Source organism: Streptomyces sp. NPDC107546 (genome assembly GCF_055639175.1).
The window spans coordinates 57672-98236 of sequence record NZ_JBVKBA010000013.1; the positions used below are offsets into that span (position 1 = coordinate 57672).

The window sequence follows — 40565 nt, forward strand, 5'->3', positions numbered from 1 at the left end:
GGCTGGTGCCGGCCGGGACCTTGTCGGCGAGCGGCTTGGTGGCGGCGCCCTTGGTGTCGGCCGCGGCACTGCCGCCGGCGCAGCCGCTGAGCCCGGCCACGGCGGCGGACGCGCCGAGCAGGGAGGTGAGAAACAGGCGGCGGTCGAGACCGGAAACAGATGGAGAAGGCATGGGAGGACTCCCTGGATGCACGGAGCGGAACAGAGCAGAAAGGCAGGAGGAATTCCGGACGGGCCGCGATGCCGGAAGTGGGGAATCCCGGGCGGGAAGGGTGCCGGAAGAAGTGAACTCACGCAGACGGAAACACGCGCTTCATGCGCGGCAACGTGTCAGCAACAGAGGGTGCGACAGCTCGTGAGCGGGTTCATGAGCAGGATGTTCCCGGCCATGGACGACCCCTGTCAACATTCCGAGTTTCTGAATTAAATAGCCTCAGGTGACGCGCCCAGTGGGTCCCGGAACAGCACGTCGAGAACCACGGAGCCGCCCGCGACCGCAAGCACGGAATCCGGGAAACTGGTCGGCACTACGGCCGCCGCCCGACGTATTCCGGCCGCTTCCCGCAGTGCGTGCAAGCAGTCCTCGAAGTGCATGACGCCCACCTCGGTCACCACGACCGTCTCCGGGTTCAGGACGTCCAGCAGCAGCCCGGCCGCCCACCCGGTCGTCCGGGCCCGTTCCTTGAGCAGTCGCCGCGCCACCGCGTCCCCGGCCGCCGCCGCGGCCACCACGTGCATCGGGTTCACCCCGTCGATCACCCCGACCGCCCGGGCCCGACGGCACAACGTCCGCTCGCTCACCTCCACTTGGAGGCAGCCGGTACGGCCGCACGCGCACGGCTCGGTGCCGCCCGGCACCGGAAGGTGGGCGATGGACCCCGCCTGGGAGCGGGGCCCGTGGTGCACCTCGTCATTGGTGGCGAAGGCCGCGTCGACCACGTTGCCCACGAACAGGTGCAGCACGCTGCGGCTGCCCCGGGCCCGCCCGAACAGCCGCTCCCCGTTGACCAACGCGCGCGCGTGTCCGTCCACATGGACCGGCAGCCCGGTACGGGCCTCGAGCAGCTCCCGCACCGGCACCTCGCGCCAGCCGAGCAGCTCGTGCTCGACCACGGTGCCCGTCTCCCGGTCCACCCAGCCGCCGACCGCGACCCCGACTCCGAGCGGCGCGCGGCCCGGCGCCTCGGCGAGCAGTGCCGCGAGTCCCTCCGCGGCCCGGGCCAGCACCCAGCCGGGGTCCGTCCGCTCGTGCTTCACCTCCCGCCGGGCCACGACGCGACCGCGTAGATCGAGCAGCGCCAGCGTGGTGTACGGCACGGCCACGTGCACCCCGCAGACCAGGAACCGCTCGGTGTCGAGATCGACGGGCACATGCGGCCGGCCCACCCCGTTCGAGCGGCGCGGGGCCGCCTCCTCACGAATCAGCCCGAGCCCGCTCAGCCGGGCACAGTGCTCGGTCACGGACGCGGGCGACAGCCCGGTCAGCCGGGCGACGGTGCTGCGCGCCACCGGCCCGTGCTCCAGCACGGACCGCAGCACGACGCTGGCACTGGTACGCCGCCGGTCGCTGTCGGCGGCACGGGGAATGGGGGAGACAAGAGTGGATGCCGCGGTACGGGGCATGGAGAACCGTCCTCGGGAACGGGGCCGACACGTCTCGGAAGGCTCGAGGCGCGCCGGAGCCCGCCCCTACACCGGGCGGCGACAGGTGGCCGTGCCCTGGCGTCGCAGGTCGACATAGCGACGCGACGTGAAGTTCCGGGCCTGGGCAACCATGCGTTCGAAGCTAGCAAAACGGCCCACCGCTGCCCAGACGGCGACCGACGGGCGAGACGGATCTCTCGGGGCTTTGGCGGGACCCTACAGTCCCCGGTCCTCCCCGGAGCGTGCCTGGAACGTCTTCATCTCAGTGACCGGTCTCACGCCTGACCATGTGTAAGGGGCACTCTTTGTCTGAAGCCCATGAACGCGCCGTTCCACCTTTTGTCGACCGCCGATGGTGATCGGCTCGAGGGCGCTGGGATAACGTCACGCTGTCCCGACATGTCCACACCACCCGCGGAGTCCCCATGAGCACCGCCACCGCCACCGCTCGCCCCGGAGCAGTCCTCGCCGACCTGCTTCCCGCGTCCCGCGTCCGCGACGCGGCCCTCGTCGTCGGCGGTGCCGTGCTCACCGGCCTCGCGGCCCAGCTGTCGGTCCCGGTTCCCGGGTCCCCGGTGCCGGTGACCGGCCAGACCTTCGCCGCGCTGCTCGTCGGCACCGCGCTCGGCGCCCGCCGCGGCTTCCTCTCCCTCGCCCTGTACGCGCTCGCCGGTGTGGCCGGCGTGCCGTGGTTCGCGGGCGGCGCCTCCGGCGCGGGGGCCGTCTCCTTCGGCTACGTCATCGGCATGCTGCTCGCCTCGGCCGCCGTGGGCGCCCTGGCGCGCCGCGGCGCCGACCGCTCCCCGCTGCGCATGGCGGGCACGATGATCCTCGGCGAGGCGATCATCTACGCGGTCGGCGTCCCCTACCTGGCACTGGCGGCCCACCTCTCCTTCTCCCAGGCGGTCGCGGCCGGCCTCACCCCGTTCCTGATCGGTGACGCCCTCAAGGCCGCCCTGGCGATGGGCGCGCTGCCCACCGCCTGGACGTTCGTCAGCAAGCGCTGACGCCGTAGTTCCTGCGGAAGAGGTTCGCCGGGTCGTAAGTCTCCTTCAGCCCGGCGAGCCTCTTCCGCGTTTCCGGGTCGTACAGCCCGGCGCCCCGGTCGCCGGCCCCGAAGGCGAAGTTGAGCGACCGGCCGAGGGTGTCCTCGGCCAGCAGAGCGAACGCCGGGTCCAGTACCTCCCGCGCCTGCTCCCGGGCCCCCACGGTCAACAGCCGCACCAGGAACCGCCCATCGCGGTACGGCACCGCGTTCGGCGCCGGCCGGGCCAGTGCCCCGCCCAGGTGATTGACCTGCACGACACACATCAGGCCCGCCTCGGGCCCGGTCCGCTTCAGCAGTTCCCCGGCCCGTTCCACGTCCAGCTCCCGTAGCACCGCGCTGTCGCCGTAGTAGGTGTGCGGGAAGTCCGGGTCCCTGTGGATGGTGTGGCTCTCGGCGTACGGCATCTCGCGCAGCGAGTCCGACAGCACCGGCCCGATCTCCCGCAGCGGGGCCGTGAGCCGTTCGCCGTCCGCGCCCGTGTGGGCGACCCTGATCGACACGAGGTACCGGCCGCGCAGGTGCGGCGGCAGCGCGGGCAGGTCCGGGTACGGTACGGCGGCGAAGGAAGAGGTCAGCCCGTCCGGCACGGTCCGCGTCCAGGCCTCGTACGCGCGCAGCACGGCCGCGGGGTCCACCTCGCGCCCGTCGAAGGCGAGCGAGCCGCCGTACAGCGTCCGCACCGGAACCAGGCCGATCTCCAGCTCGGTCACGATGCCGAAGTTCTGCCCCGCGCCCAGCAACGCCCAGTACAGGTCGGGGTGGGACTTTGGGGTGACACGGCGGAGTTCGCCGTCGGCGGTGACGACCTCCAGCCACCGCACATGGTCGGCCGCGTACCCGAACTCCCGTGCGAGGATGCCGAGTCCGCCGCCCAGGGTGTACGACACCGCGCCCACGCCCGGCGCCGAGCCGTTGAGCGGTGCCAGCCCGTACGACTCGGCCGCCGCGACCACCTGCCCCCAGCGCACCCCTGCCTGCAGGCGGACCGTACGCGCCTCGGGATCGATGGTGAGCCCGTCCAGCCGCCGGGTCGTGATGAGCAGCCCGCCCTCGTAGCCCCCGGGCAGCCCGTGTCCGGTGGCCTGCACGCCCACCGGCAGGTCTTCGGCGGCCGCGTACCGTACGGCGGCCACCACGTCCGCGGCCGACCGGGCGGCCGCGACCACGGCCGGCCGTTGGGCGAAACCGGTCTGGAATCCGGCGAGTTCATCGTCGTAGCCGGCGTCGCCGGGGCGGAGCAGGTGCAGGTCTGCGCGGTTGTCCGTGTAGGTCATGCCACGCATGATGGCCGCATAACCTGACAGGTTCCGTCAGGTTATGCGGCCATGTTCGCAGTGGGGCCGGATCAGCCGATGGAGACCTTGTCGGCCGGTGCCTCGGCGGGGGCGGCCGTGCGGTTGCCCGCGATCCGCTCCTTCACCACGGCGATCACCAGGACCACCGCGGCGACGAGCAGCGACAGCAGCACCGTCTCACGTCCGTCGTGCTCGGTGTCGGTCAGCATGTAGCCGAGGACGAACACGATCAGCGCGGCCGTCGCCCAGGTCAGGTACGGGTACAGCCACATCTTGACGAGCAGCTTCTCCGGCGCCTCGCGCTGGATGATCTTCCGCATCCGCAGCTGTGAGAAGCAGATGACCAGCCACACGAACAGGGCCACCGCGCCACTGGAGTTGACCAGGAAGAGGAAGACCGAGTCCGGGAACTTGTAGTTGAAGAAGACGGCGACGAAACCGAAGACGACGGACGCGACGATCGCGGCCATCGGCACGCCCCGGGACGTGGTCCGCGCGAACGCCTTCGGCGCGTCACCCCGCTGGCCCAGCGAGAAGGCCATCCGGGAGGCGGTGTACAGCCCGGAGTTCAGACAGGACAGCACCGACGTCAGCACGATGACGTTCATGATCTGGCCGGCGTGCGCGATGCCGAGGGAGTCCAGGGCGGCGACGTAGGAGCCCTTGTCCTTGATCGACGGGTCGTTCCACGGCAGCAGCGAGACGACCACGAGGATCGAGCCCAGGTAGAAGACGGCGATACGCCAGATGATGCTGTTGGTCGACTTGGTGACCGCCCGCTGCGGGTCCTCCGACTCGCCGGCCGCCAGCGTGGCGATCTCGCTGCCCATGAAGGAGAACACGACCAGCAGCACACCGGTGAGGATGGCGCCGGGTCCGTGAGGCAGGAAGCCGCCGTGATCGGTGAGGTTGCCCAGGCCCGCCTTGTCGCTGTGGACGCCCGGCAGCACCCCGAAGACGGCGAGGGCGCCGACGACGATGAACGCGCCGATCGCCACGACCTTGATCCCGGCGAACCAGAACTCGAACTCACCGTAGGAGCCGACGGAGACCAGGTTGGTCGCGGTCAGCACGATCATGACGATGAGCGCCCAGCCCCACTGCGGCACGGCCGGGACCCACCCCGAGAGGATCTTGGCGCCCGCGGTGGCCTCCACGGCGAGCACGACGACCCAGAAGAACCAGTACAGCCAGCCGATCGAGAAACCGGCCCAGCGGCCGAGCGCCCGGTCCGCGTGAGCGGAGAAGGAGCCCGAGGTGGGGTTCGCGGCGGACATCTCGCCCAGCATCCGCATCACCAGCACCACGAGCGTGCCGACGAGGGCGTACGAGAGCAGGATGCCGGGGCCGGCGGTGGCGATGCCGGAGCTGGAACCGACGAACAGGCCGGCGCCGATGACACCACCGATGGCGATCATCGACAGATGACGGTTCTTGAGTCCTGCCTGAAGGCCGCCGCCGGGTTCTCCGGGGCGGCCGGATGCGTTTCCGGCCTGGGTGGGGGTCGGCTGCGAAGTCATAAAGGGTGATTCCTTTGCGCCGGGTGTACGAGAAACAAGGGGGACACACGTACGGACGGACACCTTCTGCCCCGTACGAGCGGAAGTACGAGGGCTCGTACGAGCGGTGTACGAGCCGGTCCAGTGAATCCGAGGCGAACAAATTCGGGAACCTTTGAATCCGGATTGTTACTTGAGGTTTTCTTGAGGTTCTATGGTGTAGCTCACACCTATTCCTGGCCGTCACCCCGCGAGGCCGAGCCGCGACGGACGTGACAGACTCGGACCATGCGCGTGTACCTCGGCTCCGACCATGCCGGTTTCGAACTGAAGAACCACCTCGTCGAGTGGCTCAAGGCCGCCGGGCACGAGCCCGTCGACTGCGGGCCCCACATCTACGACGCCCAGGACGACTACCCGCCGTTCTGCCTCCGTGCCGCGGAGCGCACGGCCGCGGACCCCGACGCCCTCGGCATCGTGATCGGCGGCTCCGGCAACGGGGAGCAGATCGCCGCCAACAAGGTGAAGGGCGTGCGGGCGGCCCTCGCCTGGAGCGAGGAGACGGCCTCCCTGGGCCGGCAGCACAACAACGCGAACGTCGTCGCCGTAGGTGCCCGGATGCACACGGTGGAGGAGGCGACGAAGTTCGTCGAGACGTTCCTGAACACGCCGTTCTCGGGCGACGAGCGGCATGTGCGGCGCATCGACATGCTGTCCTCGTACGAGACCACGGGCGAGCTGCCGCCGATCCCCCCGCACCACCCGCAGGGCTGAGAACCGGGCAGGTCAGGGCAGGGGCGGGGCCAGGGGGCGGTGGTGCTCCCCGGCGGCGCCCGGTGTTGTGAAAGGTTGAGGGAAGCCGTGCCAGAGGGGCACACCATCCACCGGCTGGCCCGGGACTGCGAGGCGCGGTTCGCCGGCGGCGCGGTCGCCGTCACCAGCCCCCAGGGGAAGTTCGCCGACGCCGCCGCCCTCCTCGACGGGGCCGAGCTGCACACTGCCGACGCCCACGGCAAGCACCTCTTCCTGGGCTTCCGCGGCGCCGACTGGGTGCACATCCACCTCGGCCTGTTCGGCAAGGTCACCTTCGGCGACGCCCCAGCGCCCCCGCCCACCGACACGGTCCGTCTGCGTCTGGCGAACCCCACCGCGTACGTCGACCTGCGCGGCCCCACCACCTGCGCGCTGGTCACCGGCGAGGAGAAGGCCGCGGTCCACGGCCGCCTCGGCCCCGACCCGCTGCGCGCCGACGCCGACCCGGAGGCCGCCCACCGGCGGGTCCGCCGCAGTCGGACGAGCATCGCCGCCCTGCTCATGGACCAGAAGGTCATCGCGGGAGTGGGCAACGTCTACCGCGCCGAGGTCCTCTTCCGGCACGGCATCGACCCCCACCGGCCGGGCAAGGACATCACGCCCGCCGAGTGGGACGCGATCTGGGCCGACCTCGTCGCCCTGATGCGAGAGGGCGTCCGCACCAACCGCATCGACACCGTGCGGCCCGAACACACCCCCGAGGCCATGGGTCGCCCGCCGCGCGTCGACGACCACGGCGGCGAGGTGTACGTGTACCGCAGGACCGGTCTGCCCTGCCACCTCTGCGGCGGCGAGATCCGCACCGCCTCTCTCGCCGCCCGCAACCTGTTCTGGTGCCCCGGCTGCCAGAGGTCATAGGGGCCCTTCGCAGCTCACAGAGCCTTTCGCGACCCGGGGCCCTGTCGGGGCACTAGAACCCGTGCGGCAGCCACGGCGCCACCACCGAGCCGAACGCCAGGGACGCCTCCGCCAGCGCGCCCTGCCGCAGCTCCCGTACCCGCCCGGCCGCGGCCAGCGAGGTGAGCGACACCCCGCCCAGATACGCCGCCCCCAACTCTCGCACGGACAGGGCGAGATCGGCCGCGTCCGTCGTGCGCGCACACGCGGCGCCCTTCGCGTCGCCCGTCAGCCGCCAACGCCCCACGTTCCAGGGGCAGAAGGCGTCCTCGACCTCGAACACCACGTCCACGGGGACCTGGTACGTCCTGGCCTCAAGGGCCGCACCGACCTCGACGAGACGCAGATGGAGGGCATCCCTCAGCCGCGGCCGGCACCGCCGGATGTCGGACACCAGGTGCTGCCAGGCGTCGTCGACCGGCCGCGACCGCACGAGCAGCGTCGTCGTCAGGTCTATGCCGAACAGGAAGCGCCACAGCGCAGCGTCCGTCGCCGGGTCGAGCGCCGCCAGGTCCACCAGGGTCACCGTCCCGTCGTGCCCGGCGACCCCCCAGCCGAGCTTGGTGCGGAAGCGGGCGTACCCCGTGATCTGACCCTCGCGCTCGGCGACCACGCACTGCAGCGCGGACGCCCCGTCCCGCTCGCTCGCCGGGTCCAGCAGCCCCGCCCGCTCCCAGCCGGGCCGCCGCTCCAGCATGCCGGGGCGGCCGGGCACCAGCCGCGCGTACACCGCCTCACAGGCGTCGAGCACGTCGGCGGGGGGCGCGTAGCGCAGCCGTACGTCATCCGTGCCGGCCGGAACGGACAACTCGACGCGGCTCGTGTCGATCTCGGCGCCGAGCTGGAAGGTCGCGGCGCCGTAGCCGAACCGGCCGTAGATCGCGGGCTCGGAGGCGGTCAGCACCGCCAGCGGCTCCCCCCAGGAGCGGACGTCGTCCAGTTGCCGGCGCATCATCGAGGTCAGCACCCCGCGTCGGCGGTGCGTGGCCGCCACGCTCACCATGGTGATGCCCGCCGCGGGGACCGAGACGCCGCCGGGGACGGTGAGGCGGAAGCTGAAGGCGCCCGCAGTGCCGACACACGTGGTTCCGTCCCATACGCCCAGGGATCGATCGAATTCGGTGATTTCGCGATCCAATGCGCGCTCTTCGGGCGCTTGGTCCGCGCCGCCGAAGGCCCGGACCAGGTTGTCGTACCACGTGTCCCACTCGTCCTGCCGCAGCACCCGCACGTCCGTCGTCATGTGCCATGCCTATCAGGGCAATGCGGGGCGAGCGAGGGAATTTCTCCCGCGTTACCGGGCCCCGCTTGCTGTGAAGTTCAGCGCTCGGACGGGGGACAAGTGGGACCTCCCGTGCCAAGGGACTGGTCCGATGGATAGGGTCCCGAACAATGGCAGCAGGACGAGAGCGGCGCGCGGAAGCCGAGACGTTCGCGGCCCGGTTGAAGAAGCAGTGGCACCGGGCCCGCACCGGCGTGCGCCGCTCCGCCGTGGACTACTTCCGCGGGGACGGCTCGGACTGGGTCGCGCTGGCCGGCCTGCTGCTGATGATCCCGCTGATCGCGGCGGTCACCCTGGCCGACCCCGTCTGGTGCTCACCGGCCGTCCTGGTCCTCCCCATCGTCGCCGGCGGCCTGCTGCTGCGCCCGTCGAGTCTGCTCGGCCTGTACGCCGCCGCCGCGACCGCACTGATCGTCGAGTCCGTCAAACTCGGCCCCTACACCGAGGGGCCGTCGCGGGTCACCCCGGGCCTCGTGCTGGTGGTCGCGGCCTGCGGGTTCTTCGGGCTGCTGATCGCGCAGTTCCGCAGCCGGGTCGGGGTGCCGTGGCGGCGTGGCGGGACCATGCTCTTCGACCTGCGCGAACGCATCCGGGTCCAGAGCAAGTTGCCGAAACTGCCGCTGGGCTGGCACCGCGAGATGGCGCTCAGACCGGCCGGCGGGCAGTCCTTCTCCGGCGATTTCGTGGTGGCGGCCCGCACCAACGGCGGCCGCACACTCGAGGTCGTCCTCACCGACGTCTCCGGCAAGGGCATGGACGCCGGATCGCGCGCCCTGCTGCTGTCCGGGGCGTTCGGCGGACTGCTGGGATCGCTCCCACCGCACGCGTTCCTGCCCGCGGCGAACGGCTACCTCCTCCGCCAGGACTGGGACGAGGGCTTCGCGACCTCCATCCACCTGGTACTGGATCTGGAGTCCGGCGACTACGAGCTCTATTCCGCCGGACACCCGCCGGGCCTGCAGCTGAGCGCGGGCAGCGGCCGCTGGGAGGAGAAGGCGGCCGAGGGGCCGCTCCTCGGCGTCTACGACGGCGCCCAGTTCGACTCCGTGAAGGGGACGTTGCGCCCCGGGGACGTGCTGATGCTGTTCACGGACGGTCTGGTGGAGACGTCGGACCGTGACATCGTGGAAGGCATGGACCGCCTCATGGGCGAGGCCGACCGCTATGTGGCGGGCGGCTTCCGCGGCGCGGCCTGGCATCTCATCGAGGCGGTCGCCAAGGACGTGAACGACGACCGGGCGCTGCTGCTGATCTGCCGGGAGGCGGGGACGGCGCAGGCGGTGCACTGAGGAGGCACGTCCGGGATCGCGTCCCCGGTGGCCGGCGGGGTGTACTCCCTGCTCGGCCATGCCATGTGTGGTGGAAGCAGAGTCAGGGGGAGCCTGTCATGTCGCTCATGACACCGGCCGAGGTCGAAGCCGTCGCCCGCGCCGCGCACTCCGCGCAGAAGGACAAGGCCGGACGGCCCTACGCCGAGCACCTCGCGGCCGTCGCCGAGGGTGTGCGCGCCCGCGGCGGGGGAGACGAACTCGTCGCAGCCGCCTGGCTGCACGACTGCGTGGAGGACGGCGTCCTCAGCGAGGAGTGGCTCGACGCCGCCCCCTTGTCCCCCACGACGAAGGCCGTCGTGCGGGCCGTCACCAAGCGGCCCGGCGAGGAACCGCAGGCGTATGCGCGGCGCATTCTCGCCACCCCCGGCGCCCGTCTGGTGAAGGCCGCCGACCTCGCCCACAACGCGGATCCGCAGCGGCTCGCCGTCCTCGACGCCCCCACCGCGGAGCGGCTCACCCGCAAGTACGCCACCATGCGACAGTATCTCGGCCTCACCACCGATGACTGACGGATCGTCAGCAGCGACGAGCGCAACGAGCGCACAGGACGAACGGTGGACGTGAGAACGATCACTGTCGATCTGCTGTACGGATACCGCGCGATGTCCCTGCGTCGCCGGCGGGTTGACCATCGTGTACCGCTCCTCGCTGTGACGAGTTGCCGCCAAGGTGGTCGACGATGCCCCAGCGGCCGCATAGGGCGGGCCGGTTGGTGGCACGATGGTTCTGGCGGGGTGTGCAGGGGACGGCGCCCCGGGCCGGGAGAGCGGACCGACCGAGGGTGTGATCAGTTGTGGCGATTTCGCTGTCAGTGGTGTTGCTGTTGGCGATCATCCTGGTGGTGATGGTCAGAGGGGGCTCGATCAAGGCCGGACCGGCGATCGTGGCGATCCTCTTCGGGTTCTTCCTGGCCTCCACCGGCATGGCTCCGTCCATCAACCGCTTCCTGAACTCGATAGCGGACACGATCAACTCGATCCGCTTCTGAGCGGACGGGACCACGCCCGGCATCGGTCGGCCCGGCTCCGCGCGGAGCCGGGCTGGTCCGGTCCGGGCGACCTCGGCGACCGCCGCACCGGCGGACGAGCCACCGATCGCCGATCGGACCGTGGCGTCGGTGCCGTGCGGGATCCTGGTTCCCTCTCGTAAGGCGCCGTCAAGCTCGGCGGCGGCACATTGCGGCCCGGGCCGCGTTGATCCACCAGCACGCCGGCGCCTGGTCCGGAAGGGCCGGAAGCCGAGCAAGGAAGAAGATCACAAGCCGAAGGGGCACGCGGGGGACACGCCGGACCCGGAAGACCCTCCGGAAACGATCAGGGCCAGGCGGAGGAGTGATCCTCCGGCCTGGCCCTGAGCCGTTCAGAGCGGGCGACGGGAATCGAACCCGCGTAGCTAGTTTGGAAGACTAGGGCTCTACCATTGAGCTACGCCCGCAACACGACGCGCCGCAGGTCACCGACCGCGGCACAGAAGGCATCGTAGCGGGTCGCCCGCCTCGTAGGCCAACGCGTCGGGTTCGCACACGCCCTGCGAACAAACCGGCCGACTCGGCCGGGTCCGGGCATGTACCCTACGTGTCGCACCAGACGGGGTGTGGCGCAGCTTGGTAGCGCGTCCGCTTTGGGAGCGGAAGGCCGTGGGTTCAAATCCCGCCACCCCGACCACCGGCCCGGCGCCGACTCGCGTGATCGCCTTTGGGGGCGCACAGTGCCTGCGGTTACTATGCAAGCTGCGCGCCCGTGTGTCTGCACTGCCATGTCTCTCAGGCAGGGGCCCGCGAATCCGCCGAAGGCATGCCCGCCCCTCCGGGTGGCGCAGGCCCGGCAGAACCCCAAGAAGTCAGCCACAAGGAGACCGAACCGTGAAGAGCGCCGTGGAGACCCTGAACCCGACCCGGGTTCGGCTCACTGTTGAGGTGCCCTTCGAGGAGCTCAAGGACAGCCTCGACGCGGCGTACAAGAAGATCAACCAGCAGGTCACGGTGAAGGGCTTCCGCAAGGGCAAGATCCCGGCCCGGGTCATCGACCAGAGGTTCGGCCGTGGCGCCGTGCTGGAGGAGGCCGTCAACGACGCGCTGCCCAAGTTCTACACCGAGGCGGTCAACGAGGCCGAGCTCAACCCGCTGGGCCAGCCCGAGGTCGACATCACCGAGCTGAAGGACAACGAGCTGCTGTCCTTCACCGCCGAGGTCGACGTCCGCCCGACCATCGAGATCCCGGACTACTCCGGCATCGAGGTCGAGGTCGACGCCGTCGAGGTCACCGACGAGGACGTGGAGAAGTCGGTCCAGCAGCTGCGCGACCGCTTCGCCTCCACCTCCCCGGTCGAGCGCGCCGCCGAGGACGGCGACGTCGTCACGATCGATCTGGAGGCCAAGGTCGACGGCGAGGTCCTGGAGGACGGCGTCGCCAAGGACGTCTCCTACACGATCGGCTCCGGTGAGCTGCTGGAGGGTATCGACGACGCCGTGAAGGGCCTGTCGGCAGGCGAGGAGGCCACCTTCACCTCCGAGCTGAAGGGCGGCTCGGCGGCCGGCCGGGAGGCCGAGGTGACGGTCAAGGTCACCCAGGTCGCCGCCCGGGAACTGCCCGAGCTGGACGACGAGTTCGCTCAGCTCGCGTCCGAGTTCGACACGCTGGAGGAGCTGAAGGCGGACAGCCGCAAGCGCCTCGAGAACATGAAGCAGTACGACCAGGCCACGCAGGCCCAGGAGCGCGTCCTGGACAAGTTGCTCGAGCTGGTCGAGGTCCCGGTCCCCGAGAAGCTCCTCGAGGACGAGATCAACACCCGTAAGCACAACCTCGAGCACCACCAGCTCGGCCAGATGGGTCTGACCCTCGACCGGTACCTGGAGATCCAGGGCAAGACCGCAGAAGAGTTCGAGACCGAGACGCGCGAGGCCGCGATCAAGGGCATCAAGACGCAGTTCGTCCTCGACGAGCTGGTCAACAAGGAGAAGCTCAACGTCAACCAGGAGGAGCTCACCGAGCACCTCATGCGGCGCGCGGCCTCCTCCGGCATGTCCCCCGACCAGTTCGCCCAGGCGGTCGTCGAGGGCGGCCAGGTCCCGATGCTGGTCGGCGAGGTCGCCCGCGGCAAGGCCCTGGCGCTGGTCGTCGAGGCCGCGACGGTCAAGGACACCAACGGCGAGATCGTCGACCTGGACGACGAGGAGGAGTCGGAGGAGACGGAGACCTCCACGGACGCCTCCGCCGAGGCCACCGAGGCCACCGAGGGGAAGCCGGAGGCGTAACCTCCCTCGCTACGGCAGCACGGGCCCCGAGGCGCACAGCGCGCTCCGGGGCCCTTCGCCGTGTGGGGGCAGGTCGGCTGAGGGCGAGGGGAGCCCGAGGGGGCGTGGGTCTGGGGCACTGTGCGGCTGCGCCGCCATGGGGGTCCCCCTGTTCGAGCGAAGCCGAGAACTTGGGGGAGCGACCAGCCACCCACGACCCGCACCGACGCGACGGCAACACTTCCCACGGCGACAATGGACTCGGGGCACGGGGCGCAGACCCGCGACGGCCACGGGCGCGCCGGTTCCCGCACAACCAAGCCCCGGCACCACCCTCGGTCGGCCCAAGCGGAGCGCATGCGCTCACAGCGAACAGCCCCCTATGCGGGATTCCCCGACGGGACCCGCGCGTTAGGGTCCATGAATACGAGGGCAGGGGAGTCCCCGAAGCCGCCCCGCAGGGGGTCGGAAGGGGTCCCACGCCCCAGCAGGACACGTGAGACGGCCCCGTGCCGTCGTAAGACGAGCAGGTGGATACGTGACGAATCTGATGCCCTCCGCCGCCGGCGAGCCTTCCATCGGTGGCGGCCTCGGCGACCAGGTCTACAACCGGCTGCTCAACGAGCGGATCATCTTCCTCGGCCAGCCGGTGGACGACGACATCGCCAACAAGATCACCGCACAGCTGCTGCTCCTTGCCTCGGACCCGGACAAGGACATTTACCTGTACATCAACAGCCCGGGCGGCTCGATCACGGCCGGCATGGCGATCTACGACACCATGCAGTACATCAAGAACGACGTGGTGACGATCGCCATGGGCATGGCGGCCTCCATGGGGCAGTTCCTGCTCAGCGCGGGCACCCCGGGCAAGCGCTTCGCCCTGCCCAACGCCGAGATCCTGATCCACCAGCCCTCGGCCGGCCTCGCCGGCTCCGCGTCGGACATCAAGATCCACGCCGAGCGGCTGCTGCACACCAAGAAGCGCATGGCCGAGCTGACCGCCTTCCACACCGGACAGTCGGTCGAGCAGATCACCCGGGACTCGGACCGCGACCGCTGGTTCGACGCCCAGGAGGCCAAGGAGTACGGCCTCATCGACGAGGTCATCACCACCGCTGTCGGCATGCCGGGCGGCGGAGGCACCGGGGCGGGCTCGTAAGGGCTCACAGGGTCCGCTCGAGGCCCGACGGCCGCCCAGGCTGGCCGTGAGCCTCCTGCGAGGTCCCAGGGCCTGCGCAGCCGGGCAGCCGACCGGCCCCCGGATCGGTCGAGCCCGACCCCGCCGGTCCGCCCGGGCACGTGAGGGCTCCCGGCCCCCGGCACTGCCACAGGCTCCCCCAGGGGCCAGGTCGGCGCCCGAGGACCCCCAGCGGTCCCAGGGCCCGGCAGCAGCCGCGGCGGCCGTACAGGACCCACAAGGACCCGAACAGCCCACAGCGCCCCTCCAGCCCCCAGCCACCGCCCCAGCCCCTTTCAGGAGACACCGTGAACGACTTCCCCGGCAGCGGCATCTACGACCGTGCGCGCGCCGAGTACACCGGCCCCGCGGCCGAGTCCCGTTACGTCATTCCGCGCTTCGTCGAGCGCACCTCACAGGGCATCCGCGAGTACGACCCGTACGCGAAGCTCTTCGAGGAGCGCGTGATCTTCCTCGGCGTCCAGATCGACGACGCCTCCGCCAACGACGTCATGGCGCAGCTGCTGTGCCTGGAGTCGATGGACCCCGACCGTGACATCTCGGTCTACATCAACAGCCCCGGCGGTTCCTTCACCGCGCTCACGGCCATCTACGACACGATGCAGTTCGTGAAGCCGGACATCCAGACGGTCTGCATGGGTCAGGCCGCTTCCGCCGCCGCGGTGCTGCTGGCCGCGGGCACCCCCGGCAAGCGCATGGCGCTGCCGAACGCCCGGGTGCTGATCCACCAGCCCTACAGCGAGACCGGCCGCGGCCAGGTCTCCGACCTGGAGATCGCCGCCAACGAGATCCTCCGGATGCGGACCCAGCTGGAGGAGATGCTGGCCAAGCACTCCACCCAGCCGATCGAGAAGATCCGCGAGGACATCGAGCGCGACAAGATCCTCACGGCCGAGGACGCGCTGCAGTACGGCCTGATCGACCAGATCATCTCGACCCGGAAGATGAACAACACCGAGATCCGCTGACTCGAATCCCCGTGATTCGTGACCGGACCTGTATCGTCTGCCGCCCCTTGACACGGTTTGCCCCGGCCCACGTCGAAGCGAACCGTGCCAAGGGGGGCCGAACGGGGGGCCCGGCAAGGTACCGTCGGACATAAGGCAGCACCAGGAGCCGCTGGACGTAAGGCGTCTCCCAGGCGAAGGGGAAGCACACCGTGGCACGCATCGGTGACGGCGGCGATCTGCTCAAGTGCTCGTTCTGCGGCAAGAGCCAGAAGCAGGTCAAGAAGCTCATCGCAGGCCCCGGTGTGTACATCTGCGACGAGTGCATCGATCTCTGCAACGAGATCATCGAGGAGGAGCTCGCCGAGACGAGCGAGGTGCGCTGGGAGGAGCTTCCCAAGCCCCGCGAGATCTACGAGTTCCTCGAGGGGTACGTGGTCGGCCAGGAGGCGGCCAAGAAGGCGCTGTCCGTCGCGGTGTACAACCACTACAAGCGGGTCCAGGCCGGTGAGAACGGCGGCGCCCAGGGCCGCGACGACGCCATCGAGTTGGCCAAGTCGAACATCCTGCTGCTGGGCCCCACGGGCTCCGGCAAGACGCTGCTCGCCCAGACCCTGGCCCGCATGCTGAACGTCCCGTTCGCCATCGCCGACGCGACGGCGCTGACGGAGGCGGGCTACGTCGGCGAGGACGTCGAGAACATCCTGCTGAAGCTCATCCAGGCGGCCGACTACGACGTCAAGAAGGCCGAGACGGGCATCATCTACATCGATGAGATCGACAAGGTGGCCCGCAAGAGCGAGAACCCGTCGATCACCCGGGACGTGAGCGGCGAGGGCGTCCAGCAGGCCCTGCTGAAGATCCTGGAGGGCACGACGGCCTCGGTCCCGCCCCAGGGCGGCCGCAAGCACCCGCACCAGGAGTTCATCCAGATCGACACGACGAACGTGCTGTTCATCGTGGGCGGCGCGTTCGCGGGCCTGGAGAAGATCATCGAGTCACGGGCCGGCGCCAAGGGCATCGGCTTCGGCGCCACGATCCGCTCGAAGCGCGAACTGGAGGCCAAGGACCAGTTCGAGGACGTCATGCCCGAGGACCTGGTGAAGTTCGGGATGATCCCCGAGTTCATCGGCCGTCTCCCGGTCATCACCTCGGTCCACAACCTCGACCGCAAGGCCCTGCTGCAGATCCTTGTCGAGCCGCGTAACGCGCTGGTGAAGCAGTACCAACGGCTCTTCGAACTCGACGGTGTGGAGCTGGACTTCGAACGCGAGGCCCTCGAAGCGATCGCCGACCAGGCGATCCTGCGCCAGACGGGCGCCCGGGGTCTGCGCGCCATCATGGAGGAGGTCCTCCAGGCGGTGATGTACGAGGTCCCGTCCCGCAAGGACGTGGCCCGCGTCGTCATCACCGCCGACGTGGTGCTCCGCAACGTCAACCCGACCCTGATTCCGCGGGACGCGCGCGGGCGCGGCCCGGGCGAGCAGAAGACGGCGTAGCCACCGCCCGGCACGAACCGGCCCGGGACCGACACCCGAGCCGGCCCCCGGACGAGGAAGGGGCCCCGGTCGACCGACCGGGGCCCCTTCACCGTTGCGGCGCAGGGCGTCAGGCCTTGACGCGCACGTCGTTGCGGAGCTTGCGGGTGATGTCGGCCGCGGTGTCCTTCGACACGTCGGCCGCGTTGTTGCCCGGGGAGACCATGGCCATCGTGCTGTAGTCCGCCCAGGCGCAGAACCAGTCGGTCTGCTGCTGCTTGGTGAGCTGGTTGGTCCCCTTGGCCGCCTGGCACTTCATGACCGCGCCGTCGATGTCGACCGACTCGGGCTCGCCGACCAGTTCGCTCTTGCCCGCGGCACTGCTGCCGGACGAGTTCTTCTGGAAGTCCTTCTTGATCTGGGCGAAGTACGCGTCCAGGGACGCCTTCGGATCGGCGATCTTGCCATAGGCCCCGATGAGCGTGACGCCCTTGGCCGTGAGCAGCTTGGACTTGTCGGGCAGGGTCGAAGGATTGTTCGGGTCGTAGTGGCTCAGGTCGGCCGTCGAGTAGGCGCCGAAGACGGCGGTGCCGTTCTTGACGCCGCTCTTCTCCAGGTCCTTGGCGGTACTGGAACTGGTGTCGCGGGTGTCGCTCTCCTTGGTCGCCCGGGTGTACTCGCCGAGCACCTTCTGCGGCGTCGTCAGCTTGTGAGGACCGTCGTCCGCGAGACCGGACGACCCACCAGCGCCGATGACGAAGTACGCCCCCACCGCGATCGCCGCCACCACCGCCACCGCGCCGATGATCAGCCCCGTCTTCTTCCTGCCACCCCCTGGGACCGGGGGCTGCGGGACGCCGTAGGGCTGCTGCTGGCCGTAGGGCGGCTGGCCGTACGGAGGCTGCTGGGCGTAGGGCGGCTGCGGTTGCTGGGCGTACGGGTTCTGCTGGGGCGGGGCGGCCTGCGGGGGCTGCGGGTAGCCGTAGCCGGGCGCCGGCGGGGTCTGCTGGGGGTAGCCGTAGCCGGGCTGCGGCTGCGGGGCCTGCGGCGGCTGGCCGTAGGGGCCCGGCTGCCCCTGCCCCGGCTGACCGTACGGCCCCGGCTGCCCCTGCCCCGGCTGACCGTACGGTCCGGGCTGCTGGGGCTGCCCGCCGTACGGGCCCGGCTGGTTGTAGCTCATGTCCTGGGTTCCCCTCCAGACGCTTGTGTGGCCCTGACATCCTGGCGCAGGCCGGGGAACGCCGGGTCGCCAGGGGGCTCGCCGTTACGAAAGAATCGCGTTTCGGGACGGGGCCGTGACACCTCTAAACTGACCCCCGTGACCGAGAACGCTCAGCAGCAGCCATCAGCGCCCCACACCGAACTGCCGACCCAGTACGCGCCGGCCGATGTAGAGGGGCCGCTGTACGAGCGCTGGGTAGAGCGGGGCTACTTCGAGGCCGACGCGAAGAGCGAGAAGCCTCCGTACACCATCGTCATCCCGCCGCCGAACGTCACCGGCAGCCTGCACCTGGGGCACGCCTTCCAGCACACGCTCATGGACGCCCTCACCCGCCGCAAGCGGATGCAGGGCTACGAGACGCTGTGGCTGCCGGGCATGGACCACGCCGGCATCGCCACCCAGAACAAGGTCGAGCAGCAGCTCGCCGGTGAGGGCAAGTCCCGCTACGACCTGGGACGTGAGGCGTTCGTCGAGCGCGTGTGGCAGTGGAAGGAGGAGTACGGCGGCAGGATCCTCGGCCAGATGCGCCGCCTCGGTGACGGCGTCGACTGGTCACGTGAGCGCTTCACCATGGACGAGGGCCTCTCGCGCGCCGTCCAGACGATCTTCAAGCGGCTCTACGACGACGGGCTGATCTACCGCGCCGAGCGGATCATCAACTGGTGCCCGCGCTGCCTGACCGCGATCTCCGACATCGAGGTCGAGTACCAGGAGCGCGACGGCGAGCTGGTCTCCATCCGCTACGGCGACGGGGAGAACGCGATCGTCGTGGCCACCACCCGCGCCGAGACGATGCTCGGTGACACGGCCGTCGCCGTCCACCCCGACGACGAGCGGTACCGGCACCTGGTCGGCACCGAGATCGAGCTGCCGCTCACCGGCCGCCGCATCCCGATCGTCGCGGACGAGCACGTCGATCCCGAGTTCGGTACCGGCGCCGTCAAGGTCACCCCGGCCCACGACCCGAACGACTTCGAGATCGGCCAGCGGCACGGCCTGCCGTCGCTGACGGTCATGGACGACCACGGCGTGATCACCGCGCACGGCCCGTTCCAGGGCCTGGACCGGCTGGAGGCGCGCAGCGCCGTCGTCGGCACCCTGCGCGAGCAGGGCCGGATCGTCGCCGAGAAGCGCCCGTACGTCCACTCCGTCGGCCACTGCTCGCGCTGCCACACCATCGTCGAGCCCCGGCTGTCGATGCAGTGGTGGGTCAAGGTCGCCCCGTTGGCGAAGGCCGCGGGTGACGCAGTGCGCGAAGGCCGGGTGACGATCCACCCGGCCGATATGTCGAAGCGGTACTTCGACTGGGTCGACAACATGCACGACTGGTGCATCTCGCGCCAGCTCTGGTGGGGCCACCGCATCCCCATCTGGTACGGCCCCGACGGCGAGACCGTCTGCGTCGGTCCGGACGAGCAGCCGCCCTCCGGTGAGGGCTGGACGCAGGATTCGGACGTCCTGGACACGTGGTTCTCCTCCGGCCTGTGGCCGTTCTCCACGCTCGGCTGGCCGGAGGAGACCGCCGACCTGGCGAAGTTCTACCCGACCGACGTGCTGCTCACCGGGCACGACATCATCTTCTTCTGGGTCGCCCGGATGATGATGTTCGGCCTGTACGCGATGGACGGCGAGATCCCGTTCCACACCATCGCGCTGACCGGGCTGGTCCGCGACGAGTTCGGCAAGAAGATGTCGAAGTCCAACCCGAACGCGGTCGACCCGCTGGTGTGGATGGACCGGTACGGCTCGGACGCGGTCCGCTTCACCCTCGCCCGTGGCGCCAACCCGGGCGCGGACGTGCCGATCGGCGAGGACTGGGTCCAGGGCTCGCGCAACTTCTGCAACAAGATCTGGAACGCGACCCGCTTCGCGCTGATGAACGGGGCGACCCTCGAGGGCCCGCTGCCCTCGCCCGAGCGGATGTCGGCCACCGACCGCTGGATCCTGTCCCGACTCAACTCGGTCGTCGCCGAAGTCGACGCCTTCTACGACGACTACCAGTTCGCCAAGGTCAGCGACGCCCTCTTCCACTTCGCGTGGGACGAGGTCTTCGACTGGTACGTGGAGCTGTCCAAGACCACCTTCCAAGCGGGCGGCGAGGCGGCCGAGGTCAGCAAGCGGGTCCTCGGCGAGGTCCTGGACGTCACGCTGAAGCTGCTGCACCCGATCGTGCCGTTCGTCACCGAGACGCTGTGGACCACCCTCACGGGCGGTGAGTCGGTCGTCATCGCGGACTGGCCCAAGGACAGTGGCTTCCGGGACCAGACGGCCGAGAAGGAGATCGAGACCCTCCAGTCGGTGATCACCGAGGTCCGCCGCTTCCGCGCCGACCAGGGCCTCCAGCCGGGCCAGCGGGTCCCGGCCCGCCTGACCCTGGACGGCACGGCGCTGGCCCCGCACGAGGCCGCCATCCGGCAGCTGCTGCGCCTGCAGCCGGAGGGTGAGGGCTTCACGGCCACGGCGACCCTGCCGGTGGCGGGGTCCACGGTGGCGCTGGACCTGTCCGGCACGATCGATGTGGCCGCCGAGCGGAAGCGTCTCGCCAAGGACCTCGCCGCCGCCGAGAAGGAGAAGGCCCAGGCCACGGCGAAGCTGGGGAACGAGGCGTTCCTGGCCAAGGCGCCGGAGCCGGTGGTGGAGAAGATCCGTACGCGGCTGGCCAAGGCCGAGGAGGACATCGCGCGGATCCAGGCCCAGCTGGAGCGGTTGCCGCAGGCGTAGGTGTACGTTCCCGAAGCCCCCGGAGCTGCTGCGGTTCCGGGGGCTTCGCTTGCCCGGGGGCAGGTCGCGCAACCCGGCGCTGACGTGGTGCCTCCCCCAAGCCCTTCAGCAGGGGGTACCCCCAGCGCCCACCCTCCCCCAAGCTCTCGGCTTCGCTCGAGCAGGGGGACCCCCATCGCCCCAGCGGCACGACTGCCCGCCGCTCCCTGTACGTAGACTGGCCCCGTGAGTGACCTGCCCCCGCGCGACCCCAACGAGAGCGATCCCTTCGAGCAGATCGTCGAGGCCGAGACCGACCGCGACCCCGATCTCGCGATGATCGAGGCCGGCAGCCGTACCCTGCGCACCCAGGGCGGCCCGCCGCAGGCCGATGTGCCCACGCGACCCGAGGACCCCGAGGTCGACAAGGCCCTGCGCGAGGTCGAGGCCGAGCTGGCGACCCGCTGGGGCGAGACCAAGCTGGAGCCGTCCGTCAGCCGTATCTCCGCGCTGATGGACGTCCTGGGGGAGCCACAGCGCTCGTACCCCTCCATCCACATCACGGGCACCAACGGCAAGACCTCCACCGCACGCATGATCGAGGCCCTTCTCGGCGCCTTCGAGCTGCGCACCGGCCGGTACACGAGCCCGCACGTCCAGTCGATCACCGAGCGCATCAGCCTGGACGGCGCCCCGATCTCCGCCGAGCGGTTCGTGGAGACGTACCAGGACATCAAGCCGTACATCGAGATGGTCGACGCCTCGCAGGAGTACCGGCTGTCCTTCTTCGAGGTGCTCACCGGCATGGCGTACGCCGCCTTCGCGGACGCGCCCGTGGACGTCGCGGTCGTCGAGGTCGGCATGGGCGGCAGCTGGGACGCCACCAACGTGATCGACGGGGACGTCGCCGTCGTCACCCCCATCGACCTGGACCACACCGACCGGCTCGGCTCCACGCCCGGCGAGATCGCCGGGGAGAAGGCCGGGATCATCAAGGCCGGCTCCACCGTCATCCTCGCCCAGCAGCCGGTCGACGCGGCCCAGGTGCTGCTGAAGAAGGCCGTGGAGGTGGACGCGACCGTGGCTCGTGAGGGGCTGGAGTTCGGAGTCGTGTCGCGGCAGGTCGCGGTCGGCGGGCAGCTCCTCACGCTGCGCGGCCTCGGTGGCGAGTACGACGAGGTGTACCTGCCGCTGCACGGCCCCTACCAGGCCCACAACGCCGCCGTGGCGCTCGCCGCGGTCGAGGCGTTCTTCGGCGTCGGCTCCCAGCGCCCCGAGCCGCTGGAGATCGACACGATCCGCAAGGCCTTCGCGGCGGTGTCGTCCCCGGGCCGCCTGGAGGTCGTACGGCGCTCCCCGACGGTCGTCCTGGACGCCGCCCACAACCCGGCGGGCGCCCGGGCCACCGCGGAGGCGGTGAGCGAGGCGTTCGACTTCAGCCGGCTGATCGGGGTCGTGGGGGCGAGCGGCGACAAGAACGTACGGGGGCTGCTCGAGGCCTTCGAGCCGATCTTCGCCGAGGTCGTGGTCGCCCAGAACTCCAGCCACCGCGCGATGGACGCGGACGAGCTGGCCGCGATCGCCGTGGAGGTCTTCGGTGAGGAGCGCGTCCAGGTCGAGCCGAGGCTGCCGGACGCGCTGGAGGCCGCGATCACACTGGCCGAGGAGGAGGGGGAGTACGCGGGCGCCGGCGTGCTCGTCACCGGTTCCGTCATCACCGTCGGCGAGGCCCGCCTGCTGCTGGGGAAGGGCTGACCTCTCGTGCGTACGCTGTGTGCTTCGACCCTGATCGGCGAGTTCTTCGTCATCGGTTTCGCCGGGCTGGTCGCCATGAAGGACCCGGGCCTGTCCACGGGCACGGTGTGGACGGTCTGCGGGATCGCCATGGTGCTGAGCATCCTGCTGTGCGGCGTGATCACCCGGCCGGGCGGGGTCCAGCTGGGCTGGGCGCTGCAGATCGCGCTGATCGCCTCCGGGTTCTTCGTCCCGGCGATGTTCTTCATGGGCGCGGTCTTCGCCGCCCTGTGGTGGGCGTCGGTCCACTACGGGCGGAAGATCGACGAGGCGAAGGCCCGCTTCTCGGCCGAGGGCAGCCGGAACAGCCCGTCCGGCGCTTGAGGAGTTCGAGGACGAGGCCGTTCAGGCCGAAGCGGGGGTCCGGGGGCGCAGCCCCCCGGTCGGCCACCGCGCCAGAGGGCACCTGACGCTGCGTAACGTCCACCCACACCTGCCCTGTAACCTCTACGCACCGAAAACCTTGGTAAAGGAGCCCTCTCGTGACCTCGCGCACCCTCGTCCTCCTCAAGCCCGACGCCGTTCGTCGCGGGCTGATCGGCGAGATCATCGGCCGTATCGAGCGCAAGGCCGGCTGGACCATCAGCGCGCTGGACATGCGCACCCTGGACCAGGACACGCTGGAGCAGCACTACGGCGAGCACAAGGGCAAGCCGTTCTACGAGCCGCTGGTGGAGTTCATGGCATCCGGGCCGGTCGTCGCGCTCGTCGTCGAGGGCGAACGGGTCATCGAGGGCGTGCGCGCGCTCGCCGGCGCCACCGACCCCCTCGCCGCCGCTCCGGGCTCCATCCGCGGCGACTTCGGTGTGATCGTCCGCGAGAACCTCATCCACGCCTCCGACTCCGAGGAGTCCGCCGAGCGCGAGCTGAAGATCTTCTTTCCCGGGCGCTTCTGAGCCCAAGAATGATGAACTTCCGAAGCCGTCTTGTGGATGATTTCTGAGGGTTTGTCACGTCACCCGGATGCCGTAACGGCCTTACCGGGATTCCCGGTCCCGGAAACCCCTTCGACCCTTGGCATATGCGGCGCGTTCGGGGGAACGGCTACCCCCGAACGCCCGTCTCCAGGAGCGAGGCGACGCGTCATCTGCTGACAATGGCGGAGACCCTCGCGCAGTGTTTCGTGCAGGCGAGACTACGATGTAAGCCTTCACGTCACAGCACCCACTTCGCCGCCCCGACGAAAGCTGTCCAACGCTCCACTTGGGGAGGCCAGACGAATCCTGATGGGGAACTCAATGTCGTTCATCGGCCGTGACATGGCTGTCGACCTCGGGACCGCCAACACGCTGGTGTACGTCAGGGGTCGCGGGATCGTACTCAACGAGCCGTCCGTCGTCGCGATCAACACCAACACCGGTGGCATCCTCGCGGTCGGCGCGGAAGCGAAGAAGATGATCGGCCGGACGCCGGGCAACATCGTGGCCGTGCGCCCGCTGAAGGACGGCGTGATCGCCGATTTCGAGATCACCGAGCGGATGCTCCGCTACTTCATCCTGAAGATCCACAAGCGGCGGTATCTGGCTCGTCCGCGGGTCGTCGTGTGTGTGCCGTCGGGCATCACGGGCGTTGAGCGCCGGGCCGTCATCGAGGCGTCCTCCCAGGCCGGCGCCCGCCAGGTGCACATCATCGAGGAGCCCATGGCCGCCGCCATCGGCTCCGGCCTGCCGGTCCACGAGGCCACGGGCAACATGGTGGTCGACATCGGCGGCGGCACCACGGAGGTCGCGGTCATCTCGCTCGGCGGCATCGTCACCGCCCAGTCCATCCGCGTCGCCGGCGACGAACTGGACAACGCGATCATCCAGTACGTCAAGAAGGAGTACTCGCTCCTCCTCGGTGAGCGGACGGCCGAGCAGATCAAGATCACGATCGGTTCGGCGTACGACCTCGACACTGACGAGCACACCGAAATCCGCGGCCGGGACCTGGTGTCCGGGCTGCCCAAGACCGTCGTCATCTCCGCGGCCGAGGTCCGCAAGGCCATCGAGGAACCGGTCAACGCGATCGTGGACGCGGTCAAGACGACCCTCGACAAGTGCCCGCCGGAGCTGTCCGGCGACGTCATGGACCGCGGGATCGTCCTGACCGGTGGAGGCGCCCTGCTGCGCGGCCTCGACGAGCGGCTGCGCCGGGAGACCGGCATGCCGATCCACATCGCCGAGGACCCGCTGGACAGCGTGGCGCTCGGCTCCGGCAAGTGCGTCGAGGAGTTCGAGGCGCTCCAGCAGGTGCTGGACGCCCAGCCCCGCAGATGACGCGACGCGCCGACTCCGCCGTACGAGACCATCTGTGCTCGTGCGGCGGATCGTTGATATAGAGGCATAAGCCCCTAATCGTCAGTAACGGAACCTCCCATACCGAACCGCCCATCCCCAACCTCCCATCCCCAACCTCCCATCCGACGAGGAAGGCACGGCCGCCGCACGTGAGGGACACACGAGAGAGCCGGCTGCTCCTGGTGCTGCTGATCGCCATCGCGTTCGCTCTGATCACGGTGGACATCCGCGGTGGCGAGGACTCACCGGTCGAAGGTGCCCGCCAGGCCGCCGCCACGGTCTTCGGCCCGATCGAGAACGGGGTGTCGTCCGCCGTCGACCCCGTCGGCAACGCGATCGCGGCCGTACGCGACTCCGGCAGCCGGCACGACCGCATCGCCCAACTGGAGCGCGACAACGCGGCCTTGAAGGCGAAGCTGGGCAGCGACGACCGCAACCGCAGCCGACTCAAGCAGCTCGACAAGATGATCCGGGTGGCGGGCGAGGGCCAGTACGGCATCAAGGGCGCGGAGGTCATCGGGATAGGAGCGGCCCAGGGCTTCTCCTGGACCGTCACCATCGACGTGGGCGCGAACGACGGCATCAAGCGGGACATGACCGTCCTCAACGGCGACGGGCTGGTCGGCCGTGTCACCACCGTCGGCCCCGACACCTCGACGGTGCTGCTGGCCAACGACCCCGACTTCACCGTCGGCACCAGAATGGAGGGCAGCGACGAACTCGGTTTCGCCTCCGGGCAGGGCGACCGTCCGCTGCGCGTGCAGCTCCTCAACGCCAAGGCGGACGTGAAGAAGGGCGACCGCCTGGTTACCTTCGGCTCCGAGGCCGACAAGCCGTTCGTGCCGGGCGTCCCGGTCGGCGTGGTCTCCCGGGTCGACCCCTCCGGCGGTGACCTGACCCGCACGATCTACGTGACCCCGTTCGTGTCCTTCACCAAGCTCGATGTCGTCGGCGTCGTCGTCCAGGCGCCGAAGAAGGACCCGCGCGACACCGTCCTGCCACCGAAGCCCCAGCCGACGCCCACGCCGACCGTGACCGTCACCGTCACCCCCTCGGCCTCCGCCGACGGCGGGCAGCAGACGCCCTAGGAGCCGAACCTGATGCGCCTCAACCGGATGCTGCTCGCCACCCCCCTGGTCCTCGTCGCCCTGGTGATCCAGGTGAGCGTTCTCGCCCGTCTGCACCTGCCCGGCGCCGTCCCGGACCTGGTGCTGCTGACCGTCGTCGGCCTCGCCCTGGTCTACGGCCACGTCGGCGGCTGCCTCGTCGGCTTCGGCGCGGGCCTGCTCTCCGACCTGGCCCCGCCCGCCGACCACGCCGCCGGCCGCTACGCACTCGTGCTGTGCGTCATCGGCTACCTGGCCGGACTCGCCAAGCCGGAGAACGGCCGCCTGAAGTCCGCCAGCGGCCCCATGGTCGTGGTGGTCGCCGCCGCCATCGGCTCCACCCTGCTGTACGCGGGCGTGGGCGCCCTCGTCGGTGACACCGCCGCCCGCCATGTGGGCCTGCCGAGCCTGCTGTTCACCGCCGCGCTGTACGACCTGCTGCTCGCGCCTTTCGTGGTCCCCGGGCTCATGGCCCTGGCCCGCCGCGCCGACAACGACCCGCTCGCCGAGACCAACTCCGCCAAGGCGGCCGACGTCTCCTCCGGCTGGCTGTCCTCCGGCACCGGCCTGCGCATCGGCAGCCAGCGCAGCGGCCTGAGGATCAGAGCCGCAAAGGCCCGGGTGGCCCGCGCGGGACGCATCAAGGGGGTCAAGCGGCTGTGAGGACAGGACCTGGGCCGCACAGGTCGACCGTGTACTCGTATGACGTGTACGTGCGCTGAGAGGGGGCGGCAGCAGTGACCGACGCCCACCCGTCTGACCACCACCACCCTCAACGGAATGGGCTGCGCCCATGACTAACATCCCCGAGACCGGGCGCACTCCACGCGTCCAGATCCGGCTCGTCGTCATCCAGATCCTCGTCCTCTCCCTCCTCGGCACCCTCGGCAGCCGCCTGTGGTACCTGCAGATCCGCGAGGGCGCCCAGTACCAGAAGGAGGCGTCCGGCAACCACGTCCAGCAGGTCGTCCAGCCGGCCGTACGCGGCGACATCCTGGACGCGCGCGGAGTCCCGCTCGCCGACAACGAGACCAAGCTCGTCGTCTCCGCCTCCCGCACCGACCTGCTGAAGATGAAGGACAGGGGCAAGACGGTCCTGGCCAAGCTGGCCGGCGTGCTGGGCATGAAGCCCCAGGACGTGATGGACAAGGTCCGGCTGTGCGACGCCAAGACGCCCCAGCCCTGCTGGAACGGCTCCCCGTACCAGCCCATCCCCATCACCGACGAGGCCACGCCCCGGCAGGCCCTGCAGATCCGCGAGCGCTCCGAGGACTTCCCTGGCATCACCGCCGAGCCGGAGGCCGTGCGCCGCTACCCGAGCCCCGGCGACGTGAACACCGCCCAGGTGCTCGGCTACCTCTCGCCCGTCACGGACCAGGAGATCCAGCAGGCGAAGAACACCGATTCCCCGTATCTGCGCTCCGACATGGTCGGCCGCTCCGGCCTCGAGCGCCAGTACGACGCGGCGCTGCGCGGCAAGGCCGGCGTCACCCGCTACGAGGTCGACAACCTCGGCCGGGTCATCGGCAAGGCCAAGTCGGACGCCGCCGAACCCGGCTCCAAACTGGTCACGAGCATCGACGCCCGGGTGCAGCGGGTCGCCGAGTACGAGCTGGACCGGGCGATGAAGGTCGCCCGCACCCAGTTCGACAAGAACACCGGGGAGAACTACAAGGCCGACTCCGGCGCCGTCGTCGTGATGGAGGCCAAGACCGGCCGCGTCGTCGCCATGGCGTCCGCCCCGACGTACGACCCGAACGTGTGGGTCGGCGGGATCTCCGCCAAGGACTACAAGCAGCTCACCGGCAAGGACTCCGACTACCCGCTGCTCAACCGGGCCATCCAGGGCCAGTCCGCGCCCGGCTCCACCTTCAAGGTGATCTCCACGGCCGCCGCGATCCAGGCCGGCTACGACTTCGACGGCCACTACCCGTGCACCAGCTCCTACTCGGTCGGCGGCCAGGTCTTCAAGAACTTCGAGGGGGAGAACTTCGGCCCGATCTCGCTCGGCCGCGCCCTCGAGGTCTCCTGCGACACCGTCTTCTACGGCCTTGCGGACAACGAGTGGAAGAAGGACGGCGGTATCAACCCCAAGAAGGGCCAACCCAAGGACTGGTTCTTCAAGACCGCCCATCAGTTCGGCCTCGGCAAGCCCACCGGCATCGACCTGCCCAACGAGGTGTCGGGCCGAGTTCCGGACCGCCAGTGGAAGCAGAAGTACTGGGAGGCCAACAAGGACGCCTGGTGCAAGACCGGCAAGAAGGACGGCAGTTACGTCGAGAAGATCGCGTACGAGAACTGCCTCGAGGGCAACAAGATGCGCGAGGGTGACGAGATCAACTACTCGATCGGCCAGGGCGACACCCTCCTGACCCCGATCCAGGAGGCCGTCATGTACTCGGCGATCTCCAACGGCGGCACCCTGTGGGACCCGACCATCGGCAAGGCGATCGTCAGCCCCGACGGCAAGAAGGTCACCGAGATCAAGCCCAAGTCGCACGGCAGGCTGCCGATCGACGCCAAGACGCGCGACGTCATGGAGGAGGCCCTCGCCGGCGTCGTCACCCGCGGTACCGCCGCCTGGAAGTTCGGCGGCTGGCCGCAGGACAAGATCCCGCTGCACGCCAAGACCGGTACCGCCGAGGTCTACGGCAAGCAGACCACGTCGTGGCTGGCCACGTTCTCCAATGACTACGCGGTCGTGATGACGATCTCCCAGGCCGGTACCGGTTCCGGCGCCTCCGGTGAGGCCGTCCACAACATCTACAACGCGTTGTACGGCGTCCAGTCCGACGGCTCGATCGACAAGAAGAAGGCGCTGCTGTACACCCCGCAGCAGGGCCTGCCCAAGATCCAGCCCGACGGCTCGATCGTCGCCCCGAAGATCGAGAAGTACGACCCGAACGCCAACCAGGCGAGCCCCTCGCCCGGGCAGACGGCGCCCACCGACAACCCGCCGGCCACCGCGCCGTCGCCGACCGCGAGCAACCGCGACACCCGACGGCGCACGGGCCGCCCGAAGAAGAGGCGGAGGATCCTCACGTGACCGGAGCGAACAACTTCTCCGTCTCCGGGTACGGGCCCGAGCGGGCCGGCTGGACGCGGATCTTCGCCCGCGACGGCCTGGCCCGCCGCCTCGACTGGCCGATACTGCTGTCGGCCCTGACCCTGTCCCTGATCGGCACGGCCCTCGTCTACTCGGCCACCCGCAACCGCACCGAGATCAACCAGGGCGACCCCTACTACTTCCTGATCCGGCACCTGATGAACACCGGCATCGGGATCGCCCTGATGATCGGCACGATCTGGCTCGGCCACCGCACCCTGCGCACCGCCGTGCCGATCCTGTACGGCATCTCGCTGTTCATGGTGCTGCTGGTGCTCACCCCGCTCGGCGCCACCATCAACGGCAACCGCAACTGGATCGTCTTCGGCGGCGGCTTCTCTCTCCAGCCCTCGGAGTTCGTGAAGATCACGATCATCCTGGGCATGGCGATGCTGCTCGCGGCCCGGGTCGACGCGGGCGACAAGCCCTACCCCGACCACCGGACCGTGGCGCAGTCCCTGGGCCTGGCCGCCGTCCCCATGATGATCGTCATGCTCATGCCGGACCTCGGCTCGACGATGGTCATGGCGGTCGTCGTGCTGGGCGTGCTGCTCGCCTCCGGCGCCTCCAACCGCTGGATCTTCGGCCTGCTCACCGCAGGCGCCGTCGGCGCGATCGCCGTCTGGCAGCTGCACATCCTGGACGAGTACCAGATCAACCGCTTCGCCGCCTTCGCCAACCCGGACCTCGACCCCGCGGGCGTCGGCTACAACACCAACCAGGCACGCATCGCGATCGGCTCCGGCGGACTGACCGGCGCGGGACTGTTCCACGGCTCCCAGACCACCGGCCAGTTCGTGCCCGAACAGCAGACCGACTTCGTCTTCACGGTCGCGGGAGAGGAGCTGGGCTTCCTCGGCGCCGGCCTGATCCTCGTCCTGCTCGGCGTCGTCCTGTGGCGGGCCTGCCGGATCGCCCGCGAGACGACCGAGCTCTACGGCACGATCGTCGCCGCCGGCATCATCGCCTGGTTCGTCTTCCAGTCCTTCGAGAACATCGGCATGACCCTCGGCATCATGCCGGTCGCGGGCCTGCCACTGCCGTTCGTGTCCTACGGAGGCTCCTCGATGTTCGCCGTCTGGATAGCGGTGGGACTGCTGCAGTCGATCCGGGTGGAGCGGCCGATGTCGGCGTAGGCCTCCGGCGGTCGGGCCGGTTGCCCGGTGCGGGCCGGTGGGGGCGGCCGTCGCTGAGGGCTCCGCCCCCAGACCCCCATCGGCCTGAACGGTCTCGTCCTCAACCGCCGGACGGGCTCAGGGGCACCCCTGCCATCCCGCACCGATTCCCACTAGATTCGGGTCATGGCGGACACCAAGCGCGAGATCGAGCGCAAGTACGAGGCCGCAGCCGACGATCACCTGCCCGACCTGACCGGCGTCGCGGGCGTCTTCGGCGTCATCGACAAGGGCGTCACCGAACTCGACGCCACCTACTACGACACGGCCGACGAACGCCTGGCCCGCGCCCGTCTGACCCTGCGCCGCCGCACCGGAGGCGACGACGCCGGCTGGCACCTCAAACTGCCGGTCGCCGACGGCGTCCGCGACGAGATCCGCGCCCCGCTCTCCGACACCGTCCCCCGCTCCCTGTCCGCCCTCGTCCGCTCCCGCGTCCGCGACACCCCCCTGATCCCCCTCGTACGCCTGCGCTCCGCCCGCCACGTCCGCCACCTCGTCGACGCCGACGGCGCCCTGCTCGCCGAGGTCAGCCTCGACCACGTCCGCGCCGAGCGGATCGGCGGCGGCACCGGCACCGCCGCCTGGACCGAGATCGAGGTCGAACTCGCGGACGACGGCGACCCCCGCTTCCTCGACAAGGTCGAGAAGAGACTCCGCAAGGCCGGAGTGCACCGCTCACCGTCCCACTCCAAGCTCGCCAGGGCACTGCAGGAGACCGGCGGACGCACCGCGACCGGTGAGCAGCTCCCACCGGCCACCGCGGGCGACCACGTCCTCGCCTACGTCCGCGCCCAACGGGACGCGATCGTCGCCCTCGACCCCGCGGTACGCCAGGACGTCTTCGACTCCGTGCACGCCCTGCGCGTGGCCACCCGCCGACTGCGCAGCACCCTCCGTTCCTACGCCAAGGTCCTCGACCCCGCCGTCACCGCCCCGATCGCCGACGAGCTGAAGTGGCTGGCCGGCGAGCTGGGCGTGGACCGCGACCAGGAGGTGCTGACCGAACGCCTGACGGCCGCCGTCACCGCACTGCCCCGCCACCTGGTCGTCGGCCCGGTCCGCGGCCGGTTGCGCACCTGGTCCCGCGCGGGGCGCGGCGGCTCCCGGCGCAGGCTGATCGGAGTCCTGGACAGCGAGCGCTACCTGCGGCTGCTGGACGCGCTGGACACCCTGACCACCGACCCGCCCCTGCTGAAGGCGGCCGCCGGGAAACCGTCCAAGGTGATCGCCAAGGCCGTACGGAAGGACATCAGGCAGGTCGCCGACCTCATCGGCCGCGCCCTGGACCAGCCACCGGGCACCGACCGCGACCTCGCCATCCACGAGGCCCGCAAGAAGGCCAAGCGCACCCGGTACGCCGCCGAGGCCGCCGCACCCGCCCTGGGCGGACCCGCCGAATCCCTGGCCACGGCGATGAAGTCCCTGCAGACCCTGCTCGGCGACCACCAGGACAGCGTGATGACCCGGATCGCCCTGCGGGAGCTGTCGGCACAGGCACACACGGCGGGGGAGAACACGTTCACCTACGGCGTCCTGTACGGCCGCGAGGAACAGCGGGCGGCAGCGGCGGAGGCGGCGCTGCCGGAGCTGTGGCGGGCGGTGGAGGCGGAAGCGGACGTCTGAGCGGACGGGGGGCCTGCCGGGGGCTCCGGCTGAGGCGGGGCGGGCTGACGGGCGCCTCCCGGCCCTGTCCCGCGTGCGTCCGAGGAGGTGTCCCGGCCGCGTTAGGCTAGATGGTCACCCCTGACAGTTCCGTCCAGCTCACGAAAGTCGCGAGATGTCTGCCGAAGCCGCCGTATCGGTGTTCCCGCAGCTCGAAGCTCTGCTGCCGCACGTGCAGAAGCCGATCCAGTACGTGGGCGGCGAGCTGAACTCCACCGTCAAGCCGTGGGACGAGTGCGACGTCCGCTGGGCACTCATGTACCCCGACGCCTACGAGGTCGGGCTGCCCAACCAGGGCGTCATGATCCTCTACGAGGTCCTGAACGAGCAGCAGGGCGTCCTCGCCGAGCGCACCTACAGCGTGTGGCCGGACCTGGAGGCGCTGATGCGGGAGCACGGCGTCCCGCAGTTCACCGTCGACAGCCACCGCCCGGTGAAGGCCTTCGACGTGTTCGGCATCAGCTTCTCCACGGAGCTGGGCTACACGAACATGCTGACGGCCCTGGACCTCGCCAGTATCCCGCTGGAGTCCAAGGACCGGACCATCGACGACCCGATCGTCCTGGCGGGCGGCCACGCGGCCTTCAACCCCGAGCCGATCGCCGACTTCATCGACTGCGCGGTGATCGGCGACGGCGAGCAGGCCGTCCTGGAGATCAGCAAGATCATCCGCGCCTGGAAGGAGGAGGGCCGCCCCGGCGGCCGCGAGGAACTCCTCTTCCGCCTGGCGAAGACCGGCGGGGTGTACGTCCCGGCGTTCTACGACGTCGAGTACCTCCCCGACGGCCGTATCGCGCGTGTGGTCCCCAACCGCTCCGGCGTCCCGTGGCGCGTGTCGAAGCACACGGTCATGGACCTCGACGAGTGGCCCTACCCCAAGCAGCCGCTCGTCCCGCTGGCGGAGACGGTCCACGAGCGCATGTCGGTCGAGATCTTCCGGGGCTGCACCCGAGGCTGCCGCTTCTGCCAGGCGGGCATGATCACGCGCCCGGTCCGCGAACGCTCCATCACGGGCATCGGCGAGATGGTCGACAAGGGCCTGAAGGCGACGGGCTTCGAAGAGGTGGGTCTCCTCTCCCTGTCCTCGGCGGACCACTCGGAGATCGGCGACATCGCCAAGGGTCTGGCGGACCGCTACGAGGACGACAAGATCGGCCTCTCGCTCCCCTCCACCCGCGTGGACGCCTTCAACATCGACCTGGCGAACGAGCTCACCCGCAACGGCCGCCGCTCGGGCCTGACCTTCGCCCCGGAGGGCGGCTCGGAACGCATCCGCAAGGTCATCAACAAGATGGTCTCGGAGGAAGACCTCATCCGCACGGTCGCCACCGCCTACGGCAACGGCTGGCGCCAGGTGAAGCTGTACTTCATGTGCGGCCTCCCGACGGAGACCGACGAGGACGTCCTCCAGATCGCCGACATGGCGACACGCGTGATCCAGAAGGGCCGCGAGGTATCGGGCTCCAACGACATCCGCTGCACGGTGTCGATCGGCGGTTTCGTCCCCAAGCCCCACACCCCCTTCCAGTGGGCGCCCCAGCTCTCCGCCGAGGAGACGGACACGCGCCTGGAGAAGCTGAGGGACAAGATCCGCGGCGACAAGAAGTACGGCCGATCCATCGGCTTCCGCTACCACGACGGCAAGCCGGGCATCGTCGAGGGCCTGCTGTCGCGCGGCGACCGCCGGATCGGCGCGGTGATCCGCGCGGTGTACGACGACGGCGGCCGCTTCGACGGCTGGCGCGAGCACTTCTCCTACGACCGCTGGATGGCGTGCGCGGAGAAGGCGCTGGCCCCCTGCGGCGTGGACGTCGACTGGTACACCACCCGCGAGCGCACCTACGAGGAGGTCCTCCCCTGGGACCACCTCGACTCGGGCCTCGACAAGGACTGGCTCTGGGAGGACTGGCAGGACGCCCTCGACGAGACGGAGGTCGAGGACTGCCGGTGGACGCCTTGCTTCGACTGCGGGGTGTGTCCGCAGATGGACACGGCCATACAAATCGGCCCGACCGGTAAGAAGTTGCTTCCTCTGACGGTCAAGAACGCAGGTCAGGCCCCCGCTTCGAGTAGTCACGCGCACTGACGTGGGCGAGGCACTCGATCGGATGATTGAGGCGCTGGCGGGGGTGAGTGAGGATTCCTAGAGAGGCCACGCAGATCGTCTCCGAGGTGGAGTGGATCTAAGTGCGTGACTTGTGCCGGTCGAGCCCCCTTCCCTGTCAGGAAGGGGGCTCCGTTCTACTTGGAGTCGGGCTACCCAGGTTTCTGCCCCGGCCGAGTTGCACCTCTCTCTACTGGGTCAAGGCCCGGCTGCGCTCCGCTCCGGTGGAGTGGGTCCGAACCCCCGCCACCCTGGGTTGTCGCCTTGCTGGTGCTGTGATCGCGAAGGTTCACCGGGCTGTGGGTCGGGTACGGATGGCTCCCTGCACCAGGGCTTCAGCGGCGAATCATCCGGGAGCCGGAGATTGCGACGAGGATCGCGGCGAGGGTGACAAGGCCGACGAGCACGGTGACTGTGGGCCAGACCCTGAGCGCGCCGGCTGTGAGGAGCGGCGGGATGGTCATGCCGGCGTAGGCGATGAGGAAGATGCCGGCGAGCGCCTCGCCTCGACGCTCCGCATCCGCGACCGCGGCGGCGGTGCCGAGGGCGGCTCGGAACAGGATGCCGATCCCTGCGCCCGCGACCCCGCCGCCGATGAGGAAGAGCAGAAGCGAGGCGACGATGGCGGCAACGCCGATGCTCACGAGCCCGAGCGCGGCGAGCGCGATGGCGAGCCCGATCTGAGGGCGCATCGCCAGCCGCACGGTGAGGATCTGCGCGAGGGCTGCCGCCATGAAAACGACGAATGGCGACAGGCCGGCGAGCAGGTGCGAGTGCAGCCCGAGGAGACCGACGAGGAAGGTCGAGGACAGTCCCATGAAGGTGCCGAACACTGCGAACGCGCCGAACGCCGCCGCTCCGGCCGCCCAGAACGCGCCCCTCCCCGCCGCCGGCACTGCGACGCGCTGCGGCCGGTAGGCAGGGCGCTCCTCACGGCGCTCGACCGTCTCGGGAACGAAGGCGACCAGGATCCCTTCGACGACCAGGAGGATGGCGAAGGCCACGTAGGGGGCGATGAGCGGTCGCGTGGACCAGGTCGCGATGAGCCCGCCGATCAGAGGGCCGAGGCCGATGCCGCCGAGGTTTGCGAAGGTCGACACGAGGGCGACGCGACCTTTGGCGTGGTGGGCCGCTGCGCCGAGCTCGGAGAGGTGCGCGGTCGCCGTGGCGGTGAGGATGCCGATGCCGAGTCCGCTGATGAAGCGGGCGACGACGAGGCCGGCGACGTCGTTCCAGACGAGGAAGAGGATCGCGGCCAGCAGGTTGACGAGCAGCGAGCCGAGGATCACGCGTCGGCGTCCCAGCCAGTCGGAGACATGGCCCGCGAGATACAGGCTCAGCATGACCCCGACCGCGTATGCGGCGAAGATGACGGTGAGGACGATCGTCGGGAAGCCGTCACGCTGCTGGTAGATCGCGTAGAGGGGCGTCGGGACGGCGCAGAACGCGAGCTCGGTGCTGAAGGCGAGCGCGATGATCCAGAACCCCGCCCCGTGCGGAAGTCGTTCGGTGGCTGGAGTCCGGGCCGGAGCAGCAGTTGTCGTCATTCCTCCATGCTCGACACCTCATGCCATCGCGTCCAACGCATACTCTTGGTCACAGTTATCGACGTAACCGATGGTGCCGGGAGACAGAGAGATGGAGACCCGACTGATCGAGTACGCGATCGCGGTCGCCGACGAGCTGAGCTTCACCCGTGCCGCGCAACGCGTCTACGCAGCACAGTCGACCGTCTCCGCCGGGGTTCGGGCGCTGGAACGAGAGCTCGGCACTGCACTCTTCGAGCGAGACCAGCGAGGGGTGCGGATCACCGCCGCTGGAGAGGCGGTGCTGCCTGCGCTTCGCGCGCTCGCCGACGCCGAGGCGCGCGCCCGCACCGCAGCCGACCCGCGAGGCGAACTGCGGGGCGAACTGCGTATCGGGGTGTTCTCCAGCGTGAGCTACCTCGCGATCCCGCGCGTCATCGGCGCCTTTCACCGCGAACACCCGCTCGTCGACCTCCGACTGCGCGCGTCTTCGTCCGGCTCGGCGGAGCTCGCCGACTCCGTGCGGCGGGGGCGGCTCGATCTCAGCTTGTACGGGCTCCCAGCGGCCACCGCGGGGCCAGGCCTTGCCGTGCACCGGCTCGCCACAACGCCCTACGCGGTCATCCTCCCGGCCGACCATGAACTCGCATCACGCGCGGGACTAGCGCTGAAGGACCTCGCGAATGAGCGCTTCGTGGACGCGCCTGTCGGTTTCGGCAACCGGGACGTCCTCGACGCCGCGCTCGGCGCACGCGGGGTGGTGCGCGACGTCGCAATCGAGGCGACCGAGACCAGCTCGATCCCGGTCTTCGTCGCCAACGGCCTCGGCATCGCGCTGCTTCCCGAACTGCTGATCCCGCCCAGCGAAGACATCGCAGTCGTCCCTCTGAACGAGCGCATCGACTGGGAGTTCAACGTCGTGACGCGGACCTCGACCGGCGAAGCCACCGCGGCTCTGCTCGAGCAGCTGCTCACGGCCTATTGACCACTGTTCCCGGCGCGTTCAGCTCGTCAGGGGCGATAGAGGAGCGCCGTGACCAGATGGACACCCACATCCAGATCGGCCCGACCGGCAAGAAGCTCTCAAGGTCAAGAAGGCGGCGCCTGTTCCCGGTGGACACGCTCAGTAAGCGTGGCTGACGCTCTGGGGTGCATCGTCGATGTGCCGACGGCGGCAACGGGGATGAGGTTGTCGCCGCGCCGGGCCCGTCCGCATCTGCCTACTCTGAGGGTGTAGAGGGGCGTCGAGACCGCACGACGGGACCAGTGGGATGGGCATTCCGGCCGAGACACCGGACCGCCGCTGGAGAGCGGATGCGCCCGAGCGGCTCATGCCGCACGAAGTGGACCTGGCCGTACTGGACGCGCTGTTCACCCACTCACCGATCGGCGTGGCCGTGTACGACACCCAGCTGCGCCTGGTCCGGGCGAACCCCGCGCTGGAACGCATCCACGGCGTTCCCAACGTCCAGCTCCTCGGCCGGCGGATCGGTGAGGTTCTGCCCGCGCTCGACGTCGCCGGGATCGAGAGCCGACTCGCCAGGGTTCTGGAGACGGGCCTGCCCGTCGTCGGCAGCGAGCACCGCGGACGTACGCCTGCCGATCCGGGCAGGGACCACGTCTGGATGACGTCATCGTTCGCGCTGACCGGGCCGGACGGCCGACGCCTGGGAGTCACCGACCTGGTCATCGACGTCACCGACCGTCACCGAGCCCGCGAGCGCCTGGCCCTCCTCGACGAAGCCACCGCCCGCATCGGAACGACACTCGACGTCACGCGCACGGCCCAGGAGCTTGCCGACGTGCTCGTCCCGCGCCTGGCCGACCTCACCTCGATCGACCTCGTGGTCGGCGTCATGGCGGGCGAGGAAGCTCCACCCACCGGCGTCGGCGGGGTCGCGCTGTGCCTCGCAGCCCGCAAGGCCTCACATCCGGGGATCACGGAGGAGCTCCGGACACTCGGAGAGGTCCAGGAGTTCACTGCCGACTCGCCCCATGCCCAGACGCTCGCCGACGGGCAGCCCAGAATGCTGCCCGTCGTCGACCCCGACGCCGACTGGGTACGGAACTCTCCCGACCCCAGGACCCTGGCGATGCTGAAGCACGGGACCCACTCCCTGATCGTGGTGCCCCTGCGTGCCAGGGACACCGTCCTGGGGGTGGCCCACCTGTACCGCACGGCGGCCCGCCCGGAGGCCTTCGAGCCCGACGACCTGGTCTTCGTTCAGGAGCTGGTCGCCCGCGCCGCTGTCTGTGTGGACAACGCCCGCCGCTACACCGGCGAGCGCGCCGCCGCTGTGACCCTCCAACAGAGCATGCTCCCGCGCAGCGTTCCGGACCAGGGCGCCGTCGAGGTCGCGTACCACTACCGTCCGGCCCGCGCGCACGCCGGGGTGAGCGGCTGCTGGTTCGATGTGATCCCGCTCTCCGGCGCCCGTGTGGCTCTCGCCGTCGGCGACATACCCGCCAAGGGTGTCGAGGCCGCCGCCTGCATGGGGCAGATCTGCTCCGCCGTACGCACCCTCGCACAGCTCGACCTCGCCCCTGACGAGGTACTGGCCCGGCTCGACGACATGGTGCCGCGTCTGGTCGAACGCGAGCACACGGCAGGGTCCGCACCCATCCTGGAGAAGCTCGTGGGCGCCACATGCCTGTATGCGGTCTACGACCCAGTTTCCCGCCGTTGCGTCATGGCGAGCGCCGGACACCCCCCGCCCGTCGTCGCCGACCCGGCCGGCCGCGTCCGCTCCGCGGACCTGCCGTCCAACCAGCCCCTGGGAGTGGGCGACCCTGTCTTCGAGCCCCACAGGATGGAACTGGCCGAGGGCAGCACCCTCATGATGTACGGACGAAGCCTCCCGGCGGTTCGTATGGCGGATCAGGCACTGCACGAGCGGCTCTGCGCGATCATCGCACAGGGCAGCCGTACGCCGAACGAGGTCGGCCAGGCCGTCGTCAACGCGGTCGCCCCCCACCTGGCGGCCGAGGACGACCTTGCGTTGCTCCTCGCCCGCACCCGCTCGCTCGACGCCGCGCACGTCGCCACATGGGACCTGCCGTGCGACCCCGCCGCCGTCGCCAGCACCCGCTCGCTCACGACACGGCAGCTCGACCAGTGGGGTCTGGAGCATCTGGCCTTCACCACCGAACTCATCGTCAGTGAACTGGTCACCAACGCCATTCGCTACGGCACCCCGCCGATCCGGCTGCGGCTCATCCGTGACCGGATCCTGATTTGCGAGGTCAGCGACGCCGCCAGCACCTCGCCGCACATCCGCCGGGCCGCCACCGCCGATGAAGGCGGACGCGGGCTCTTCCTCGTCGCCCAGTTCTCCCAGCGCTGGGGAACCCGGTACGACGCCACCAGCAAGACCATCTGGGCGGAACAGTCCTTCACCGGTGTCACCTCTCGCAGCATGGACCTGCAGGACGCCTGACGGTCAGGGCAGGAACGTCTGTGTCCGCGTCCAGCCGCTCATCGGCCGGGATCGGTTCAGACGCTGCCGGTGCCCGGGCCGTAGAGCGCGGCGATGTCCTCGGACCTCGCCCACCGGCTGTAGGTGGGCGACTGGGGCCAGCTCTCGGGTGAGTCCTGCCATTCCTCCTGCCGCCCGTACGGCAGGATGTCGATCAGCGCGAAGGTGTGGCTGAGCTGCTCGGTACCCCGACCGTTGGTGTGCCAGGTGCGATAGACGGTGTCGCCGTCGCGCAGGAACACGTTGACCGCGAATCCTCCCTCGGGAGGTGCGCCGACATCGGCCCCGAATGAACTGTTGGCAGTCGAATACCACGACATCCGGTTGCCGACCCGCTGCTTGTAGGCGAGTGCCTTTTTGATCGGGCCCTGGGTGACGATGACGAATCGCGCGTCGTAGTTGTCCAGGAACTCCAGGCGGGTGTACTGCGAGGTGAACCCCGTGCACCCCGGGCACTGCCATTCTTTGCCGGGGAACCACATGTGGTTGTAGACGATCAGTTGCGTCTTGCCTTCGAAGACGTCCGCCAGCCGAACGGGGCCGTCCTCGCCTTCGAGGGTGTAGTCGGGCATCTCGACCATCGGCAGGCGACGGCGCTCGGCGGCGATGGCGTCGAGCTCCCGTGTCGCGGCCTTCTCCCGGGCACGCAGTGCCTCGAGCCGGCGTTCCCAGGTCGCCGCGTCGACGACGGACGGTAGTGCGTGGCTGGTCATGGTCCCCTCACAGAGTTCGTGCGCAGCTTTCGCTTGTCCAGAGGCAGACCTCACCGGGCTCCGGAACTCATCGGTCGCCGGCCGAACCGTGCGTCTGTACGCACCTGGTCCAGTTCCCCCGGGGCGCCCCGGTTGGCCGGGGAGTACGGCTGCCGGTGTCGCGAGTTTCCCCCTTTGGGTGGATCTCCGCCGGCTCACCGCCCGGCGGGCCTGCGCGCCGAGCGAGCGCCAGGCGCGTAGCACCGGTAGCGGTGGCGGCCTGGCGGATCAGGTCGGCGACGGCCTCGGTGCGGGCGATCAGGGACAGGTGCACATCGGCGTTCACGTACCGGCGCCGCCGAGCCCGCTCATCCGGTGCGATCGGGTGAAACCGGCCGGCTCGGGCCGTTCGTCGAGCGATACGTTTTTCCCGCGCGTTCACGGCGATGGGCGGGCGCGAAGCTGTGCGGTCCCTTGAAGGGTGACGGGCGATTGTCCGTTTATGCGGTCACGCTTTTTTAATTCGCGCGGCGGGCTGGCCGGGTGGCATTTCGGTGCCCGCTCTTCAAAGGAACTGAATGCAGGTGTCGGCGGTCGATATTGGTTCTGGTCGCGCGGAAGAGTGAGTGCCTATTCGGTTGTGCAGAGCTCGCTCGGCCTTTCCCTCGGAGCGGTACAGGAGATTCTCGAACATGCGGACATCACTTCGAAAGTCTCGCCTGAAGGCCGCCGGCCTGCTTTCACTGGCGAGCGCCGTTGCCATGGGCTCGAATCTCGTCTCCCAAACGGTGGTTGTGGCCGATGCGCTCGAGAGATCGCATGCCGACCACGTGAGCGGAGCAATCGGCCCGAAGGGCGCAGGGGGTGCCGCCTCCGGGCCCCAGGGGCATGATTCCGGTGGGTCACAGGGGCGCGAACCCCATGGGCATGACTCGCACGACTCGCACGGCTCCGGCTCCCATGGATCGCTGGGGCCGCAAGGGCCCCAGGGCGCGCAAGGATCACAGGGCACACAAGGATCACAGGGCGACACTGGCGCGCAGGGTCCGCAGG

General features: G+C 69.8%; 31 protein-coding genes and 2 tRNA genes (1 of these 33 only partly in view). 24 read left to right on the forward strand and 9 right to left on the reverse strand.

Annotated features, from left to right (window positions below):
* Positions 1-172, reverse strand: the 5' end (the start) of a protein-coding gene (locus ACZ7L1_RS20455) for an ABC transporter substrate-binding protein (RefSeq protein ID WP_471438978.1). The gene continues 896 nt to the left of window position 1, outside the view; only the first 172 of its 1068 coding nucleotides appear in the window; it begins with the start codon at positions 170-172; the stop codon falls past the left edge of the window.
* Positions 173-423: 251 nt separating this feature from the next.
* Positions 424-1623, reverse strand: coding sequence for an ROK family protein (locus ACZ7L1_RS20460; RefSeq protein WP_471438979.1), 1200 nt, complete (start codon positions 1621-1623; stop codon positions 424-426).
* A 446-nt stretch (positions 1624-2069) separates the two neighbouring features.
* Here ACZ7L1_RS20460 and ACZ7L1_RS20465 point away from each other — a divergent pair, with 446 nt between their 5' ends.
* Positions 2070-2651 carry a biotin transporter BioY gene (locus tag ACZ7L1_RS20465; protein WP_471438981.1) on the forward strand — a complete coding sequence of 194 codons (582 nt, stop codon included), beginning with the start codon at positions 2070-2072 and terminating at the stop codon, positions 2649-2651.
* Here ACZ7L1_RS20465 and ACZ7L1_RS20470 read toward each other — a convergent pair.
* A complete protein-coding gene (locus tag ACZ7L1_RS20470) occupies positions 2638-3975 on the reverse strand; it encodes an FAD-binding oxidoreductase (RefSeq protein WP_471438983.1) in 1338 nt (445 codons plus the stop codon). The genes ACZ7L1_RS20465 and ACZ7L1_RS20470 overlap by 14 nt on opposite strands.
* A 62-nt stretch (positions 3976-4037) precedes the next feature.
* Positions 4038-5507, reverse strand: a complete 1470-nt coding sequence (locus tag ACZ7L1_RS20475; protein ID WP_471438984.1) for an amino acid permease — start codon at positions 5505-5507, stop codon at positions 4038-4040.
* A gap of 267 nt (positions 5508-5774) precedes the next feature.
* Between ACZ7L1_RS20475 and ACZ7L1_RS20480 the strand changes: the two genes are divergently transcribed.
* Together ACZ7L1_RS20480 and ACZ7L1_RS20485 are read left to right on the forward strand one after the other, a co-directional pair.
* Positions 5775-6260: a ribose-5-phosphate isomerase gene (locus ACZ7L1_RS20480; protein WP_471438985.1), complete on the forward strand. Its 486-nt coding sequence runs from the start codon at positions 5775-5777 to the stop codon at positions 6258-6260.
* 87 nt (positions 6261-6347) lie between these two features.
* Positions 6348-7157 carry an Fpg/Nei family DNA glycosylase gene (locus ACZ7L1_RS20485; RefSeq protein ID WP_471438987.1) on the forward strand — a complete coding sequence of 270 codons (810 nt, stop codon included), beginning with the start codon at positions 6348-6350 and terminating at the stop codon, positions 7155-7157.
* 52 nt (positions 7158-7209) lie between these two features.
* Here the strand turns inward: ACZ7L1_RS20485 and ACZ7L1_RS20490 are convergent, their stop codons facing one another.
* Positions 7210-8439: a GNAT family N-acetyltransferase gene (locus ACZ7L1_RS20490; protein ID WP_471438989.1), complete on the reverse strand. Its 1230-nt coding sequence runs from the start codon at positions 8437-8439 to the stop codon at positions 7210-7212.
* Positions 8440-8588: 149 nt separating this feature from the next.
* On the opposite strand from ACZ7L1_RS20490, the gene ACZ7L1_RS20495 reads away from it, so the two are divergent.
* The 3 genes from ACZ7L1_RS20495 to ACZ7L1_RS20505 all read left to right on the forward strand — a co-directional run bounded on the left by ACZ7L1_RS20495 (position 8589) and on the right by ACZ7L1_RS20505 (position 10797).
* Positions 8589-9767: a SpoIIE family protein phosphatase gene (locus ACZ7L1_RS20495; RefSeq protein ID WP_471438991.1), complete on the forward strand. Its 1179-nt coding sequence runs from the start codon at positions 8589-8591 to the stop codon at positions 9765-9767.
* 98 nt (positions 9768-9865) lie between these two features.
* Complete coding sequence (locus ACZ7L1_RS20500; RefSeq protein WP_471438993.1) at positions 9866-10318, forward strand: HD domain-containing protein; 453 nt, start codon at positions 9866-9868, stop codon at positions 10316-10318.
* Between the two features lie 284 nt (positions 10319-10602).
* On the forward strand, positions 10603-10797 hold the full coding sequence (locus ACZ7L1_RS20505) for a hypothetical protein (RefSeq protein WP_103842525.1): 195 nt from the start codon (positions 10603-10605) through the stop codon (positions 10795-10797).
* Between the two features lie 375 nt (positions 10798-11172).
* Here ACZ7L1_RS20505 and ACZ7L1_RS20510 read toward each other — a convergent pair.
* Positions 11173-11243: transfer RNA gene (locus ACZ7L1_RS20510), tRNA-Gly, on the reverse strand.
* Between the two features lie 153 nt (positions 11244-11396).
* On the opposite strand from ACZ7L1_RS20510, the gene ACZ7L1_RS20515 reads away from it, so the two are divergent.
* The 5 genes from ACZ7L1_RS20515 to clpX all read left to right on the forward strand — a co-directional run bounded on the left by ACZ7L1_RS20515 (position 11397) and on the right by clpX (position 16688).
* A tRNA-Pro gene (locus ACZ7L1_RS20515) sits at positions 11397-11473 on the forward strand.
* 197 nt (positions 11474-11670) lie between these two features.
* The gene (tig, locus tag ACZ7L1_RS20520) at positions 11671-13062 is read left to right on the forward strand and encodes a trigger factor (RefSeq protein ID WP_471438995.1); all 1392 of its coding nucleotides are present in this window, start codon (positions 11671-11673) and stop codon (positions 13060-13062) included.
* A 529-nt stretch (positions 13063-13591) separates the two neighbouring features.
* Positions 13592-14203 (forward strand): ATP-dependent Clp protease proteolytic subunit, encoded by a 612-nt coding sequence (locus ACZ7L1_RS20525; protein WP_200417786.1) that lies wholly within the window; start codon positions 13592-13594, stop codon positions 14201-14203.
* Between the two features lie 326 nt (positions 14204-14529).
* Positions 14530-15210 carry an ATP-dependent Clp protease proteolytic subunit gene (locus ACZ7L1_RS20530; protein ID WP_471438996.1) on the forward strand — a complete coding sequence of 227 codons (681 nt, stop codon included), beginning with the start codon at positions 14530-14532 and terminating at the stop codon, positions 15208-15210.
* A gap of 191 nt (positions 15211-15401) precedes the next feature.
* Entirely contained in the window at positions 15402-16688 is a 1287-nt protein-coding gene (gene clpX / locus ACZ7L1_RS20535; RefSeq protein WP_200417377.1) for an ATP-dependent Clp protease ATP-binding subunit ClpX, read from the forward strand.
* Between the two features lie 109 nt (positions 16689-16797).
* Here the strand turns inward: clpX and ACZ7L1_RS20540 are convergent, their stop codons facing one another.
* Entirely contained in the window at positions 16798-17847 is a 1050-nt protein-coding gene (locus ACZ7L1_RS20540; RefSeq protein ID WP_471438998.1) for a hypothetical protein, read from the reverse strand.
* Between the two features lie 138 nt (positions 17848-17985).
* Here ACZ7L1_RS20540 and ACZ7L1_RS20545 point away from each other — a divergent pair, with 138 nt between their 5' ends.
* The 11 genes from ACZ7L1_RS20545 (at position 17986) to ACZ7L1_RS20595 (ending at position 33800) form a co-directional block, all read left to right on the forward strand.
* The gene (locus ACZ7L1_RS20545; RefSeq protein WP_471439000.1) at positions 17986-20610 is read left to right on the forward strand and encodes a valine--tRNA ligase; all 2625 of its coding nucleotides are present in this window, start codon (positions 17986-17988) and stop codon (positions 20608-20610) included.
* A 225-nt stretch (positions 20611-20835) separates the two neighbouring features.
* A complete protein-coding gene (folC, locus tag ACZ7L1_RS20550) occupies positions 20836-22344 on the forward strand; it encodes a bifunctional tetrahydrofolate synthase/dihydrofolate synthase (protein WP_471439001.1) in 1509 nt (502 codons plus the stop codon).
* Between the two features lie 6 nt (positions 22345-22350).
* Positions 22351-22707 (forward strand): DUF4233 domain-containing protein, encoded by a 357-nt coding sequence (locus tag ACZ7L1_RS20555; RefSeq protein WP_471439003.1) that lies wholly within the window; start codon positions 22351-22353, stop codon positions 22705-22707.
* A 158-nt stretch (positions 22708-22865) separates the two neighbouring features.
* Positions 22866-23279, forward strand: a complete 414-nt coding sequence (gene ndk, locus ACZ7L1_RS20560) for a nucleoside-diphosphate kinase (RefSeq protein ID WP_471439004.1) — start codon at positions 22866-22868, stop codon at positions 23277-23279.
* Positions 23280-23621: 342 nt separating this feature from the next.
* On the forward strand, positions 23622-24641 hold the full coding sequence (locus ACZ7L1_RS20565; RefSeq protein ID WP_103845224.1) for a rod shape-determining protein: 1020 nt from the start codon (positions 23622-23624) through the stop codon (positions 24639-24641).
* A 170-nt stretch (positions 24642-24811) separates the two neighbouring features.
* Complete coding sequence (mreC, locus tag ACZ7L1_RS20570; RefSeq protein WP_471439006.1) at positions 24812-25750, forward strand: rod shape-determining protein MreC; 939 nt, start codon at positions 24812-24814, stop codon at positions 25748-25750.
* Between the two features lie 12 nt (positions 25751-25762).
* Positions 25763-26431: a rod shape-determining protein MreD gene (mreD, locus tag ACZ7L1_RS20575; RefSeq protein WP_471439007.1), complete on the forward strand. Its 669-nt coding sequence runs from the start codon at positions 25763-25765 to the stop codon at positions 26429-26431.
* 130 nt (positions 26432-26561) lie between these two features.
* Positions 26562-28814: a penicillin-binding protein 2 gene (gene mrdA, locus ACZ7L1_RS20580; protein ID WP_471439009.1), complete on the forward strand. Its 2253-nt coding sequence runs from the start codon at positions 26562-26564 to the stop codon at positions 28812-28814.
* Complete coding sequence (rodA, locus tag ACZ7L1_RS20585; protein ID WP_471439011.1) at positions 28811-30010, forward strand: rod shape-determining protein RodA; 1200 nt, start codon at positions 28811-28813, stop codon at positions 30008-30010. Before mrdA ends, rodA begins: the two co-directional genes overlap by 4 nt.
* A 165-nt stretch (positions 30011-30175) precedes the next feature.
* Positions 30176-31675: a CYTH and CHAD domain-containing protein gene (locus ACZ7L1_RS20590; RefSeq protein ID WP_471439013.1), complete on the forward strand. Its 1500-nt coding sequence runs from the start codon at positions 30176-30178 to the stop codon at positions 31673-31675.
* 154 nt (positions 31676-31829) lie between these two features.
* Positions 31830-33800 (forward strand): TIGR03960 family B12-binding radical SAM protein, encoded by a 1971-nt coding sequence (locus ACZ7L1_RS20595; RefSeq protein ID WP_471439015.1) that lies wholly within the window; start codon positions 31830-31832, stop codon positions 33798-33800.
* A 353-nt stretch (positions 33801-34153) separates the two neighbouring features.
* Here the strand turns inward: ACZ7L1_RS20595 and ACZ7L1_RS20600 are convergent, their stop codons facing one another.
* Entirely contained in the window at positions 34154-35365 is a 1212-nt protein-coding gene (locus ACZ7L1_RS20600) for an MFS transporter (protein WP_471439017.1), read from the reverse strand.
* 91 nt (positions 35366-35456) lie between these two features.
* Between ACZ7L1_RS20600 and ACZ7L1_RS20605 the strand changes: the two genes are divergently transcribed.
* On the forward strand, positions 35457-36329 hold the full coding sequence (locus ACZ7L1_RS20605; protein WP_471439019.1) for a LysR family transcriptional regulator: 873 nt from the start codon (positions 35457-35459) through the stop codon (positions 36327-36329).
* A gap of 286 nt (positions 36330-36615) precedes the next feature.
* Complete coding sequence (locus ACZ7L1_RS20610) at positions 36616-38781, forward strand: SpoIIE family protein phosphatase (RefSeq protein ID WP_471439021.1); 2166 nt, start codon at positions 36616-36618, stop codon at positions 38779-38781.
* Between the two features lie 56 nt (positions 38782-38837).
* Here ACZ7L1_RS20610 and ACZ7L1_RS20615 read toward each other — a convergent pair whose 3' ends face one another.
* Complete coding sequence (locus ACZ7L1_RS20615) at positions 38838-39533, reverse strand: DUF899 domain-containing protein (RefSeq protein WP_471439023.1); 696 nt, start codon at positions 39531-39533, stop codon at positions 38838-38840.
* Between the last annotated feature and the right edge of the window lie 1032 nt (positions 39534-40565).

Coding starts and splice junctions, on each gene's coding strand:
- mreD (WP_471439007.1), top strand. CDS start 25,763: ATGCGCCTCAACCGGATGCTGCTCGCCACCCCCCTGGTCCTCGTCGCC.
- ACZ7L1_RS20565 (WP_103845224.1), top strand. CDS start 23,622: ATGTCGTTCATCGGCCGTGACATGGCTGTCGACCTCGGGACCGCCAAC.
- mrdA (WP_471439009.1), top strand. CDS start 26,562: ATGACTAACATCCCCGAGACCGGGCGCACTCCACGCGTCCAGATCCGG.
- ACZ7L1_RS20540 (WP_471438998.1), bottom strand. CDS start 17,847: ATGAGCTACAACCAGCCGGGCCCGTACGGCGGGCAGCCCCAGCAGCCC.
- ACZ7L1_RS20590 (WP_471439013.1), top strand. CDS start 30,176: ATGGCGGACACCAAGCGCGAGATCGAGCGCAAGTACGAGGCCGCAGCC.
- ACZ7L1_RS20595 (WP_471439015.1), top strand. CDS start 31,830: ATGTCTGCCGAAGCCGCCGTATCGGTGTTCCCGCAGCTCGAAGCTCTG.
- ACZ7L1_RS20495 (WP_471438991.1), top strand. CDS start 8,589: ATGGCAGCAGGACGAGAGCGGCGCGCGGAAGCCGAGACGTTCGCGGCC.
- ACZ7L1_RS20460 (WP_471438979.1), bottom strand. CDS start 1,623: ATGCCCCGTACCGCGGCATCCACTCTTGTCTCCCCCATTCCCCGTGCC.
- ACZ7L1_RS20600 (WP_471439017.1), bottom strand. CDS start 35,365: ATGACGACAACTGCTGCTCCGGCCCGGACTCCAGCCACCGAACGACTT.
- ACZ7L1_RS20480 (WP_471438985.1), top strand. CDS start 5,775: ATGCGCGTGTACCTCGGCTCCGACCATGCCGGTTTCGAACTGAAGAAC.
- ACZ7L1_RS20465 (WP_471438981.1), top strand. CDS start 2,070: ATGAGCACCGCCACCGCCACCGCTCGCCCCGGAGCAGTCCTCGCCGAC.
- ACZ7L1_RS20610 (WP_471439021.1), top strand. CDS start 36,616: ATGGGCATTCCGGCCGAGACACCGGACCGCCGCTGGAGAGCGGATGCG.
- ACZ7L1_RS20525 (WP_200417786.1), top strand. CDS start 13,592: ATGCCCTCCGCCGCCGGCGAGCCTTCCATCGGTGGCGGCCTCGGCGAC.
- ACZ7L1_RS20470 (WP_471438983.1), bottom strand. CDS start 3,975: ATGCGTGGCATGACCTACACGGACAACCGCGCAGACCTGCACCTGCTC.
- ACZ7L1_RS20475 (WP_471438984.1), bottom strand. CDS start 5,507: ATGACTTCGCAGCCGACCCCCACCCAGGCCGGAAACGCATCCGGCCGC.
- ACZ7L1_RS20605 (WP_471439019.1), top strand. CDS start 35,457: ATGGAGACCCGACTGATCGAGTACGCGATCGCGGTCGCCGACGAGCTG.
- ACZ7L1_RS20490 (WP_471438989.1), bottom strand. CDS start 8,439: ATGACGACGGACGTGCGGGTGCTGCGGCAGGACGAGTGGGACACGTGG.
- ACZ7L1_RS20500 (WP_471438993.1), top strand. CDS start 9,866: ATGTCGCTCATGACACCGGCCGAGGTCGAAGCCGTCGCCCGCGCCGCG.
- ACZ7L1_RS20615 (WP_471439023.1), bottom strand. CDS start 39,533: ATGACCAGCCACGCACTACCGTCCGTCGTCGACGCGGCGACCTGGGAA.